A 57,671-nucleotide genomic window follows, 5' to 3' on the forward strand; every position below is an offset into this window, starting at 1 on the left:
CCGCCAAGGACGCCGCCATCGCAGAATTCCGCGAGCGGGTGCCGGTGCTGCTGTGCACGGAGTCGGGTGGCGAAGGCCGCAATCTCCAGTTTTGCAATACGCTGATCAATTTCGACGTGCCGTGGAACCCGATGGCGATCGAGCAGCGCATCGGACGCATCGATCGCATTGGCCAGCAACGCGAGGTGTTCGTGTTCAACCTTGTGACTCGCAGCACTCTGGAGCAGCAGATTTTGTCGCTGCTCGACGAAAAGATCTCGATGTTCGAGCTTGTCGTAGGTGAGGTCGGGGCGATCCTGGGCGGCCTCGACGAGGACCGCGATTTCGCCGACCTCATGCTCGATGCTTGGCTGCGCTCAACCGAAACAGGCCGCGCGGAGGCGTTGGACGCGCTCGGCCGCCGTCTGAAGGGAGCGCGCGAGCACCACGAAAGTGCCAAGGCCCTCGACACCGCCCTGTTCGGTGATGAATTCGAGACCGTGTGAGCCGAGCCGATGAGTGAACTGCGCGACTTTGTCGCTGATCTCCTGGAACGCCGGGGCGCCGCCGTCGAGGCTCTCGCTTCGGACCGGCTTGAAGTGCTCGCGCCTACTCCCCTGCAACGACAGCTGGGCTGGCCCGAACTCACGCATCTCGGCTTCGGGACGCAACAAGCTCCGGGCGCGGTTGCGATAGCGCTCGAGGGGGACTGGCTCGACCGCTTCGGCGCGATCCTCGCCGACGAGGGGCGATGGAGTGAGCGGGAGGTTCGGCTCCCCGCTCCGGTTCCACCCCCTAGTGCCCCCGAAAAGTTGCTCGATCGCGTCCTCGACCTGCCGAACGCGATCTGGCGGCTCCAGGGCCTGTCTGCAACCTGGACACGCTGCCTGATGCTGGCGTTCCGCGTCACCGCGCTGTCGGACGAGAAGCGCGAGAAACTGATTTGGCTCGGTTTCAACCTCGCGACTGGCGCGGCGATTAGCGACGTCCTGGCACAGCTGCGACCGGCGCTGGCGCAAACTGCCGATTGGCACATGCCCGACGCGGTGACCAAGCGCGTGGCCGGACCGGGATGGAGCTCAGGGACGCTCGCGGCGCGGCTGCGTCCGCTACTCGAGTGCGAGGCACACGACAGCATGGAGCCGTTCCTGCGGACGATGCGCCGCCGACTGGAGCGAGACCGCGACCGTGTCCATGCCTATCACAATGACCTGCGCGAGGGGTCATTGAAGCGCCTAGCGGCGCTCAACCGCACGGACGGAGACCGCGCGGAGGCCGACCGGCGGCGCGAGACGCTGCGGGTGGAGGCGATCGAGCGCGAATATCGCGCCAAGCTCGACGACCTGCGCCGCAACTACGCGCTGCGCGTCACGGTCGAATGGGTCCAAGCGCTTGAGATCTATGTACCGGTGCAACGCTTCGAGGTGCTGATTCGCCGCCGCAAAGGGCAGCGCATGATCCGGCTTGACTGGCACCCGCTGGTCAGGACGCTTGAGCGGCCGCTCTGCGAGGCGGGGCCGGGCCTCGATCGCGTGCGCCTCGTGTGCGACGACAATCTGCACCTGACCGATACCGCGGGCCATGCGCCCTGCAATTCATGCGGCAAGCCTTTCTGCCGCGCCTGCTTCCCGCAGGGCTGCCCGCGTTGCTGTCACACGTAAATGAAAACGGCGGTGCGCTGCGGGCCGCTATCGCGCACTCCTGCTTGGGTTGACCCGCGACAGTCGAGGAGGGCGGATCATATTCGTTCGCTGTGGCTCTATGAGAGCACATGCGATTTGCCACGGAACGCTCGGCAAGATGCCAGAGCAGAAACGCCGCAACCGAAGATCCGCGATTGCGCACTGCGACAAGCTCCTGTCATGGCCAAGCGTGGCAGGATGCGACATTCAGTAGCTCTAAAAGTCCGATGAGCCAAATCGTGCAAAATCGTAAAACGACGCGCCACGGCTGACGACACTATTCTTTTGTCGTAGCGCCACAATGCCGTCGCTGGCAACATGTTGCGTTCCATGTCATTCGGAACGCTGAGACGTTGCGTCCCATTAGCTCGATGGGGTGGCAGCTTGAGCCGTGGCGGTCGACGAAGGTCAAACCGTGCTGCTCGATACTTTCTAGCTAAGAATATTTCTCCTATAAAATGTATGTTCTTAGAATCGCGGTCAGCCCGCGTGCGAATTTTCCCATTGGCCGTTCCAAGCCTCTCGCCTTGGGAAGAATGCCGGCCCCCTTGCCCCTTCGCGTGGCTTTCATCTTTGCAGAGGCATTCTTATGGGCCGGGCTCAATCTTCGAAGCGGTGTTCAGCTTGTCGGTGGATCTTGTCGCCGGGCCGCAGTTCCGGTGACAATACGTTCATATCTCGCATCCCACGGTATGCGTGCGATGGATCGTAGCAGTGCCGCGTAAGCCGAAGGCTTACGCCATCAGCTACTCTTTCCCATACTTTGTCTTGCTATGCGCCCGTGGGGTCGCCCTGCTAAGTCAACCCGTGGCGCTCTGCCCCCCAACCCAACAATCTGCCGAGCGCTGACCTGCTGCGGTCATCATTGCGGCCTCAATGGCCGTGAAAGCGCCGTTCCAATCATAGATTTATCAGCAGCCACGCTCTAACTTCTGCAAGTTCGGATCGCAATCGTATCAAGAGCAGTTTGTTATCTGGCGCGTAGCCCCATTCGACGTCCGAAAGCCGGCCGCCGAGGAGGCTGTCACTGGCGGATTCTGCCAGTAAGCGCATCTACGCCACCAAGCACGGCACCTTTGCCCCGCACGGATCACCTAGATCTCGGAAACGGCATAACCTTGCAGTCTTCGTCTTTGACGATGTTGTCCAGGAGCTCACATTGGTCGGCCAACTTGGCATATGTTTTGGAGATGCTGACCAGGACGCACAATCGCCTAGGCGACACATCACCGGCTTTCGACATGTCCCTGTAGATCTTAGCGAGTTCGCGATATTCTTTAGGTCTCAGCATGCCTATGGCTCCGCGACACATCGGCATGTCTCTAGCTCCGTGACCGCACCGCTACCATCAATGCGTATCAGATGAATTTGCATTATGTGGCCTACTAAATTTCGTAGGCGTACGCGACCTCCTATGTAGCGATATTTATTGGATCATCACCGCTCGCGGAGTGTCCCATGGTGAGACGACGTCGGATCGAACTCCCATCACTGCGTGAACGGCTGACGGCAGTTGCGAAACAAGCACGGGACAAGGCATCGCAATTGCCCCGGGACCGGAGCGCAATAGGTTACTCATCAAAGCCGAACAGGCCGACGCAGCATCCAGATTTGACGAATGGGTCTAAGCTTCCAGCCAGGCCCCCAAGCTGTGACAGCCCACCCCCGCATCAAGCGCTGCACGGCCTCAGCACGAGCGCTGCCAGTGCGTCATTTCGTGCGCCACCCTCTCACCTGATCCAAATCGCTGTACGGCCTCGCCAACGTGTTCTCGATAGCAGACCGTTAGAAAGGGCGCTCGCCGCCGGCCGGTGACCGCGGTTCATTGGCTGCGCCGAGAGTCGGAGATGGTGCGTGCGCGGCTGCGACAATCGAACGGGCGAGCTGTTCAGCTACGTTGATCTGGAGGGTACTCATACGACGAAGACCGCCTGATTGACGCATGCGCGCGGGCACGGCGAGCTCTATGATGGTGTTGCGTGAAGGTCAGGCAGCCTGATGATCGGCGGGCGTGTCGGCTTGGCGCAGGAGCTTCCATTCCCAAGGCAGCAGTTCGTGCAGACACGATGAGGGAAGATCCGCGATACGGGCAAGGACGTCGGCGAGCCAGGCCTTGGGGTCGACGTCGTTGAGGCGACAGGTCGTGATCATCGTCAGCATGATGGCGGCCCGGTCGGCGCCGCGCTGGCTGCCGGCGAAGGTCCAGTTGCGCCTTCCCAGGGCGATGCCTCTCAATGCGCGCTCGGCACAATTGTTGGTCAAGCAGATCCTGCCATCGTCGAGGAAGCGGGCGAAGTCGTCCCAGCGCCGGAGCATGTAGTTGATTGGCTTCAGGACCTCAGAGGAGCGCGAGAGGGTTTCGCGCTCACGCAGCAACAAAGCGTGCATGTCCTCGAGAAGCGGCTTGCTCTTGTCCTGGCGCACGGCGCGCCGCTCGTCGGCGCCGCAGCCGTTGATGGCGCGCTCGACCTCGAACAACGCATCGAGGCGTTTGACCGCCTCCAGCGCGATCGGAGAGACCGGTTTGCCCTTCTTCCCTTCCCGAGCATTTTTCTCGATATCAGCCAGCTCGAAGAAGCCCCGCCGCGCATGGGCAAAGCAATACGCCGGCGTAATCGGCTGCGCCTTCTTCCGCGGGTCGAACAGCGGCTCGAAGCCGTTGTAGCAGTCCGCCTGGAGGATTCCGCTGAACCGGGCCAGGTGTTTTTGCGGATGCTCGCCTCGTCGGTCGCTCGAGGCGTAATAGACCGCCGCCGGCGGCGCAGGGCCGGCGAAGGGCTGGTCATCCCGCACATAAGTCCAGATCCGGCCGGTCGTGCACTTGCCCTTCGCCAGGATGCGGATGGTGGTGTCGTCGCCATGAAGGCGATCGGCAGCGAGCACATGGCGTTCGATCAAGTGGAAGAGCGGCATGACGGCAAAGGTCCCGTGGCCGACCTGGTCGGCCAGCGTCGACAACGGTAGGTCAATCCCCTCGCACTTGAAGCGCGCACTCTGGCGGTTGAGCGGGATATGCATGCCGAACTTGTCGAACAGGATCGTCGCCAGCAATTGTGGGCCGATGAAGCCGCGGGGCGTGGCATGGAACGGCGCGGGCGGCTGGCTGATCTTCTCGCAATCGCGGCAGGTGAACTTCTCGCGTACCGTCTCGATCAGCTTGAACCGGCGCGGGATCTCCTCCAGCGTCTTGGTCACATCCTCACCGATCTTCGCCAGCCGCGATCCACCGCAGCAGGTACAGGTCGTTGGAGCCTCAATAACGACGCGCTCGCGTTCGATGTCGTCCGGCCATGGCTTGCGCACCGGCCGCTTGCGCATGAAGGGGCGGACGTTCTGCGTCTTCGCCGCTGCGGCCTGCGCGGCAAGCTCATCCTCGCTCGCCGTGGTGACGAGTTCTTCGAGTTCCAACTCCAGCTGCTCAAGCAGCCGTGCCGTGCGCTCGGAACGCTGCCCGTACAGTTCGCGTTTGAGCTTCTCGATTCGCAGCTCGAGATGCGCGATCAGCGCCTCGTTGTCTGATAGCTCCGCCCGCGCACTAGCAGCCACCGCCTCGGCTTGCAGCCGCGCCTCACGCTCGGCCTGCAGCGCCGCCAGGGCACTGACAAGGTCCGATGGAAGTTCGTCCGGCTTCGATATCATGAAGCCATTGAATCAGATCAAGCAGCAGATTCAAACCGTAAAACAGCTATCCGACCCGCGTCGGACGCTGGGTTTCTTGTGGATTGCGCCAATCGATCCCGGACAACAGATAGCTCAACTGCGCCGGCGAGATCGTTACCGATTCACCGGCAACAGATGGCCAAATGAACCTTCCTCTCTCGAGTCTTTTGGTAAACAGGCATGCGCCCTGGCCATCGTGCCAGATCATCTTCACAAGATCGCTGCGGCGACCGCGGAAGACGAACAGATGACCGCCGAGCGGGTCTTTGCGCAGCACCTCCTGCACTTGGAGCGCCAACGACGGAAAGCCTCTGCGCATATCCGTGTAGCCTGTTGCGAGCCACACTCGCGCACCTGTCGGAACCGGGATCATCGGCGCACCAGAGCATCGAGAACTCGACGCAGCGCGTCTCCATCAACCTCGCCATCGACCCGGATGCGGTGTCCGCTACCAAGATCAATCTCGATGATCCCCTGGCTCCTTCGTCGACGCGCCGGTGCCGTCGTCAAAGGCGCTTCGGCCACATCCCGGGGCGGCACAGACGGCCCAATCTCGACCGGCACTAACGGTGCTATACTCGCATCATTGTGCTTGCAAAGCTCTTTGCGCCACTTGAACAGCTGGCTCACATGAAGGCCGGCCATGCGAGCCACCTCGGAAACAGTGGCTCCGGGCTCGAGCGATGCTGCAACTAGCCGTTCCTTCTCATCCTGCGACCACCGCCGCCGCCGCTCGACCGATGTGATCACCTCTGCCCGCGAAATCGTCATAGCGCTTCTCCTAGGATTACCCCTAGGACCTGCAGCGTTCGCATCCGTCAAACAAGGCGGCCCTCAACGGAGGAATACTCTGGAGGTGCGGGTGCGGCGTGATCGTCCGCTGCGAGCGATCCGGACGACGGTGAACGAGGCGCTATCGGCGCTGGAAGGGAGTTTGCCGCGCTATGTTCGCCGATTAGGCGGCCGTCGATCCCGCCGGAGAAGCTGCTGCGGGCTATGCGGTTGCAGGCGTCTTATTCTATCCTTGCAGATTTGGTGGATGCTGTTGCTGAGGGGAAAATCGTTTCTCGCTCCGAGACCAGAAAGCCATAAGCTGCAACCCACTCGCTTGGTAGATGGAGCAGATAGGCTACCGGCAAGCTCGCATGATGGCCCGAGAGCGTCACGGCGACCTGACAAGTGTCTTGTTTGCCAACTGACCGCAATATTGCTGTGCAACGCCGACCGAGTGCCGCCCCTTCTTGGGAAAGTCCGTATCATCGATGATCCAAGCTTCGATCTCTCCGTGACGTTCGATGGCCGGCAGAACTAACTCACGGATCTTGCTCAACACTTGCTGATCCGACCAGCCGCCTTGACCGACAAGATGCAACAACGCCCGATGCTGTGGCGCTGTCCCCTCAGGAGCCTTCATCGCTGCCATCGGCTCGACGCTCTTGATCGCATGGCATCATCAGCCCGATGCAGTAATCGCGAAGCGGTTTGGCTCGTCCCGTATGTCTGATCACGCTCGCAAGGCACTCAATATATGTCGAAAGCCGCGACACTATGTCCCCCGATTTTGTCAGACCCATCTCGGCCTCCCGCCGCTGAAAAGTGTGTCCTCTCAAATATAGGATTCCCGTCGACAAGTGCCGCGACACTCATCTCAGTAAGACTAGAATTTGAGATGGTGGGCCAACTGCGCTCCGCCAGAGGAAGTCTCTCGAGAGCCGCCCCTGTTGCAACGCGCACGCACCGTGTCTGATGCGCGACGATGTGTGAAGATGCGAACCGGCGCGCTTTGGGGCGACCAGATTGCAGTTCAATGAGTTTCTCCTTTGGCACGACGAATGCTTTGGATTAGCGCAACGACGCGTCGGACCGACATATCCCCGTTGGAGCAGGGTGATCGGTCGTATTCGATAGAAGACTCCGATCATGACCTCATTCCTTATCCAGAACCGTTTGCGGCAATTGGCCGTAGGCGCTGCGGTCGCCGCCTTGGCCTGCTCCGGTCCGGCTTCGAGGGCTGACGCGCTGCGCTACCCCTTCGCGGCCACCGCGTCGAGGTTCGATCGGTATGGGGCGACCCAAGTGGAGGACCCTTACCAGTGGCTAGAGGACAACATTCAGACCGCGCCCCGGGTCCGCAACTGGGTCGAGGCGGAGAACCGTCTGACGAGGAGATATCTGGCAAGAGTGCCTGAGCGTCGTGCGATCCTCCGCAGACTCGAAGCCCTCCACAATATCGAGACGGTGAGCCCGCCCGTGCGTCTGGACAGCGGCAAATTCTTCTTTCGCCGGCGCCCCGGTGATCAACAGGCGGCGCTTTGGGTCGTCCGGAGCAACAGTTCAAAGCCCGTGAAACTCATTGATCCGGCCTCGTGGAGCAAGGACGGGACCAGCGCACTCGCTGACGTCGCCTATGAGCTGAAAGGCCGGCTGGTAGCCTATGCGGTTCATGATGCTGGCTCCGACTGGCGCACTTGGCGGGTTATCGACACGGCGACCGGCAAGGTCTTCCCCGACGAGGTGCGCTGGAACAAGTTCGGTGCGGCCGCCTGGGATTACGCTGGTCAAGGGTTCTACTACACGCGCTTTTCGAAGCCGCCGAAGGATGAAGAATTCCGTGCTCAGAACGCCGGCGAGCAGCTTTATTACCACCGGCTCGGCGAGCCCCAGGCCAAAGATCGACTCGTGTATGAGAACAAGGCCAACCCTGACCACATGTTCATCGGATCGGTCTCTGCCGACGGTCGCTACCTCATCGTCAACTCAGGGTTCGAAGGTGGTGGGGCGACGCTACTCGTCGAAGACCTGACCCGGCCCGAGGACGGATTCAAACCGATCTCCATTGGGAAGCAGGACCAGCTCGCCAGCAATCGGTTCGTGGCTGTCCAGGGCGCGGTGTTCTACGTGTTGACCAACGAAGGCGCGCCCAACCGCCGTTTGGTCGCCTTCGACCTCGGCCATTTGGGCAACCCGCCACGCATCATCATCCCGGAGACCACAGATCCCCTGCTCGCGGTCACTTGCGGCGGGGAGCGGTTCTTTGCGCACTACTTGCATCACGGAAAGTCGCGAATCCGTGTCTTCCGTGAAGACGGGGCGCAGGACGGCGAGGTCAGCCTGCCTGGTCCCGGCCTAGCGCGCGGCTTCGCCGGGCCGGAGGACGCCTCTACAGTCTACTTCGATTACACGAGCTTCACGACGCCCTTCAGCGTCTACCGTTATGATATCGCGACTCGCAGGGTCGCGCCCGTACTACGGCCGCGGGGACCGGTAAACCCTGCCCACTACGTCGTAGAGGAGGCTTTCTACACCAGCCGGGATGGCAAGCGCGTCCCGATGTTCCTCGCCTACAGGAAGGGCGGCTTGGTCAAAGGCGCGACGCCGACGTTGCTCTATGGCTACGGTGGCTTCGGCCTCACCTTCCCACCCGACTTCCGCCCCGAGCAGGTCACCTGGATGGACATGGGCGGGCTTTTTGCCTTCCCCCAGCTGCCGGGGGACGGCACCTACGGGGAGGAGTGGCACCGAGCTGGCATGTTGCAGAACAAGCCGGCGGTGTTCGACGCCTTCGTCGATGCGGCCGAATACCTCGTGGGTGCCGGCTACACGAATCCTCGAAAACTGGCCGCGCTGGGTTACAGCAATGGGGGCTTGTTGATCGGCGCAACGACCACGAAACGCCCCGACCTCTTCGCTGTCGCCTTCCCGACCGTGGGTATCCTAGACCTGTTGCGCTTTCCCCAATTCAACAACGGGCGGCTCTGGGCTCGAGAATACGGCGATCCGGAAGATTCCAAGATGTTCCCGATCCTGCGCAGCTACTCGCCCTATCATAACATCCAGCCAGGCCGCCGATACCCAGCCATACTGATCGGGACGGCAGAAACTGATGACCGTGTCGCGCCCATGCATAGCTTGAAGTTCGCCGCGCGCCTGCAAGCGTTGGCCGCTTCCGATAAGCCGGTGTTGCTACAGGTGGAGATGAAGGCCGGGCATGGGGCAGGCACGAAGCAATCCTCGGTCGCGAACGAAGCTGCGGATCGGCTCGCTTTTTCGCTCAAGAACCTCGACATGCGCCTGCCACCAGGCTTTGGTCGCCCTTAGTGAGCCGATGATGAAACCGTGCCTGCCTGCGCAAACTGGCGGCGATCCGCCGCCGGCTCGGCGGCCGCCGTCTGCTGGTGCTGAGGCGCTGCGGAGGGCGGGTAGGAACTCAAGGCGTACCGCAAGGGTAAAGGCAAGAGGTGAAGTTATGCCTCATCGGGCATGGGCTGATGGAGGACCGCCACGGCCTGCTGGTCGACAGCTGCCTGACACTGGCTGACGGGCATGCCGAACGAGTGGCGGCGCTGCACATGATCGAGCCTCGTGCCAACCGGCCGACAAGGATCACCCTTGGCGCCGACACAGCCTACGGTGCAGAAGACTTCGTCAACGCGCTGCGCGCGATGAACGTGACGCCGGATGTAGCGCAGAACACCAGCGGTCCGTCGCTCTGCGATCGACGGGCGAACGACCCGGCACGGCGGCTATGCCGTCAGCCAGCGCATCCGCAAGGGGATCGAGGTGGCATTCGGCTGGATCAAGACGGTTGTCGGCAAGAGAAGACCGGCTTCCGTGACCGGGATCGCGTCGATGGACTTTTCCTTCGCTGCCACCGCCTACAATCTGGTGCGGCTGCCCAAGCTGATCGCGGAGGCCAGCTGATGGCCAAGGTACCCGGGTTCGCAAGGCCTTTGTCGGCTGTTGGCGCATCGTCGAGATGGACGTCTGGGTCAGCGACTTCCTTGATCTTGTCAAAGAGGCGCATCTCACCTTCAAGGGCAAGTCCGATGGCGAAATCGCCTCTGGGGCTCTCAAGGGCTTCCTGGATGCGCGCTACGGCATCTGCGACGGATCGGCCTGCGCCGAGTTCTCATGGGAAGGGCACGACGAGAATGATCCGTACCGCGGTCGCGGATGAGCAACGATCGGCACTGTGGGCGGCCAGCGATTTCCACCTCGATCCCAAGGGGGAGTTCTTTGCGGCTGTAAGTCTCCCTGTCTCGCCAAGTTGAGCGAATCGCTCAATTTGGATCACGATCGGCGATTCCCCGGCCGGCAGAAATGTCCGGCTCTGCCGCATCAATGACTATGAAATCACCGCATTCGTGCAGCCCGACCAGCCCGGGATCGGCGGTCACCGCGTTGGCGAGATCGTCCCGCTGATGCTGAGGTGAGAAAGTGGAACTGGCGTCCCGCCGGCAGAGCGACGCGCGCCTGCCGCGCAATCGGTCCCTATGTCGATTGCGGCCTGGAAGGTCTTTTTCGATGATCGCGCGATCATTGGATGTTTTTGTGCTCTCGTCCGCAATTTTGGCGGAGTATCTTTCTTTTTTCTCCTCACCGTTGACATTTTTCTCTCGCCTTCCATAGGAAGCGACGACCTTGGGTATGCGGGCTAGTCGACGGATCGGATTTTTGGGATGAGCCACATTTCGCAGGCGCTTGCCGAGCGCGTCACCATTCCAACTCTGCAGCGGTGGAAGGGGGAGGGGCGGCGTGTCGTCATGACGACCGCATACGATGCGGTAACGGCACGGATCGCGGACCCCGTCGTCGATATCGTCCTTGTCGGGGATAGTGTTGGCAATGTCTGTCTCGGATTCGACAACACGTTGCCGGTTAGCTTGGCGATGATGAACCATCATCTCGAAGCCGTGGCGCGGACACGACCTCGCGCCTTGCTTGTGGCCGACATGCCCTTTCTCAGCTTTCACCTGCGTCCCGAGGAGACGATCCGCAACGCCGGAGGTTTCCTGCAGCGTGGGGCCGACGCCGTGAAGCTTGAGGGCGGAGCCAAGCGCGCCGAAATCGTACGCGCCTTGGTCGATTGCGAGATTCCGGTGATGGGCCATCTCGGCCTGACGCCGCAGAGCGTCAATGTTATGGGCGGTTTCAAGGTGCAAGGTCGGAACCCCGATGATGCCTTGCGTCTGCTCGACGACGCCCACCGTCTACAGGAAGCCGGATGTTTCGCTCTCGTTCTGGAAGGTATCCCGGCAGAACTCGCCGCCCGCGCGACCGAGACCCTGACAATACCGACAATTGGAATTGGCGCTGGCCCTCGTTGTTCGGGCCAGGTACTTGTGTTCCATGACGTGCTTGGCCTGACTAAAAGCCATCGGCCGAAATTCGTTCGCACCTATGTCGAGGGTTTTCCGCTATTGCAGGAGGCGCTGTCACGCTGGGCCGCAGATGTCCGCAATGGTGCATTCCCGACGCCACAAGAGTGCTATCGGCTTCCCGAAGGCTTGACTGATGCTATCGCAAGCTGGGCGCCTTCCAATCCAACCTGAGATAAAGCTCCAACATGCAAACAGTTACGATGGTCGCTGAGCTGCGGGCCGCTCTTGCAAAAGCTCGCAATTCGCACAAGCGCGTCGGCTTCGTACCGACAATGGGTTACCTGCACGACGGTCACTTGGCATTGGTCGAGGCGAGTCGTGCGCAATGCGACGTCACGGTTGTAAGTATCTTCGTCAATCCCACTCAGTTCGGGCCGAACGAAGATCTTGGTACCTATCCGCGTGCCTTTCCCCGGGATGAGGGGCTGTGCCGTGATGCCGGCGTGACCATTGTCTTTGCTCCGGATGCACAGGAGGTCTATCCGGCTCAGTTCGAGACCTTCATCGAACCCGGCGAACTCTCAAAACCCTTGTGCGGGGCTTTCAGGCCTGGGCACTTTCGCGGTGTCGCAACCGTCGTCTGCAAGCTGTTCAGCATGGTGCAGCCGAATGTCGCGTTTTTCGGACAGAAGGATTTCCAGCAATGCGCCGTCGTGCGTCGCATGGCAATTGATCTCAATCTTCCCATCGAGATCGTCACCGTGCCAACCATTCGGGAGCCGGACAGGCTGGCCATGAGCAGCCGCAATCGCTATCTCAATAAAGAAGAGCGCCGGCGGGCTCTTGCGATTAGTGGCGGTCTGTTCGCAGCCGAGGCCGAATTTCGTGCAGGCGAGCGCGAATGCGAGAGGCTTATTGCAATCGCCAGGCGGCATTTGGATGAAGTCGACCGGCTGCAATATCTCGAGCTCGTCGATGCCGACACGCTTCAGCCGGCCTCGAATCCTTTGAGCAATCCTGCTGCTCTGTGCGCGGCGGCCTATGTCGGCTCGACGCGACTGATCGATAACGTCATCCTTAAGGCGGAAGTGAGTCCGTAGTCCGAGCGAACGGGATCGACTGACGACATCGGAGCCCGACAGCTCTGGGAACAAGAGAGAGGCAACCAAGGTGCGCGATGCCCATTGGCAAGCTTAAGTGCGAGCGTCGCAACATCAAGCATAGTGTGAAGCAGGCGACCGATTGAGGGGCGGCCATACTGTTTTCTGCTCGCCCAATGGCGCGGGCCACTGTTGTAAGCAGGCTATGAACGGCTGAATGTCCTCCGCCTCGCAAGCCCCAATTCGGCCGGTCTTGTCGCTTGTGTGCATGACGGTGATTTCTCTGCCGCCCTCTACCTCGCCCTTTCTGCACCAGTTTTGCGGAAATGCAGCTCAGGCACCGCGCGGACTAAATTTGGTCCGCTGTATCATCCACATCGCTGAGCAACGTGAACGGCCTCGCCTTCGCCAAGCCAACCACAAAGGTAATATCTCGGCTGGCCCGCAGTGACCATGCTGATCGAACAGTTCGAGACGGATGATTGCCACCCTTTGACAGGCGAAGGCAGCGCTAGCTCCAAGCCACTGCCGTGAGATGCATGTTCTTGGTCAGTCTCGTTAGAATTCGTCGTGTATTGGCTATTCGGCGCAGGATTTAGGCTCAACTTCGTTGTTGATTGCACCAATCGAGATTGAATGACGCTTATAGTCAGCGATCGGCGAAGCCCTCCCAGTGGAGTGGCTGCTTCGTCAAAATCGGTGCACATCAAGCGATTGCGCACGGTATCCGTAAAAGCCGGAAGGCCTGGCGACCGGCCCAAGTCGCGCGCGGCGTGCGCACCTCGTGCTGCGCGCAAAGCGATGACGATCTAGTTAACGCCGACAGGAGGCGACAATGCGAAACAGCTCGCATGATTCGGAGCGTGGTTCAGCAAGGTGCTGTGCGATCTGCGGTGGACGGTTCGGTCTGATCCGCTACTACTGTTGGCGAACGGCTCTTTGTTCCAAGAAATGCGTCGACCGCTTCAGGCTTCGCCGCGAAGCCGATCATAAATGGCTTTCCTGGCTGCAAGCGGCCTAGCAGTTGGCAGCGTGTGCCACGCGGACGTTGAGGAAGACCACGTTCTTCTTTCTCGGATACCCCAGTCGTGATGCCGGATCATAGGCATTCGTTGCTGCAAACGACCTTGAAGGTCGATCCAGACCGGCTCGGAACTAAGATCGGCGCGATCTCTAACGCTCGGATCGCTACAAGATCTCAGGCCGGATGGAGATGCCTAACGGCGCAGACTATGAAATTCATCCTCGTAAATCACAGGACCCCGCACGGCGATAGGACCTGCAGCGGATGTTTTGGTCCTTAGGTCCAGGTTACGTGCGAGATGTGCGAACAGGGGGAGGATATTGCGACTACGATTGCTATCGACGCCGTCACCTTACAGACATTGCCTTCCCTTACCTTGTACCGCGAGCCTTCTTTAGGCGCGATAGGCAAGATCTCGTTCCCGTTGGGCTCGAGGCCTTGCTGACTGCAGCTTCATGTTGGCTTGAGGTCGGGGTCGCGACAATGTCATGGATCAATATGGTGGCATGTCCTGGCGAGCCCTCTTGGTCCAAAAGACCTCCCTCGGCTTAAGCTCGGAGGAGCCGTGGAGACCGCGCCTGGCAGATGGTGAGTGCAGCGTTGAACTGGTTGGACATTGAGTGAGCGCGCGGGAGGCAAGCCTCGACGGTTATTCGTCCGAGCTTGTTTTGAGCTCGGCCCAAGCGACGTCTGCGTAGCAAGCACTATCTTTCATTCTTTTTGATGACACAAGATGTGTGTAATTAAGTATTCACAACTTAAGAGAGCTTTTCAATTTTCCATCAGTGAGGATTTTCGATGAAGATACGTTTCTTGATCGCGCTGGGCTGTGCAGTACTCGTTGGATCGTCCGCCAACGCTTGGAATAATTTCGGACATATGGAGGCAGCTGCGCTGGCCTGGAGCCAGCTGACGCCTGCCGCCAAGCAGGAGGCCACGCGCCTTCTCAAACTCAATCCTCAATACGATGGCTGGATCCAGGGTGTGCCGGCGAGCCAGCGCGACCAGGTCGCGTTCGTCAAGGCGGCGACGTGGCCGGACCAGATCAAATCGCTCGGCGACTACCACAACGATGGCGACAGAAACGGCGATGTTGCGCCGCATACCCCCGAAGCGTCGCAGAATATCGGATTTGCCGATCACTTTCGCCACAAGTATTGGCACTTCATTGATGAACCGTTCTCGACGGATGGCACCCCATTGCAGCAGCCGCAATCGCCTAACGCGCAGACTCAGGTCGCGGTCTTCAAGAAAACGCTTGCGGATAAGACGGCATCGGACGACGTGCGCTCATACGATCTTTCCTGGCTGCTTCATCTCATCGGTGACCTGCACCAGCCGTTGCACGCGACCTCTCGCTTTACGCACGCCGAGCAGGATGGCGACGCCGGAGGAAACGACGTCAAGATCAGTTGCAGAAAATGCGGAAGCGCGAGGGAACTCCATGCGTTCTGGGATGGGTTGTTGGGACCGACCAGCGCGCGACCGCAGGATGCGATCGACGCCGCTGCGGATCTTCGGACGGTGGATAGCGGTTCGACGGATGAGAACGATTGGATCCAGGAGAGCTTCGAGATCGCCAAGAGTTCAGTGTACGCGCCGCCGATTCGCGGCGGCGACGGTCCGTACAAACTCACGCAGCCTTATCAGTCAAGGGCCCACAGGATCGCCAACCAGAGGATTGCACTCGCCGGCGCCAGGATTGCGGCGATCCTTAACGATGCATTTAAATGAGCGTCTGTGTAGGGGCTCGTGATAAGTTGTTGCGCACAATGGCCAAGCGTCCCAGCAGTAACGTTCGATAGGCGAGCATCGCGGCTAAACTTTATTCGTACGCACGGCTGCTTGCCGTATCACTTCGCGTGAGAACGAAGAATGCCAAGACGCATTGTGCTTCTTTCCATTGAGATGCACGCAAGCGCCTTCGGGAGATATGTCGCGAATGAAAAAGTGGTGCGCTTCCTGTTGTTCGGCAGCCGCTCTGGCATTGGTCGCTCGCGTTGGGCGGGGTCGCCGCTTCTGGAGGCGGCGGCCCCTTGCCGCGAAGGCGCCGGTTACGCGACACATCACCACCTCCGCGACCGCCACCAAAATGGGCGCGGTTAATGCACGGCGACAAAGAGCTTTGCTCGTTGATCTTACTAATCAAAGATTTTCCGCTATGCGATGCTGCGCGGTGCCGCGTGATCCGATATATTAGTAAACTCAGGACATTCGTTTATTTGAGGGATAGATGTCGCATTCGGTTGAGTTGATCGTCAACGGCTACGTCAGACTAAAGGATCGTGGCGCGCTGGAGGGTGTTCTTGCGCATCGGCGAGAGCTGCTGAGGCAACTAAGAAGCGTCACCGGCATCGATCCAAGTCGAGCCGTCGCGCAAGTAAGCCAAGAAATCGCAGTCATCGAAGCTGGACTTGCGACGATCGCGCCAGAGTGACGCGCAGGCGACCGCTCAGTGGGGCGTGAAACTTGGTGGGCTACATCGCTCCACGGCCTCCATGCCCATACCGGCTCAGCCGACGACGATTAGGGCGAGCAAGGTGATCCAGAGGCACGAGCCAGGCGGATCACGACGAGTGTCGGTAACTTTGCACCGCAGCGGGGTCGCCTGCGAGCCAATTGATCGCGTCGGTTGGCGCGCGACCCCGAGCGGAGATTCTCGGCAGTCCCCCGTGAAGAACGCGGGCGAATGGTGATTCAAGCGATCTTTGAGCCGGGGCGAGCACCAGGATGATGGCGCGCAAGAGCCCTGCGAGCCATCGCAGCAGCAGTCCGAAGTTGTATCCGACTGCGGCCAGAACACCGTTGATGCGGTCGCCAGCGCGGCCTATGAGATGGGTGCCGGTCCATGCAGTGCTCGGCCTTGAGGTCGCCGATGACGGGCTCGGCAGGTGCGCGACGCTTTATCTCGCGCCGGATGGAAGCTGTGACGCGGCGGACCTGACCCGAGATCCAGCCCCAGAACCGATGCGGGTGGTTGTGGCCGCGGCACCCCTTGTTGAGGTGGATTGCGGCTAGCCTCCACGCCGGTGAGCTTTTCGATGCCGCACCGTGGCGAACACACTCTCGATCCGATTCGAGGTGCGCAGATGAACCCAATGCTCGGCAGCGAAAGCGAGCAAGGCCTCACGATCCTTGATCAAGCACTCGACCGCAGAGGCGTATTGGGCGCGGTATTTCTCGACGAAGGTGTCGATCGCGGTTTCGGCTTTCGCCCGGCTCGGTGCTAGATAGACGTTCCGCGGATCGTTCTTCATCGCGCCCCGCACGGATTTGGCGACCTTGTCGAGCATGTTGCTGACTTTGTGGCACCAGCACCGCTGGTGTCGCGTGCCGGGGAAGACTTCATCAAGGGCCTTCCAGAGCCCCAGCGCGACGTCACCGACCGCCACTGCAAGAGCGATCCGCTGGCCGCGCTGCTTCACATCGGCCAAGAGCTCACGCCAACCCTGGGCGCTCTCGCGAGTGCCCACCTGGAAGCTGACCAACTCCTTGCGGCCCTCCGGCGTCGCGCCGACCAGCACCAGGATACATTCGCTGTGATCCGCCATCCGGACCTGCAAATAAACGCCATCGGCCCAGAGATAGACGTAGCGCCGCGCCGACAGATCACGACGCTGCCAACGCTCGTACTCGGCCTGCCAGTCGGCCGTCAGGTGTGTGCAATCACCGACGGCGACAGGTTCGGTGCATCCTTGCCGAGTAGCGCCGACAGCGCGTCCTGGAAGTCGCCCGTCGAGATGCCGCGCAGCTATGCATCCGTCACTTAAGCTGACGCGTATCCATCGTGGCGGAGGTAGTTTTGGCATTCCAGCGGGGAAAAGTCGTCGATGAGAATGCCGATTCTGCGCCAGAGGTCATCGACGGTTCGCTCTGCGGCCTTTCGTAATCCGGTCTTGAACTTGGCGAATGCCAGCTCGATGGGATTTAGATCAGGGGAGTAGGGCGGCAGGTATAGGAGTTTCGCGCCCACCGCCTCGATCGCTTCGCGCACACCGACGACTTTGTGGCTGGCAAGGTTGTCGATGATGACGGTGTCGCCTTGCGACAGGGTCGGGGCGAGCACCTTCTCGATATAGACGCGGAATGCGTCACCGGTCATGGGGCCTTCCAGCACCCAGGGCGCGACCAGACCGTCACAGCGCAAGCCGCAGGTGAAGGTTGTGGTCTTCCAATGTCCCCACGGAGTCTTGCAGACCAGACGCTGGCCCCTTCGACACCGTCCGTAGACACGGACCATCTTGGTATTGGCGCCCGTCTCATCGACGAACACCAGCTTGGTGGGATCGAGGCTCGCCTGGCTTGCCTTCCAGCGTTCACGCGCCTCGGATACGTCGGCCCGATCCTGTTCGGCGGCGTGCAGCGTTTTTTTGAAGGTGATCGCGTGTCGCTTGAAGAAGCGGCGAACCGCAGCCTCCGAAGTCTTTAATCCAAGGCCTGCCAAGAGGCGCTCCACGATCGCTTCCAGCGTCAGGTCCGGTTCCGCGCAGGTCAGGTCCAGCAGCCAAGCCGCATGCAGCTCCAGCGGGGAGCGGCTTTTGCCGCCCCGCGGCCGGGGGTGAACGCCGCCGGTTTGGCTGTGGAGTTGAGCCCAGCGAACGGCCGAGGCCGCGCTCACCTTGAATCGCTCCGCGGCCTGTCGCCGCGAGGCTCCCGCCAAAATCTCTTCGACAACCCGAGACCGAAGATCGTCCGAATGCGCCGCCGTTCCCATGTCCAGCCTCCGAATCAGAGACCACATGGACTCACGCCAAATGCCTCGCTGGAAGCCGTCCCTCGATCACGTTTGATTCACCTCAGTTGCCGGATGCTCTAGAGCACTGGCAGCAGGGCATCCAGGCTCTTGCGCCGCGTCCACAGCGGCAGGATCGCCGACCAGATTGAGAACCACGCCGTCCTTCGGAAGCGTGATCTTGAATATGACGCCTTGCAGACCCGCCGGGGGCACGCTGCCCTTGAATGCTCTTGCGATGGCGATGTCGGTCGTCCAGGAGGCGATGGTTTCCGGCAGATGATTGTCGCGAGCAATTGCCAGACCCGATCCTTTTCGCGGGCCTCCTGTCGAAATGCGCTAGTCCGGGAGTGCTCAGGCAGCAAGGCCACGGCGGTCTTCAGGTGGTCACCGCGCTTAACCTTCTGGTCGTGGCTCCCGCCGCGCCGCCAATCCGATACGGTCTGGATGAGGTTGCGGGTGAAAATTTCGGTGGTCATGGGATGTTCCGGTCCCATCGCATCATATTGAAAAATGGACATTTATGGGCTGTTTTTGCATATGATGCTACAGCCTCGCTCCAGTCTCTCGACCTTCATCACGACCCTCCAATCGGAGGGGCGGATCTCGTTCACGCGAGCCGAAGCCATCGCCGCTCTGGGCATCACGGAAGCCGCCTTCCTCAAAGCCGCGGCCCGCCTCCAGAAACGCCACACGCTGTTCAATCCCCGACACGGCTTTTACGTTGCCTTCCCGCCGCAGTTTATGAGCTGGGAGGCGCCGCCGCCCATCTGGTACATCGACGCGCTGATGCGCCATGAAGCGTCCATATTATGCAGGCTTGCTCAAGGCGGCCGAACTGCACGGCGCCTCGCATCATGCCGTGATGGAATTCCAGGTCGTGACGGATAAGCAGTTTAGCAAGATCCGCGCGGGGCGCTCTTGGGTTACGTTCTATTTCCGCAAGGATCTGGAGAGCGTCCGCGGGGGCATCGTCGAACGCAAGGCAGATACGGGAAAAATTAAAATATCCTCGCCCGAACTGACGGCGCTGGATCTCTTTCGCTACATGCATGTGGCCGGTGGCATCGACGCCGTTGCGACCGTTCTTGCCGATCTCGGGGGAAAACTCGATGGCGAGCAACTGGCAGCGATGGCGGCACACTTTGAGCGCGCTTGCAGCCAAAGGCTCGGAGATATGCTTGAGCGGCTCGGACAGGCCAAGCGCGCGCAGGCTTTGCACAATCACCTGTCCTCCGCGCAAGCGCTGCCGCGGGTGACGCTCGAACCAGTAAAGCGCGGCGCAAAGGCTTCGCCGCCGAAACCCATTGAGCGCAATGAGCGATGGCACGTTGCCGTGGAACGCCACCCGGAGGTGGATGAATGATGCCGACGCCAAATATCGTCGCGTGGTCAAAGATCGCACCATGGGCCGAGCCGCGGCAAGTCGAGCAAGACCTCATCATCGCGCGGGCGCTCGTCGAGCTGTTCAGCGATCCATTCCTGAGCAAGGAGCTTCGGTTTCGCGGCGGTACGGCGCTCAACAAGTTGCATTTCCCAAAGCCGCTGGGTACTCCGAGGATATCGATCTGACCCGCACCCAGGAGGGCGCATCAAAGCCCATCTGGGACCGCGTCCACGTCTGTTTTCGGTCAGCTTCTCGAAAGCTAGCCCTCGTAGTTGTGATCTTCAGACCTTGTGGACGTGAGGCTGGCGTGGACGCAAACAACTTCAATCCATTCGACGTGTCGGGCCGGCCGGAGGCGCATCACGCCACATTGCAACAACCGCAAGCGGGACAGGCCGGGCAGGAGGACTTTGAGCGCCGCTTGGTGGAGGTGCGCCAGACTGATGTTGCTGCAGCCGCGGGCGCGACTCCAGATTCCCGCTATCCTCATCTAACTGAAAAAGACCGGACCCTAATCGAGGCGGTAGCCGAGCATTTTGCGGGAAATTTACAATCGCACACGGTCGGCAATTATACTTGGGCTCTTCGCGCACTGGGAAATCATCTTGCCTCTCGGGGCCAGACCATTGATGCGCTTGATCACGATTCGTTGGTCTGGCACGCTAGTGCGTTCTTTCCCACTGATGGATCAATGGGTAACGCATTGAGCGCATTGAACGCGCTTCGCAAGTACCGCGAGCCCAAGGCTTCAGATAGCTCCCGACGTTATGCTCCTTCTTTGGAGGATGCGAGCCTGATCGACTCAGCCATCGGTGCAGCTGCTGCGCGCCGAAGATGGACGCCTACTACCGCGGTGAACTATGAGAGTACTCTTCGCAGATTGGCGAAATCTCTCGAGTCTCAGGGGCAAACAATTGCTGCACTCGATCACAATTCCCTGGTCGCTCACGTTAAACAGTCCTTCGGGGATAATGGGAATATGGCTTCCGCGCTGGAGGTGCTTCGCGAGTGCCGTGAACCCGATATTTTGGCTGCTCGCGTCCCTCGTCAAAGGGATGAGTATGTTCCCTCTATGGAAGACAAGGCTCTCATCGATAGTGCGGTTCTTGCCAGTGGACGCCCCGAGCATACCGTCAAACACTACACCGGCAAACTTTACAGGTTTGCGGGAGTGCTAAAGAACGACGGCCACGGAATTGCCAAGCTGGATCACGAGTCCCTAATCAGGCTTGCGAAAGGCCTATACTCACGCAACAAGAATTTAATCACCGGGTTGAACATCATTCGTGATTACCGCAACGCGCAGGGGCCCGCCGGCGCGGGAAGCGTGCAGTCGCCGGTGCAAAATGTTAATTCACGGGAGCTTTTGCTACGGCTGGATGATCAACCCGCTCCCGCGCGGTCTATGTACGATTCGGCGGAGCTTCGGGGTGTCGCGGATCAAACTGGCCGGCTGCCGGCTGGAAGTTTGGACACAGCAGAGCTTATGGCGATGCTGGCTTCTCCTACCCGTTCGCCGGGAGACAGTGTTGATCAGCCAAGCCCAGCCTTCCGCTCGTCAGTCCAGGCTGTCGCTCCTGATGAGATTGCGCCGGCAGGGGATCGAACTGGCCAGCTGCCGGCTGAAAGTTTAGACCCAGTAGAGCTCTTGGCGATGCTGGCTTCACCTACCCCCTCGCTGGGAGACGGTGTTGATCAGCCAAGCCCAATCTTCCGCTCCCCAATTCAGGCTGTCGCTCCTGATAAGATTGGGCCGGCAGCGGATGGAACCGGCCGGCTGCCGGCAGAAAGTTTAGATACAGTAGAGCTTTTGGGGGTGCTGGCTTCACCTACCCATTCGCCGGGAGACAGTGTTAATCAGCCCAATTCTTCGCCCCTGTGGAACATGGGGGAGGCGACCTCCGGCCCGGTATTCCTCCCGGTTCACGCCCCACTTACGGCGCCGAATCTAGATTCGTACCTTCCCCTGGTCTGGCAGACGCCTGCGGGGTGGGATGGACCCTGGTCGGGACCGTCGTCGCAGTCGGATCAGTCTGCCGGGTCGCAAACGGTGAGTTACGACCAGGACGAGCTTTGGCGCGATGCGGAGCAAGCCGGATGGCGGGCGCCTGCAGGATGGGACGCCCCGCAGTCGGGACTATCGTCACAGTCGGATCAGTCAGTGCGTTCCGACACAACTTGGGCGCCACAGATGCCGTCCAACTTTGATTGGAATCTATTTCCGGAAGGCAGGCTAGCTTGGCCACCGTCCACCCCACAGGAGTTGGGAATCGACGCTAACCTTCTGCCGGCATTTCTGAGCACAACCTCCGATGCGTTGAAAGCGCCGTCCCCCGACCGCAGCGGGCGGGTGCTCGACACTCGGGAATGGCTGGGCGACCGGCATATTCTGCGGGACTACGAACTGCTGATGCAGGACTTGCAGCGGAGCAATCCGGACCTTGCCGCCCGGACGCGGCTCGTCGATCCCCTCATCGCCCACTATCAACTGCGCCTGGGGCCTGAGGACGTGATGCTCGCCACCTTCCAGCGCATTGTAGAAGTGGATGGTAACGATACAGCCGACTTCCTGTTCATGCCAGTGAGCGACGCCAGTGCTTCGGATCCGGCTCGCCGCGGCACGCACTGGTCGTTGCTGTTCGTTGATCGTCGCGAACGGGAAAGGCCAGTCGCCTATCACTACGACTCTCACGGGGGGCAAAACGACGGGCTTGCAGAAATGCTCGCACAAAGGCTGACTGCTCGTCTGGAGCCAGTCCGCATGGCCCAGCAGCGGAACGACTTTGATTGCGGCGTCTTCGTGGTGGACGGCACGCGGGCACTGGTTAGCCGATTGTCGGAAAGATGGCAGCCGGCAGGCGAGCTGCACCTTGACAACCTCGTCGCCGATCGGCTGGCATTGCGAAACAGATTACGGGGTTGACATCAGCCTCTGCCGCTAGAGCTAGTGCGGCGCGGCACGAAGTTCTCGGAGATCCCGTCGTGCGGGAAGTCGATCAGGATGTCGATATCCCTCCACTCGCGCCGCACATCGACTTGGTTGAAGTCCGTCAGATCGGCATCAATCAGCGACGGTCCCTGCGCCCGGGTGTCGGCCGACAATATCTCGCTGGAATTTTCGCAACAGAAGGTCGCCAAGCCCGTAAATTTCGCCTGGATCGAGCAGGTAGGCGAAGAAAATTCGTAAGCGCTCCTTTCTACGCACCTATGCAGTTGAGCGCGGGGATGGGATGAGGTGTCCACCATGAGCGAGGTGGACACCATCGATGATCACTCCAGAAGAACCTTTGAGACTTGAGACGGTCGGCGTGTTGTGCAATGGCCGGCGTCGCTATGATCCGGCCAGCAAACAGCGACTGGTCGAGGCCTGTCTGCAGCCTGGCGTGTCGCTGGCGGGGCTGGCGTTGCAACACGGCGTGAACGCGAACCTGCTGCGCAAGTGGGTGGCCAAGCGACAACTTCAGAACGGGGATGACCAGCCGGAGGCGCGGGCGCCGATTGCGCCAGCTTTTATTCCGGTTTGCGCGACGGAGCGATCCTGTGCAGGGCGGCTGACGGCATCGATGCCCAACGGCGTGACGCTTTCGCTGGAAGGCGGCGACGCGCAGTTGCTGTCGGCGGTGATTGAAGCGCTGGGGCGTTGCGATGTTCCGACTGGCGTCTGATCTTCGGGTCTACCTTCACCGCGAACCGATTGACTTCCGGGCGGGCATCAACAGCCTGGCGATCGTGGTGGAGCAGTCGATGGGGCTGGATCCGTTCCAACGCGCGGTGTTCGCGTTCTGCAATCGTCGCCGCGACCGGATCAAGCTGCTGATTTATGATCGGTCAGGATTTTGGATGCTGCTGAAGCGGCTGGAGGCCGACAGATTCCACTGGCCCCGAAGTCAGGAGGCGGTGCTGACGCTGACGATGGAGGAGCTGCACTGGCTGCTTGACGGCATCAACATCGCGGCGATGCGTCGTCATCCGGTGCGGCAATATCAGAGCGTGGGCTGAGCGTGTTCGATGCGGGCGGCGTCATCGGGCTTCGGCATGGCCGTTCTCAGATGACGCCGCCGAAGACATGACGAAGACATGGGAGCCCGGTTGACGCGGCGGCATGACTTCGATTCAAGACTACGATGAGTCGCAAGCCCACGACGCACGAGCTGGAAGCCTTGATCGCGGCGCTGAAGGCCGAGAACGAGAAGCTCGCGCAGCGCGTGACGCACCTTGAGGAGCAGTTGCGGCTGGAGCGGCTGCATCGCTACGCGCCACGCAGCGAGAAGCTCAAGGATCGCATCTTCAACGAAGCCGAACAGGCTTCCGCCGAAGAAGGCGCGGAACAGGACGATCTCGAACCGGCGGTCGTGCCGGATACGGGGCGGCCGGAGGGTGAGACGCCCGCGCCGAAGAAGCGCGGCCGCAAGCCTCTGCCGGCGGATCTGCCGCGCCAGCGTATCGAACATGATCTGCCCGAGGACCGGAAGGCCTGCCCGTGCTGCCGGAATCGGATGCACCGGATGGGCGAGAACGTCACCGAACAACTGCATATCGAGGTGAAGGCGACAGTGCTGCAGCACGTGCGGTTCAAGTACGCGTGCCGTCACTGCGAGCGCACTGCGCTGAACACCCCGATCGTGATCGCACCGATGCCGGCGCAGCCATTGCCGGGCAGCGTCGCCACGGCTTCGACGCTGGCGCTCGTGCTGGCCAACAAATACGTCGACGGCACGCCGCTGTATCGTCTGGCGGACGCGCTGGCACGCGCCAACGTCAGCGTCGGCCGCGGCGCCCTGGCCAATTGGGTGATCCGGTCGAGCGAATTGCACCTGCAACGCGTGTATGATGCGCTGAAGCAAACGCTCCGGTCGCAGCCTCTGATCCATGGCGACGAGACGTGGGTCAAGGTCCTCAAGGAGGACGGGCGGGATGCGCAGACCAAATCGTACATGTGGGTCTACCGCAGTGGCCAGGACAGCGCCCAGCCAGTCGTGTTGTTCGATTACCAGCCCGGTCGCGGCCAGGAGCATCCACAGGCCTTCCTGGCCAGTTGGGGCGGCCTGTTGATGAGCGACGGCTATGACGCCTGGCGCACGCTCTCCGGTGTCACTCATCTTGGCTGCATGGCGCACGCGCGCAGGAAATTTACCGACGCGCTCAAGGCGATGAAGAAGCCCGGCGGCCTCTCGTTGCAGGCACTCAGGTTCTTCGAGGCATTGTATGAGGTCGAGAGGCTGGCGCGCCAGACGCCGCCCGACGGCAAAACGCGCGCCGAATACGCCTTGCGGCTGCGCCAGCAGCACAGCGTCCCGGTCCTGGCTGCGTTCAAAAATTGGCTCGACGATCAGGCGCCGAACGTGCTGCCCGAAAGCCTGACCGGCAAGGCCATCGCCTATGCCCGCAACCAATGGGATTATCTGGCCCGCTACGCCAATGATGGCCTTGCGCCGATCGACAACAATGTTCTCGAACGCGACATCAGACCCTTTGTGACCGGAAGAAAAAACTGGTTGTTCAGCGACACCGTCGCCGGCGCAAAGGCCAGCGCGGTGATCTACAGCCTGGTGCTGACATGCCGGGCCTGTGACGTTGAGCCCTACGCCTGGCTATGTCACGTGCTCGCTGAACTGCCGCAGCGTCCGCCCGACGCCGACATCGAAGACCTGTTGCCATTCAACTTTGCCAAGCACGCAGAGACCGTCAACCCTGGCTGATCGCCTTAAAGCCAACAGGGACACTCCACCAATCAAAATCCCCGCCCTGCGCAGACGAGGAGATGATGCTGCACCGTGCGTCAAAAAGCGCGCTTACGAAAATTCGAATGCCGGATTTCATGCCGCTCGATTGCCAGCGCCCGGAAGATGCTGGGCTCGCGCATGGCCAGTTCGAGTCTCTCAAAGTCAGGATCGGCGATCGCGGCGGCGAGACGCGCTTCCATGTCAATTTTCTCGGTCGCTGTATCAACCCTCTCCAGTTGTAGGCACGAAACTGAGCATCGATCCGGAGACGAGCATTTCCGAGGTGGCGCGGCGCAACAGAGAAATTGATCACGACGCGCTGAGGCACGCGGACACGATCCACGGCCAACGTTGTTAAGAAGCCAGCGGTACCGCATTCAAGATCGTGGTGGGATTTTCGTCTCGCGTTCTCACTCACTCACTCACTCACTCACTCACTCACTCGTTCGCTTGCTGAGGCGGATCGAGAAGATCAAGCGCTGTCCTTATCTGCTCAAGCTGACGCTCGATCTTCTCGCGCTGCTCATCGTCTTGGGTAGAATCAAGTGCCTCAATGAGATTCTGCTTTCGGGCAAGCAGATTTTCAATGACCGTCGTCATCGGATCGCCGATACAGCTCGCGATTCACCGCGCGATGCTTCCTCTTTTTCACCTTTGATCCAGTGCGTCCGCTCGCCGCGGTAGGAACCCGTCGCAATGCTTAGAGACCACTCGATAGGCCATGCGGCGTTCGGGGGCTCGCCGTTGCGAAAAGGCAGCAGCAGCGCCGCAAGTAAACCGTAGAGAGGGTCGACCTGACGCATAGTGCGCTTAGAAGAACGACGCTATTTGCTCAAAGAAGGTGGCGGCGTCTCCTTTGTGCGCGTTGGCAATATCGGATAATCGATCTTGGGTAGACGCCCACTCAGTGAATTAAGAAACGCGACAATATCGTTATTCTCCTTCTCGCTGAGTTTGGCGCCGAGCTGTACTTCGCTCATGATTCCTACGGCTTCCTTGAGAGTCCAAACTTGCCCCGAATGGAAGTAGGGAGCTCGCAGGGCGACGTTGCGCAATGGGGCGACACGGAACACGTATTCGTCGCTGGAAGAATTGGTGACTGCGAACCGTCCCTTATCGGCGGTAGGAAGCAGTTTGATATCGGGCTTTTCGACTACACCAAACGGGAAATAATCCTGGCCGCCGATATTCAGTCCGTAATGACAGGAGGCGCATCCTTTGTCCATGAACAGCTTCAATCCCGCCTTTTGCTGATCATCCAGAGCGCTGACATCTCCATTCAGGTACTGGTCGAATGGAGCCGCCGGTGTCGTTAGCGTAGCTTCAAAGGCCTCGATCGCTTTCGCGAAATTGTCGAAGGTGACCGGCGGTGTATCATTCGGGAAGGCTTGCTTAAACTTACCGACATAACCCTCCATCGAGTTCAACGTGCTTGTCACGCGATCCGGGGTCGCATTCATTTCGGCGCTCGCCTGAACAGGTCCCTTGGCTTGTGCCTTGAGATCCGGCGCGCGTCCGTCCCAGAATTGCGCGGCATTGAATACCGAATTGTAGACGGTTGGCGCCCGACGGGCTCCCTTTTGCCAGCCGTGACCAACCGAGGTCGGGCCGGCGTCGACCCCGCCAGTACCAAGATTATGGCACGTGTTGCAGCTGATGATCCCGCTCGCCGAGAGGCGAGGGTCGAAAAATAGCATCTTGCCGAGTTCGGCCTTCTCGACAGTGACAGGATTGTCCTTAACTGCGGGGATAGCAGAGGGGATCGGTTTGAAAACTTGTCTGGCCGCCGTCATCAAATCGTCGTTCGCAATAGCATGGGATGAAACCAGCACTAGAACGATAGCAATAGACATCTTGCGCATCACGTGACACTTCCGATTCTTTCGGGCCGCAACCGAACAACAGTTCTTCGGAAGGGCTACTGCTCCTTGATCGCTCCCAATTATGCAGAAATTGAGCCGGGCCTCGCGCGTGAATGGATGCAGTGCGCTTCTACTCGATGTCGGCTTCGCGACACGTTGGTGGAATAGCCTGCACTAAAGTTGTGCCTTTTTGCGTTGGAGGAGCGGGGCTCGTCAGCTTTGCGTTGGAGGAGCGGGGCTCGTCAGCTTCTCGACAGCCAAGCGGGGTAGGCAAGCCGATCTGATTTAACTTCGGACACGGAAGGTTGGTGTGGACCTAAACGATTCCAATCGATTCGATCCAGGTCATTGGCAGGCCGACGATGCCATGTTGCAACAACAGGAAGAGGGGCGGTCCAGATCAGAGAACTTTGAGCAGCACTTGCACGAGGCGCGCCGAGCCGACTCTCTTGTTTCTAGAGAGGTGACCCCTCAAGATCGATACTTTCCTTGTCTATCGGACAAAGATCATCGCCTCATCCAGGACGCGGCACCAGATTTTGCACGCCAGGGTCTGCGACCGAGAACCGCTGCCAATTATGCGCGCGCCCTTCGTAGATTGGGCAATCATCTCGGGGGACAGGGCCAAACGATTGATGGGATTGATCACAGTTCGTTGGTCGCTCACGCCGAAAGGGCTTTTCCACGCGACGCGGAAATGGTTTGTGCCCTAAACGCCCTCCAGGCGCATCGCGATCCCAGTGCTCCATCAGGGAAGCGTCGACGTACCGAACTTTCCGTGGAAGACACGAGGCTCATCGACGAGGTGGGCCAGGCTGAGATTGCGCACGGCAAGCTGACAGCAGAAACGTACCAGCGTTACGCTGCGGCTCTTCGTAAATTGGGAAAGCGTCTCGAGGAGCAAGGCCAAACGATCGCTGGAGCCGACGACAATTTCCTAATCACCTACGCCAAGAAGTTTTTTCCGCGTGACGCGGACATGAGGACTGCGTTGAATGCCCTTCGGAGGTATCGCGACGCCAATGCATCAGTTGACAATTGTCCGCGTATTCAAGTCTCGGTGGAAGACGCGGACCTCATCGACGGCGCGATGCGGGCAGCTGCTGCGCAGCGGAGCTGGAAACCGAACACGGTCGTAGTGTATGTTAGGGCTTTGCGCAAGCTCGCGAATCTTCTCGGACCTCATCAAACGATTACTACGATCGATGACAATTCCCTACTCGCTCACGCTAATAAGTCATTCCCGAATAGCTGGACGATGAAGACAGCGTTGGAAGCCTTTCGTGCGTATCGTAACTGCGAACCTTTAGCTGATGCCGGTTCCCAAGGTCCTCGGGCCTCTCGGAAAGGTGGGCCTGTTCTCGGTGATGTGACGCTCCCGCAGACGACACTCACCGCCGAGTTGACCATGACCGGAGATTACCGAAACAGCCTCGAGCAAGCCGTTTCGTGGCCGGGGGACTCTCGGCCGACGGGTGGACAGGTTCCCCATTCGCTCGCGCAGCCTGACGATCCGGAGGAGATTTGGCAGGGGTCGGAACAAGCTATCCAATTGCCAACTGAAAGTTGGGGATCGGCGGATTTTTGGCAAGGCATGCCCTCGCCATCCAATTTGCTAGGGCCCACCGTGCGCGAGCCAGAGCCGACCGTCCCATCGCAAGTGCAAGCCGACGATCCGGACGAACTCTGGCGTGGACCAGAACAAGCTATCCAGTTGCCAACCGACAGTTGGGGACCGATGGATTTTTGGCAAGGCATGCCCTCGCCATCCAACATACCTGGGCTCACCGTGCGTGAGCCAGAGCCGACCGTCCCATCGCAGGTGCAAGCCGTCGATCCGGAAGAACTTTGGCCTGGACCGGAACAAGCTATCCAGTTGCCAACCGACAGTTGGGGATCGCCGGATTTTTGGCAAGGGATGCCTTCACCATCCAATTTGCCAGAGCTTACGGTGCGAGAGTCAGAGCCGACCGTCTCATCGCAGGTGCAAGCCGTCGATCCGCAGAAAATTTGACGGGGCCGGAACGAGCGACCCAGTTGCCAACCGGCAGTTGGGAGGACGACCAATTTTCGGCAAGGCCTGACGGTTCCGTATTCGCCGGCTCGCGGCGTTAATCAGGCAGGCGCCGGCACGGTTCTAGGACCTCAAGGCCCTGTCGAATCCGAAAGCCTCGTCCCACGGCCGCGGCGGATGATCGCTTGCTCCCCCGAGCGGCTGGGAGACGAGCAGGTCCTGGAGGATTACACACTCCCGCAGCAGGAGTTGCTGAGCAAAGCAACAGCCGAAGCGTTATGAATGGTTCCTTGTAGATGAACGACCACAGCAGTTGCGAGCGCGAAAAAGCGCACCTCCAAACTCCCAACGCGCGCGCAATGCGCGCTTCAAGTCTCATATCTGGGAGGGGATAGCGATCCTCCCGTTTCGTCAGGTCTCCATCGCCAATGTCGGTTTTTGGACACCCGCCGATCGCACTTTGAGAGCAAGACATTCGTTGTTTTAGCAATCAGTATCGTTGCATGACGCGGAGCTTGCCGTAAGCTTACCTGGCGTGAGGACGAATGCGTGTGAAATGAAAATTTCAAGGGAGTGGCCCGTTAGATTCGTAAAATTCGTTCCCCATTAGAACGGGGAACTGTCCCCGTTGCGCACGTGACGCGTCAAGCGCGCCACGCAAGTGCGTAGCATGCGCGGGCCGGCCGCGATCGGGCAGACTGAATTCCCTAGAGCGTCCCCGTGTCGCGGAGTGGTCTCCGCACGGGTCTCCACTAACACGCGCAGATAGCGTGGCATTCAAAAAAGCATTGTAAGCCACTTGGCTGGCTTCCTTTGGGCCAGAATACTTTTGCGCTCCAGGTTGCGGTAGTTGGGTCGAATCCCGACGTCCAATCGGCCCTCGTTGACGGCATCGCTCACGGCGGGTGTAACGTCCGCGTAGCTCAGATCCTTTCCCCTTTGGCGAATGTGTCCCATTTCACAGCAACCGCAATCCTTCGCGAGGCGTCGAGGCGTGGAGATCCGGTCGGAGCTCTGCATGCGGGTGACCGTGCCCGGCTTGGATCAGCGCTGATGCGTCTGGCCAGCGTTGACTGATCAAGCTTGAGGCGCTTGCCTCACTCGCGGATGAGAGCGTGGTATCGGCGGGCGCGCAGACGAGCACAGACGCCGCCGCGATTCAAAGTAGCACGATCCGCTCGCCGGTGACGGCGGACATAGTTCGTCCGCTATCCTCCATGATTGTTTCCTATGGATGGTCACTAACGAAAAGCCGCTCCGTGAGCGATGAACATCTCAAGGCGCGACGTTAGCGTCCAGCCTCGGCGGTACGAAGCATATCAACCCTCGTCGCGTGCTCCAGATGTCTATCTTGCTTGCGGCAGCTGATCTCGATTTGTGAGCAGAGTGCGGAATTCGGCAGCCAGTCAAAAGGCCGCTCCAGCATGCAGACGAAATTGTGGGGACAAGTGATCCTAGCGAGTGCGTGCGTTGTGCCCCGAGAGAGCACGGCGAGGATTTTAGAAAAGCTTATGGGACGATAAGCAAGAGTGCTCCTCTCCTGACTGTCAGAAGATTGAAGCTCTTTTCGACTAACAAGAAAGACGTTGGCTGATGATCGGGAGCTTTACGACAAGGTCGTAGGTGTTCAGCCGGTGAGAGTTTTCAATCGTGCAATAAACGTCGCGTCTGATGAAAAACTACAAAATCGGATTATCTCCAGCGTAGGAAAAATAGTTCGTCTTCGACTCGCGCCGTCGAGTGTTCTCTGAGACGATAATCATGACGCGATGATGCCAGCAAGGGACGCGCATGATGCGCAACAATAACGTGGACGGGGTGAGTGATTTGACCAAGCCAACGGCTTGCCGATGCGTTTGTGTGAACTTGTGTTGGCGCGGCTGAAATGCGCGCGCTCGGATAGTGTCCGAGACGATTGTAACGCTTCCGAATCAATAGCCTAAACGACGACGACGAACAGCACGTGAGCCGCGCCCGTCTCGACGGGCGCGACAGCATGATCTCGCCTGCCTGAGATCGTCGCTCTTCTCCACGCAAGCCTAATTCTTGAGGAACAAACAAGATGACTGTGAGCAACAATCCGATCAAATTCGCTTATTGGGTGCCGAACGTATCCGGCGGCCTTGTGATTTCTTCGATCGAGCAGCGCACCAGCTGGGAGATCGATTACAATCGCAAACTTGCTCAGATCGCCGAGAAGTCTGGCTTCGACTATGCTTTGAGCCAGATCCGATTCACTGCAGGTTATGGCGCTGACAAACAACACGAGTCCGTCAGCTTCTCCCACGCGCTTCTTGCCGCGACCGAGAAGCTCAAGGTTATCGCCGCTCTCCTTCCCGGGCCTTGGAACCCGGCGCTGGCCGCAAAGCAGATTGCGACAATTAGCCAGCTGACTCATGCGCGTGTCGCGGTCAACATCGTCTCGGGCTGGTTCCGGGGCGAATTCCATGCGATCGGCGAGCCCTGGCTGGACCATGACGAGCGCTATCGCCGTTCGGAGGAATTCATCAACGCGCTGCGCGGGATCTGGACCGAGGAGAACTTCACCCTGAAGGGCGACTTCTATCGGTTCAACGATTATTCGCTCAAGCCAAAGCCGCTCGATCCGCTGCCAGAGATCTTTCAGGGCGGCTCCTCGCGGGCAGCCCGCGACATGGCTGCCCGTGTGTCCGACTGGTATTTCACCAACGGCAATACGCCGGACGGCCTGAAGGCCCAGGTTGAGGACATTAGGATCAAGGAACAGGCTTTCGGCAAGGGCTGGCGCACCAAGATTGGAATCAATGCCTTCGGTATCGTCCGGCAAACAGAAGACGAAGCTAAAGAGGTCTTGCAGGAGATCGTTGATAAGGCGATCCCCGATGCGGTTCGCGGATTCCACCACGAGGTCCAGAATGCCGGCAATGCCAGCCCCGAGCGCGAGGGCAACTGGGCCAAGTCCACCTTCCAGGACCTCGTTCAATACAATGATGGCTTCCGTTCGAACCTGATCGGAACCCCGCAACAGGTCGCCGAACGCATTATCGAGCTCAAGCGCGCTGGTGCCGATCTGATCCTGCTCGGCTTCCTCCATTTCCAGGAAGAGGTCGAATATTTCGGCAAGCATGTGATCCCACTCGTTCGGGAGTTCGAGGCGAGCGCGCCCGTGCGGGCGCAAGCTGCCGAATAATCGAGTCCGTTATGGATCGCAGGTCTCTACCGGGATGCGCGGATTCAGGTATGAGTGACATTTTGCTTGTCGGTTGAGAAGTTGGCCGCGACCTTTGGTCATGCCATCCTGGCCGTGGACGCAGTGTCATTCGCGGTCCGGCGGGACGAGATTGTCGCCGTGTCCGGTGCCCACGGTGCGGGCAAGTCCACGCCGCTTCAGTGGATCTCAGGCCTCCTGCCGGCGCGGGGCGGCCAGGTGACCGCCGGGTGGATCATTTTTGACCATCGCGACATCCTGTTTGCGTCGCCCGCAAGATTGGTCCGATCCGGAATCGTTAGCGTGCCTGAAGGCCGGCACTGCTTCCCCTCACTGACGGTGGAGGAGAGTCTCATGAGGGTGCCATTGGCGGGGCTGCTCAGTCCCGCGTGATCCGCGCTGGCCTGAAGGAGATCTGCGACCTTTGCCTCCCGAGTGAAGGATGTTCGCAGGTCCATGTCCGGGCTGATTTCGAGCAGGGAGCAGCAGATGGCTGCGATTGGCTGCGCTCTGATGTCGCGCCCTCGGCCGTTGGTGCTCGATGAACCGTCGATGAGACTTGCTCGGCTTGTCGTTGAGGGCATTTTCCGAGCACTAAGCAGCTCAACAGAGAGCAGGGCCTCTCGATCCTGGTAGCTGAACAAAATTCGACGGTAGCGCTACGCTTTTCCGACCACGCGGTCGTCCGCGAGTACGGCCATAGCGTCCTGCCCGGTGCATCAGTCGCCTTGCGCAACCGCGACGATATTAAGGCGCTTAACCTCGGCCGTTTACCGCAAACTGAATCCAGAAAGAACGTGCTGACGCACGCGGTTGTTTGAGTTCGCAAGATATTGGAGAGACAGAGAATGGCTTCAGCCAAGCTGGCAGACAATTTCAGTCAACACCCTTATTCCCGGCTGGATGCTGCCATCGATGCGACCGTAAGGGTCAATGCCGATCGCAACGATCTCGAAGGCCGCTTTCCCAGAGAGAATCTCGAGGCGTTGGCGCAAGCGGGCTGGTCCGGCGTCCTGAACGACTCCCGGTTTGGCGGCCTTGGCCTAGGCCATATCGATTTTGCCGAAGCTGCCAATCGGATTGGTCAGGTTGATGCATCGACCGGCCTCATCTACGTCATGCATGTCGGCGCGGCTCAGACCATCAATCTATATGGCAGCGATGACCAGAAGGAGCGCTGGCTCAAGGCGAAGGACGGTGCTTTGCTGGGTACATATTCGACCAGCGAACGCGCGACCGGGGGACACTGGTGGTACAATCTGTCCGAGGCATCGCGCGACGGTGACGACTATCTGCTCGATGCCAAGAAATCATTCACAACGAGCTCCGGTCAGGCTGACTTCTATGTCGTGCAGACACGCACGCCCGGCGCCAAGGATCAGGCCGACATTGTCTTCCTCATCGTGGACGGCAAGTCTCCCGGGATCGAATCGAAACCTTGGAACGCACTCGGCGTGCGTGCCAATCACTCAGGGCCAATCCAGTACACCAGCGTGCGGGTACCGCAACGGGACCGGCTCGGCGCAGAAGGACAAGGAAAGGAAATCATCTACAACGGTGTCTCGCCAGTCTATCTGATCGGGCTTGGCGCCGTCTGGGAAGGCCTGGCGAGGGGCGTGTTCAATGCAGCCGTCAAGCACACCGCAAGTTTCGTACACAAGGATCGGAACAAAAGACTTGCGGACTATCAGGCAATCCGACAGGAGCTCGGCGCGGCCAAGGTGCTCGTCGAATCGTTGCGACCGTGGCGCCTTGAACTGGCAGCAAGGCTGGACGAACTCTGGCGCGCCGGCAAGCCGCAAAGTGAAATCCTGATCCCACTGACCGAATTCAAGGTGCACGCCGCCGAAGTCGCGAACAAGGTCGCTGCCGCTGCACTAACGGTGGCGGGAGGTTACGGCTATCACCGCGGGCCGATCGAGCGTTCCTTCCGCGACGCGCGTGCTGCCATTGCAATGGGGCCTTCCAACATCATCGCTCGGGACTGGATCGGCAAATCGCTGGTCGGGCTGCCGCTAGAGCTGTTCTACGAAGGCGGAGAATAATTCGAACTTCGTAGGGCAACCGCGGAAGATTGGAACCGCGCTTTGCCGGACTGCGTGCTGCTTTTGCAGGCACAAAAATTGGGCTTCTCGGTGCGGACCGCCAACGTTGCCGACTTCGGTATCCCGCTGCGACTGTTGCCGGCGGGCAAAGTGCTCTTCTATCGACGGAAGTGAAGCAACATGCGAAAGGCCGACCTCCGGGAAGCGGCATCACGTGTCGGCTATCCGAGGCACAACGGCAAGCCGTCAGCCCGGTGCGTTTATAGGTTCCCATCCTAGCAAAATACAACGAGACTTCTTCTGCCTATCACGAGGCCTGAGAAACCGCTCGAATCTCGCGAGCGGCTTGGACGCTCAGCGCGCCGGCCTCTGAAGCGGCGAAGACAGTGCAGCAGTCAGCGTGCGAGAATCATAGTTCGGCTTTCTTGGCTCGGCGGCACCTCCGTCGGTAATTTTTCGTGCGCGATGACAAGGCGGTCGGTTTCGCCACAAGCGGAAGCCGATCATCGATTAGCGGAATCCATCGAAAAAGAGCCTGGCTGGCCGAATTTATGCGCCAATGCGCCATTCATTGCATCAATCAACATCAATAAACCAATACTTTGCAGGTGAGGTACGGTGATCTCGGGTTGCCGATTGCAGCGACGCAGGTATCGAGATCAAGTCGGCCCGCGGCATAGCAGCGGAGCATGGCCAGCCATTTCTACCGCCTCCGTATGGGCACCTATGCCGAGACATTGTTTCGGCGCAGCAAGCGCGACCTATCGCAAGGGCTTGGCTGCAGTCCAGTTTGATGCGTATGGAATGAATTGACGTAATCGGAGCATAGGTCGGTGCGGCGGACCAGCAAGTCCGAGACAGATGCGATGCGCCGAGGCCGTGACCCGCTGAATTGACGTCATCAAAAGTGACACGGAATCTTTCTCAACGCTGTGCGCCCGTGGAATTGCCTTCAAATATCAGGCAATCAGCCCCCCACATGCGGTCGCGGAGTGCGCGCGGGTCCTCGATAATATTTGCAAGACCATGCCGAGCACGAAATCGACGTGCGCCCTCACGTCCACCTCAAGGCTCGTGGAGGCCTGTGCCAGTGGCAGGCCACCGCTCGACGACCTCGATCGTGCGCGACATGCTTTCTGAGACACCAGGTCGTCTGGCAGCGGACATGATAGCGCTGTCGCTCGATGGTCCTTCTCTATTGAGTCGAGATTCGAGCAGCCAATGGCAGTCAGATGGCCAAGCTAGCTTTGATGCGCTTGAGCATAATTTTGCGTTGTTTCACTCCAGTGAGCCGGAGTGAACACCATGTATGAAAACGCTTGGAGTCGCAGGCGCGGCTATGGTACGCGGTCGCGGTTTCGTTACGATCGCGCGGTCAGCAACACGGACGTCTCACACTGCGGATGGTCTTGATGCTCAGTGGGAACTCTGGCTAAATCGCGCGCGTTCAACTTGGAGTTAATGTGGTGGCGATCGGTACTGTGAAATGGTTCAGCGCAACTAAGGGCTACGGCTTTATCAAGCCGGATGACGGCGGCCCTGATGTCTTCGTACACATTCGTGCCGTTGAAAGGGCCGGCTATAGCGAGCTGGCAGAGGGTGCAAAGATTAGCTATGAGATAACGACCGGACGTTCTGGCAAGGTGTCCGCCGAAGATCTCCGTCTTGGATAGTCTTCCTCGCGCAAGCGAAAATCAGCCAACCGTTCTTGTTCTGGCTCCGCCTCCGGCTTGTCCGCGAGGCGTAGGTACGGCCTCAGCATATCCCCCGGAGCCGCTGAGGCCGTTTCCTTATCTAGGGCTGTGATTCCCGGCCCTGATCAGGGGATCAGCTGTGTGAGTTGCGTCAGCGGGCGCCAATGCTGAAGCCTTTCCGGACGCTGCCTTTTGACTTGGATGTCCGCCGCCGCGAACAAGGGCAAGGCGACTTCGAAGGGCAGCCCCGCTTGGAACTTCCGAACACATTACCCAGAATGGATTTGAAGCGCGGCGCTCGTTCAGCCAGCTCGCGAACCAGGTCCGCTTTCATCGTGGCGCCGGCCGTCTCAATCGGCGCCCAGGTTCACGGGATAGAGGCATTGCTAGGGTTCGGCACCCCTGACGGTTTTTAGGCGCTTATTCCAAACGCTGCGCGGTTCGCTCGTAGTTACTGAGTGCAGCGGAAGGCCTGATGCTCAGTCAGATGAAAAACTGCGCGGCCCCGCGACCAAAGGCAGAATTGCAGCGTACCATGGCTCAATACCGCGAAGTTTCTCCTGCGGTGTCAGCTACTATCTCCGTGACACGTGGAGCTAAGCTGGCGCTGTAGAACCGGCTATCTCTTCAGATCCGCACTAAGGGGCAGATGGGATGGACGGCGCTGCGTGGCCCCAAGTGAGGGGCGATCTTTCATCCACGCGATGGGGCGCTGCGGCGTTCCTCAATAATCTCGAAGCCGCCTGTACAAGCATAAGTCGAAGTGAATGGGCTATTAGATGGACTAACATCGGAGATGCCCATCGCCTTCTCGGTGATACGAATATAGAGAAGGGATACTTTGATGAGGCGGCAGAAGATTGGCTATGCGCGCTGACCGCCTTTGAAGTCGCCAGGCGACTGGCCTGTGAACACGATCCAGAAGGCGCAGGCGTTCCGGCCAAGATCAACACCGTCATTCAAAAAGTCGGAGCGCGGCAACAGAAGATCGAGCGAGTACTAATCGATTGCTGCGATCAAGTTGAGATCGTCGCTCACTACTGGCCCGCGAACGGTCACAGTTCAGCCGCCCCAGCAATTATTTGCATCAGTACGGAAGAGGAGCCAGCAACGACACTGATCGGAAGGCTCTTACCGGTCGTGATGGACCGAGGCATGTCCGTACTAGTGGTGGCTAACAGCGACGTCTCAAATGCCCGACGCGGCCAATCGGACATGTTCCTATCTTGCTGTGTGGACTATTTAGCAAGCCGGTCAGATATTGATGCTGCGCGTATTGGCATATATGGCGACGGGTCGTCCGCTGCCATGGCAACCGATTTCGCTGCATCTGACGGCCGTATTGCCGCAGCGGTCTGCGACGGCGGCCTTTGGAATTTGGCTCGGATGCTGGCGTCTGTCGACTGGATTACCGGAACTACAGATGTGCCTGACGAGGAGGTGGTCTCAGCCCGTCGGTTGCGGTCGCTCCGTCGGTTGAGATGCCCAATTCTCGTGGTAGCAGGAGGGCGCGGCATCGTCAGCGCATCGGAAGCGATGAAACTGCTGCGTGATGGCGCGGCCGCACCCATTGATCTGCAGTTGGCTATACCGCAGATGATCGCGACTGACGGAGGGGAGGTCGAAAATTTCGTGACCTCCGACGATCGGATCTTCGGATGGCTGGAGCACAAGCTTGTGCTGAACTCGCCCTCTAACCATTGTTGAGTTGGACGGTAGCGAACGTTGTCGCCCACCCTGCTATGCACCGATCGTGCCTTAGGCGATATTCGGTGTAATCTTATGCCGATCCGGGCGGAAGCCATAAAGTCGCTCGTGAGGGATTTCCTCCACATGAGATGCGCCGCCCCCGATGGCGAAAAGAGCGTGACAGGCATGGCCGCTAGGAAAGCCAAAACAGGCTCAGATCGCTCGTCCGGTGAAAGCGCAATCTGATTAGCCAGCTAAGGTAGCTCTAGCCTTCGGTCAATCCGATGGCGCCGCCAGCCCATGCTCGCAACACAGTTCGTGCCGTGATAGGATTGCACGTGGTAGTAGCCCGAAGGAAACCTCGCGGTCCAAGTGGTGCCAAGCGAGCAGGCTCTGACGCTAGCTCAGCACTGTCACTTAGATCTACAATATCCCGATACTCAGCTTTTGAGATGCTAGTCGGCTGTTTTTAGCAATCAAGATCAGCCGTTTGTTGACGTAGTGAAGAGACTCCTCATCGAGCCCGTCAAGTATCGTGGCATTGAGAGCTTGCCGTTTGGTTGATAGCTTCCTGATTTCAGCCTGCGCCTTTTGAGTCAGCGACATCTGCAGGTATCTCGCATCATCAGGCGAGGTGATGCGAGCAAGAAGCTCCATGTGTTCGAGTTTCTTTGTTTGGTTGGTGACGAAGGCGGGGTGGATTCGCAGCTTGTTCGCAACTGCTGTTCCCGAGACTCCCCGACCTTCATCTAGTTCATCAATGGTCATCAACATCAACCACTGCGGCTCAGTGATGCCTAACAGCTCAGCCCAACTCTTGTGTATTTCCTCGAGTTGGGAATGGACCTCGACGATATTCCATATGAAGTCGCTAAGGGCTCTATCAACTTGTTCTTTCACTTGCATGTTTGTTGTTCCCGGCAGTTCTAGGAGACGCGCGAAACGTACACAGCGGATGTTCACTTCGGCGGAAGCGTTCGTACCCTTCTTGTGCGATCGAAAAAAGTGCTCACGCGACACAATGCATCAAAAACAATTGAGATACGCAATTGATCTGGGCGTGCAGTGACATTCGATGTCAAGCAGATGTCACTTTTGGTCTGCCCGCAATCCAAGCGGCGACTCGTTTCTTCCGGATACCTGTTAACCCAACTGACTTTGTCCGCTAAATCGCCTTGCGATAGAATAATGTTGCTCCTATCGAGCGCCCTATGGTTTCGATCCGACCTTTGTCGAAGGGGCCATTCGGCAAGTGGTGTAAAGGCGCCTAAGCTCCGCGGGTTGGCTACGAGCAACAGTTCAGGACGAACTCTCGATAGATTTGCTTCAATTTTTCGAGAAGAAGCACATGGCAGCGATTGCGACTCGATAGTTCCCTCAATCATCGCGGTCGCGATAGGTAGGGTACCGCGACCTGATAAAAATCGGCTTCTCTCGCTTGGACATCCTAGATGAACTCGATAATGCCGGCCTTCCTTTGTTTGAGCAGGCCGCTCCCTCCCGCATGAGTGCGACTGTGTGGCCCAAGATCGAGCGGGCCCAGTAGTGGACGATGCACATGCCTCAACTCCCACAACACAGGGCTCTGTTCACTTAAAAAGGAAAATTGCCGATCGTTGTACCGTCTGACGGACGATTGCAGATCCGATCGCATCGACACCATGGACTTAAGAGGCGTCTTGGCGATATCTAATCCGATTGCGATAAGCGTGCCCATGGCTTTTGCTCTCAGACGAACTGGCGACAGCCGTCACAACGGCACGGTGACGGCGGGTGCGGGAGCCGTCCACTCCATCAGCTCAAGCGCGCCAGCCTGGCACTCAAGACGCTGCGGATTTTGTCATCCGAACCATCAGCCGCAAGATTGCGAACAGCGGTGGCTCCCAAGCGGGTCGTAAAACTGCTGGCGTGGCGCGTGCGAGGCAGCATCCGCCGCTATTCCAAAGAGATCGATGCTTCAACGCTTAGGCTTGATTGAATCGCCTCTGCGGAAGCGGCGTACGTCAGGCTGTTCGGGCTGAAAGGCCTCAACTAGAACTGACACTGCGCTCGCAGGGTCGCTGTTGCCACAGACGAAAACATCGGCGGCCGCGTAGGACTTCTCGGGCCAAGTATGTAGGGTGATGTGCGATTCAGCCAGCAGCGCTATTGCGGAGACACCCTGACCCGGACAAAACTCATGAACATGAAGGTGAAGTAATGTCGCATTCGCCGCACGGATGGCTTTTCGGATTGCGTCTTCCGCAATGGCCGGATCGTCAAGGTTCTTCGCTCCCCATAGATCGATGAGGATATGCGTCCCACCGGAGGACAGAGCCGGCGGTGTTTTCTTCTCGCCATCAAAAGTCATTAAGAAGTCTCCACTGAATTATCGGCCCATGAAGCTGAGCTATGCGGCAAGGTCACGAGGTGATCAGGCACGCTCGGCACTTAGTTGATTTCTTCCAACGCCGTCATTGAATCTGACAATTGCGACCTTCGGCGCCTATGCCCTAAGCCGCCGCCAAGTCGCTTACGCTGCGATCACCAGCTCGGACACCATCGGCCTGGCGGTGGCCGGCATCAAGGAGCCCTTCGTCCGCATGGTCCTGTAATGCCCGGTGGCGAAACACGCTCTCGATGGAATTGGTGGTCCGCAAGAGATCCCTGTTCGAAGAAAATGGTGGAAGGCCAGCGGGGCGTTGCGATCCTTGACCAGGCATTCGAATGCTCGCGCGTGCTTGGCACAATACTTGTCGGCGAATACGTCGATCAACGCTTCGGCGGACGCCCGATCCGCGCCCAATAGACCTCGCGCAAATCCTGCTTCGTGGTGACCTGCACAGAGAGCAGAACTTTGGCGTTCACGGTCTTGTGCACCCAGCATCGCTGGTGCCCTATGCCGGGAAAGATCTCGTCGAGCATCTTGTAGAGGCCGAGCGCGCCGTCGCCGACATTGGGCAAATTCGTCGCTACTTATGACCTTGCCTCGATTGCTTAGCCAAGCCATGCCTCCCCTGAGGTGGGCCAGGGTATGGCCCCGCGTGTCCAAAGCGTAACCGAGGCGATCGGCGCCGGTGATAAAGAGGCTGAGAGTAGCCTTGCAGTCTGCATTCAGTGCTGTGCCGGAGGCGGCGAGGCACGTATTTGTGCAGTTTGAGACAGCGCCGCGGGCATTGCGTTTGAGGCCAAACCCCCAACTATTGTTTTGCGCGTTGTAGCCGATTTGGTCGCCTGACAGGAACACAGGAGTATCGACGCCGCCGCCATGGACAGACGGAACCTCGGGATTGCTGAACCATTTCTGGCCGCAACTGCCGCGCACGTGCCCGCCAATATATCCTCCGGACCAGCTCCTCGCGGCCGATGGCCGTTGTACTTCTGACTCAAGATCCGCCGAATTGGCCACGCCGCTTGCGGTTAGCGCAATCGTTGTCGCTCTCCCACAACGAACTCCAGATCGCATCAAACACTCCGCGGCGCTATCGCTTTCCACAACCAAGCACGTTCGAGCTGCATCGGTGATGGCGCCGCGAATGAAGCAAGCAGCGTGCCGCTTGGAAATTGAGGGATGTCCAGTTGCTTCGTACCGGATGCAAGTGTCAAGTTGCCGACAATTGTCTTAAAGCTGACGCTTGGCGACTGCCCGAGTGGTCGCTTCTGAGTAGGTTTTCGTGTGCACCAAGGCGGACGATTGCGAACATCAGCGGATTAAAGAACCTCGCCGTAGGTGGTTCTGCACGCCCACGTCGCACTGCGCTGCCCATAGCTATTTTCGCTATACCAGAAAATGTTCGAGCGCTTCTGCTCCTCAGCAACGACGCAAACAACGCCGTCTCGGGGAAAACGAGAACACGCCTCTGCCTTGGTTCTTGTGCCATCGGCGTCATCGCTTGAGCGCCGCAGACCGACCTGCATCCCGGGGAGCGCCAAGTCTTTTCATGAGGAGGGCGCCAAATCATAGCCTAGTACCCCCTTTTCTTAGAAGGTGATTCGTGATTCAAGATCGGGATGATACCCGAAGCAAGAGAAGTCCACCTTTCGCGGAAAGACCGCGAGGTGCTTGAGGCGTGTTGTCGCTCGCCGGTGACGTTGCAGCGCGATTTGAAGCGGGCGCGGATAGTTCTGTTGGCTGCGGACGGGCGCAGCACCCGCTCGATCGCCAAAGAAGTCGGAGTGCAGCCGCGGATTGTCAGCCTTTGGCGGCACCGCTATGCCGATCATGGCCTTGAAGGGCTGCAAGACAGGCCGCGGCCCGGCAAGCAGCCGATCTATACGAAAGCCACCGACAAGCGGATTCTGAAGCTGCTGGACAAGCCGGCCCCGCAAGGCTTTGCGCGCTGGACCGGCCCTCTGCTGGCCGAGGCGCTGGGCGATGTTGACGTCCAATATGTCTGGCGGTTCCTGCGCAGCAACAAGATTGACCTCGTGGCTCGCAAGTCCTGGTGCGAGAGCAACGACCCGAACTTTGCGGCCAAAGCCGCCGATGTCGTTGGCCTCTATGTCGCCCCGCCCGCGAAGGCCATTGTACTCTGCGTGGACGAGAAGCCCTCGATCCAGGCCTTGGAGCGAGCGCAGGGTTATCTGAAGTTGCCCAACGGCCGAGCCTTGACCGGCCAGAGCCACGATTACAAGCGGCATGGCACGACAACACTGTTTGCGGCGCTCGAGGTCGCCACCGGAAAGATCATCGCGACACATTCAAAACGCCGTCGACGCGTCGAGTTTCTCGACTTCATGAACAGCGTCACCGCGGCCTTTCCGGGCCGAAAGCTTCACGTCGTCCTCGACAACCTCAACACCCACAAGAAGAACGAGCCCTGGCTCAAGGCCCACCCCAACGTGCAATTTCATTTCACGCCGACAAGCGCGTCCTGGCTCAATCAGGTCGAGGTATGGTTCTCGATCTTGCAGGGGCAGTCGCTTAGCGGCACCTCCTTCACAAGCCTCAAGCAGCTCCAGGATCACATCGATGCCTACGTCAACGCCTACAACGGAAAAGCCGAGCCCTTCGTCTGGACCAAGAAAAAGGTCCGTCAACGCCCCTTCAAAGGCCGCCGTATCACTCAGCTCTGATTCCGGATACTAGGTGCCTACAAATGCAGGAAAATCACATGCTGGAGCCGAGTCTCTGGAGGCGCTGATTGCGGGTGTCCTGCAGATTAGCGCGTGTCGACTACAAGATCAGGTAGATGCCACCGCCAATTTGAGGCCCTAGCGTTCGGTCGTGTTCCCTGCCGAATATTGAGGGCATCGTGAACGCAAGAAGCTAGCAAATGGGCAAAACGGCGTATTATGACTGGCAGAACCAGGGTGGCTAAGCAACGCACGACCCATCCAGGACCCTCGATGTTCCGGCTGAAGGGCCGCACAAGGTGACGAATGGCGGCAGGCGTATGCCGACGGAAAGTCGGTCGGGGAAGAATCCGCTTGTGGAAGGTCAACCGATCGACCCGATCACGGCGATCGATCGGCTTGCAGGCTCGGATCCGGAAAGGGTTGCGCTTAGGTACGGCGTAGACGCACTCACCTTTAAGGCACTGCGATCAAGGTCTGATGCGCTCGCGAGGACGTTGCGAGAGAAGGTGGCTCACGGCGCGGTGGTCGGTTACTGGGGTGAACGAGACCTCGATTGGGCGACGGCAGTCGTCGCAATCTTGAAGGCTGGATCGATCTACCTGCCGCTCGATCCATCGTTACCCGTTTCCCGTACGTCTTTCATGATCGAGCAGAGCCGCTGCGCTCTGATTATTGGCCCGGATCAGCTGGAGCCGCTCAATCTATTCCAGGCCAGCAAGGCCACCACCCAATTCGTGACGATGGAGGCGGCGCTGCGCCAGGGCGAGACTTCGTCAGTTGTTCCATCAGCGAGCGATGATGGACTCGCCTACATTCTGTTTACGTCCGGTTCGACGGGCCAGCCGAAGGGCGCAATGATTGAGCGCGCAGCCCTCAATAATCATCTGGCGGCAAAGATCGAGGCGCTCACTCTCACTCGGACCGATTGCGTCGCGCAGACAGCGTCGCACTGCTTTGACATTTCGCTGTGGCAGCTTCTGGCGGGACTTTGCGTCGGAGGCTGCATCGCGATCATCGATGATGCAACACTGAAATCGCCAGTATCTCTTCTCCAAGCCATTCAACAATACCGTGCGACGGTTGTTCAATTCGTGCCGTCGATGCTTGCGGTATTTGTCGAGTATCTGCAGTCGCTTGCGGCCGCTGAGCGAGCTCTGGATGGCTTGCGGAGTATTTCTACGGTCGGAGAACCTCTAACACCCGGACTGGCACGCGCATGGCTTGCCCTATATCCCCCGGTTCCTATTCTCAACCATTACGGACCGACCGAGTGCGCGGACGGCGTTACGCATCATCTGCTTTCCGTCCCGCCCGCGCTGGCTGACACTTATGTGCCGATCGGAAAGGCGATTTCTAACCTTGAGGTGTATGTCGCGGATGGACCGCGGCTGTGCAACGCGGGAGAGGTCGGCGAAATCTGTGTTAGCGGCATTGGAGTCGCTGCTGGTTACGTCAATGACGATGACCGCACCAAGGAGGCCTTTGGGGCAAACCCGTTCTCGAACGATCCTTCGTTTGGGCGCCTATACCGGACAGGCGATCTCGGGCGAGTTCGTTCTGATGGTCTCTTGGAATGTCTCGGTCGACGGGACCGTCAGGTCAAAATTCGTGGGCACAGAATTGAGCTGGGAGAAATCGAGGCCCGCCTTTCCGCTCATCAATTGGTGCGTGGCGCCGCCGTGATCGCCTCGGTTTGCGCAGGTGCAAAGCTTACGGCGCGAGACATAACCAGGACCGAGGGAGAAACTGGATCGAGGCGGCTCATGGCGTATGTGTCAGCCCCGCCCGAAGTAGGGGAGGGCGAACTCCAGACTTTCCTGGCCCAAGCGCTTCCCACCTACATGCTCCCAGAAAGGATCATTCACGTCGACACTATTCCACTGACCAGAAACGGAAAGGTCGATTTTGGAGCCTTGCCTGACCCTACCCTTGTACGCCCTCTCTTGCCGACTCCATTCGAAGCGCCGCAAACAGAGCTCGAAGCTCAACTGTGTCGACTTTGGTCCGACATTCTGCGTATTGAGAACATTGGCATCAACGACGAGTTCATTAGCCTCGGCGGAGACTCGCTTCGGGCCATGCTCATATTGGGCCGATTGCAGACCCTGCTCGGCGTAAGAGCGGATTTCAGGTTGGTGCTGAATGGAACGGTTCGATCCCTTGCGGCGTCGATCTCGACCCGAGATGAATCCAAACCGTGCACAGCCCCGACGCACGGTAAACTTATCCGAGCGCCCCTGACGCGAGTTCAGGAGCACCTATGGTTTCTGTCGCAGCTTGATCCGTCTGCCAGGAACTACATCATTCAAGGCGGCCTGCGAGTAAGAGGCGTCATCGATCTGGCCGCGTTCGATCGCGCCTGGACCGACGTCGTTCACTCCCATCAGGCACTTTCTGCACGTTTCACAGACGAAAACGGTCCGGTTCAACTTTTCGATGCTCCGCAATGCGCACGCCTTGAATTGGCCGATGCATCTCATCTCACGGCGCAGGAAGCTGAGGAGGTGATAGCACTGTTACGGCGAACAGAGCTGAACAGTAGTTTTGATCTCAGCCAAGGTCACCTGTTCCGCGCGCGCATGATCCGTTTTGGTCCCGACAACCATCTCGTACTGATCACCGCTCACGAAATCATCATCGATGCCTGGTCGATCTCCGTTCTGCTGAGGGACCTTCGACAAAGGTACATAGATCCCGCGGCGTTCCTGCCAGAGAACCGCGCGTCACTTTCGACCTACGCGCTCTGGGAAACACAACACTGGCCTCCGGAGGCCCTGGCCGGCCAACGCCGCTATTGGCGTCGTCAGATTGGTGATGAACCGCCGGTGCTTTCGTTTGGAACGGGGCGAGCGCGGCCGCAGATCAATTCCTACCGCGGCGCCTCATATGCGGTGCGCCTTGGCAGCGAGCTCTCCAATCAGGTCCGGGAGTTTGCCCGCCGACATCGGTGCACCACGTCGACAACACTTCTCGCATGCTTCAAGCTGCTGCTGCGGATGTATAGCGGTCAGGACGATATTATCGTTGGCATACCGCACGTCGTACGGGATCAACCTGGCAGCGCCGAAATTGTCGGCTTTTTCTTGAATATGCTGCCGATCCGTACCGCGATCGATGTCGACCAGTCCTTTGTTACTCATGTCTTGCACGTCCAGGGGCTCGTCAGCAGCGCGATTGCAAATTCGGCCTATCCATTCGGCTGGATGGTAAGGGATGCCCATGTACATCGCGAAGCGGGACGTTCGCCGATCTTCCAGGTCATGTTCAACATGTACTCCGAGGCCGCCGAACCGCCCGGTCAACATGAGTTGGATCTGACATTCCGCGAATATGAGACCGGCTATGTAAAATTCGATCTGACATTGTACGCACAAGATGAGGGCGATGAAATTGCCCTCCAGCTAGCATATGCGGAAGAGATATTCTCGAGCGATCTGATTGTCCGCATGGCCGACAATCTGCGCTATCTGATTGCAGCTTGCATGGAGAAGCCGCTGGCGCCTATTAGAGATCTGAGCTGCCTCGGCGCGTTAGACGTCGCTATGCTGGACTCGCTCAATGGCTCAGAGCAGCCATATGAGACTGAATGCTCGCTTGTCGAGGCGTTCGAGAAAATCAGCATCGCCAATCTGAGCCAGGTGGCATATTTTGGCAATTTCGGCGAAATCACATTCGGCCAACTGCGCGAGCGCGTAACAGCTATCAGGTCGCTACTGCGAGTTTCGGATGTGGGGGCTGGCGATATGGTCGCCATGCTGGTCGACCGGTCGCCTGACGTGGCCGCGGTTATTCTTGCGACAAGAGCCTTGCAGGCTGTTGTTGTCCCAATATCGCCGGATTGTCCGCGTGATCGGATCGAACATATCCTGCGAGATAGTCAGGCAAAGCTCTTGGTTCACGCAAATATCGCTGAACCTGGTTTTGACGTGCCGTCGGTCTGTCTCTTGACGCTGGAAGCGCCCAGCGTGCCGGCTTTTAGGCGCAGCGACAAACAATCACAACACGCAATTGCAAGCCTAATATACACCTCCTCCTCAACCGGGAAGGCGAAGGGGGTTCTGATACCGGAATCGGCAACTCTCAATCGGCTGAACTGGATGTGGCGACGCTTTCCCTTCGAGCGTACCGACGTTATGGTCGTCCAGAAGTCCGCATCACTTGTCGCTTCCTCTTGGGAGTACTTTGGGGGGCTTCTGAAGGGTGTACCCACGCTGATCCTGACCCAGGCGCAGTTGCTGGATCCGGATTTGCTGTTGGGCACGTTGGCCAAACGACGCGTGACACGTTTGTTTGCCTCGCCACCACTCCTGTCCGGCATCATTGCTTCGCAGGAACGGCACCCGCGACCGACAGCCTTGCGGCTGGTCACAAGCAGCGCCGAACCGATGCCTTCCTCGCTCCCCCGTCGCTGGCGTGCATATTTCCCGGACGTGCCATTGTGGAACTTCTATGGTGCTACGGAATGTGCGTCCAATGCAGCAGTCTATGAAACATCGGGTGCCTGCGACGGCTCGTCGCTTGTCCCCGTTGGGCGCCCAATCGATAACGTCAAACTCTACGTTCTCGATGCCCAATTAAAGAGAGTCCCTGTCGGAGCTCCCGGCGAACTCTGCATCGCCGGACGCTGCGTGAGCGCTGGGTACTGGCGGGATCAGGATCGGACCAACCGCTGTTTCGTCCGCAATCCCTATGATGACGGCCAATACGGCGTTCTCTATCGAAGTGGCGATATCGCGCGCATCTCAAACGGCGGTTTGCTCGAGATTTGTGGCCGATCGGACAATCAGATCAAAGTACGGGGCTTTCGCGTCGAACTCGAGGAGATCGAAACAGCTCTTGAGTCTCATCCTGCAATCGCAAAGGCCGCGGTGGTTGCAGAAGGCAAGGATAATCATCGTCGCTTGATCGCTAACGTGGTTGCGTCTGGCGACAGTCTGAGTTCCGAAGATATCGTCACTCACCTGCGCCACACATTGCCGTCCTACATGATCCCCGCCGCCTTCCGTTTGGTTGACAGCATCCCCCTTACGGCAAGTGGGAAGATTGATCGTTCTTGCCTGTCGTCCGTTCCAACCCGCGAGGTCGGGGCAGTTCCAAGTGCTGAACCCCGCACGAGAAATGAGCGCATTCTTGCTGCGATCTGGCAGGAACTATTAGGCGCCAAGTCGGTCGGACTAGATCGGAGCTTCTTTGATATCGGCGGAGATTCTCTTCTCAGCGTGCGCTGCGTCACGTTGGCGCGCAAAGCTGGGCTGAATCTCACCGTCGAGCGGCTCCATCGAACACCGACCATCAGGGAATTGGCGGCAGACGAGGCGATTACGCCCGATGCCTTCCGTTCGCCAGACGGTTCATTGCCAGTGGTCCCCGCAATCACATCTTGGAACCGTGTTGCCGGCTTCGATGAGCACTTCAACATCGGCGATCTGTTCTTCTTGCCCGCCGGTATCCTGAACGTGCGAACGCTGGAGCGTGCCCTTGCCCATGTCATGGATAGGCACGACGGCCTCAGACTCCATATTGCTCGAACGGTTGAGGGCCTACATCTGACAATCGGACCGTCCGTGGCCGAACGCCTCGTGGAAGAGATCGATCTCGTCGGAATGGACGTGCTTCAGCGGCGCAAGATCATCGAGAGCATGTCAGCAAGACGTCAGCGCATGTTTCGGTTCGACGGCCAGAGGCCGCTTGTGCACGTCACGGCCTTCCGCACCGCAGAAAGTGGCGACTACTATCTGCTGGTCCTGATGCATCATTTTGTAGCGGACGGGATAGGCTATCGACTGTTCCTGGAAGCATTGGACGCGACGTACAACGCCCTTGCTTCGGGCCATATCGAGACCGGTGCCGAGAACATACAAATGCTCTCTCCATGGTGGAAGCGCCTTGAACACTACGCGAACAGCGAAGCGCCGGCCGAACTCACATGCTGGGAAGGAATTGACTACCATCAGTTTAATTTCCACGTCAGCGACACTTCATCAGGCGGCGCGAGCGTTTCGAAAGTGACCGCGAGAGAGCTTCACTATGGGCGACTTGCACGTCGCATGGACGAAGCGAACTGCCACCCGCTTTGGGAAGATCAGGTCAAATACGATCTTGAGATCGACAAAGAAGCGACAGCCGACCTCTTCAATATTGCAGCCAGGTGGGCGCATTGTCAGGACGTCGATGTCTTTCTTGCCGCCATATCTGGCGCCTTCGGACGCGTTTTCGGTAACTACTCGCTTTGGATCGACAACCTTACCTCGATCCGAGGTCGGGTGTTTGACGATCTCGAATCCTCTCAAATCATCGGCAATATCAGTGAGCTTGTTCCGCTTCCTTTGAGGCTGACAGGAACGGAGCGCCGCTCCGATCGTGCGCGTTCAATATACTGCCAGCGCAATGCCCTGCCGCGCAGGGGCATAGGGTTTCGGGCCGTGAAATTCCTAAACCGAGACCCAGCCGTGCGGAGCCGGGTCGATCGCCTGCCCTTACCCAGAATTGGATTGAATTATCGAGCGGCTGTCCAGCGCCATTTTCCACGCCGTCTCCTAGCCCAGGAACCCTCTCCACTCTGGATCGGCGAAGACATGGATGAGGCGTCCGTGGGTCATCTCTTCTGGTTCGATGTCGGATGTCAAGCCGGGCAGCTACTGATCGAAGCAAGGTACGATTCAAGCCAAGTCAGCTATGAGTCGACCCGTAATCTTTGCACAACGTTGCAACAGGAGCTGTTGGAGACGATTAGCGAATTCGGAACAGCTCGCGGCACGGTCACCCATGAATGAGCCAGATGTGGGAGTCGCCGTCGAGAGCGATCGCAATGTGACGACGAAGAAGAGCCAGCATATTGACCTTTCGGACCCAGATCTCTTGAGCCTCGTTCTGCGGCTCGCCATTCCCTCTGTTGTTGGCTTATCGGTCAACGCGCTACAGCAAGTCGTCAACGCGATCTTTGTCGGCGCACTTGGCGCACAGGCGATTGCCGCTGTCAGCATGGCCTTGCCGATCGTGGTCCTGCTCGCGGCGGCTGGACAGGGGATCGGTGTTGGAACGGCGTCGATCATATCTCGTCATCTTGGCGCCGGTGAGTACCTGGAGGCGAGCAAAGACGCGAGCACCGCACTTGCGATCGCCGCTCCGATCGGCATCGCTGTTACGTTCGTTCTGCTTCCAAGCCTGCGGGGGATCTTCTTAACGCTCGGCGCGACTCCAACCATCATGCCCATGGCGCTCGACTATGCAGCGGCGCTCTTGTTCGGGTACACGTTGATGCTTCTCAATATTGTCAACGGATTCGTTGTCAGAGCCGAAGGCAACACACGATTCAGCATGTGGACGATGGTTGCCGCCTTCATACTGAACGCTGTGCTTGATCCCATCTTCATATTCCTACTGGACTTCGGTGTACGAGGCGCTGCCCTCGCAACGCTGGTGTCTCAGATCGCTGCTATCAGCCTCTATGTCGCGTACTTTACGACGCTCCGCGGGAAAGTCCTCGTTAGGATATCTCGCGTCTCGTTGCGAGCCGATCGCATCAGACAGCTCGCGTCGATAGGCGCGCCGGCGTCCGTGACCAGCATTTTATCTGCTATTGCCGTGATGCTCTTATACAGAGCTGCCGCACCGTTCGGGGACGAGTCCATTGCGGCCGTGGGAATAGCTGTGCGGATCTTGACGATCGGCGCACTGCCTATCACTGGCTTCTGTATAGGCTCTCAAGTCGTCCTCGGTTTCGGCTGGGGCGCGCGGGACTTTGGTCGGGTGCTGAAGGCTGCGAAGCTCATACTCGCTATAAATGTCGCTGTTTCCGTTGCGTATTCTGCGGCCGTTGTGACTTTTGCTCGGCCTTTGGTCAGCCTGTTCAGCGATAGCGATAAGGTCAGGGAAATTGGCATCTCGACCTGCATCGTGTTCCATCTGTTTTTTGGGCTTTTTGGTATTGAGAGTTTCGTGACGACGATGCTTCAGTCGTTCGGGAGAGCGCGCCTCAGCGCAATTGTGTCCTTCGCGAGGCAAGGCTATCTTTTCATACCTACCGTACTGGTTTTCCCGGTCATATCGGGTTTCGATGGAGTGTTGGCCAGTCAAGCGCTCGCCGAGCTGGGCGCCGGAATGATCGCGCTGTTTGTCATGATCCGCCAGTTCGCTGAGCTCAGACGCGCGCTCCAGCGCCCTGCTTCAGGACCAATCTAGATTATGGCGTGACCGGACAGCGCATGTCACCGGAGCCCAGAGCACTAGGATTAGCCGGGGAGGTGGTGCGCCCCAAAGTAATGACAAACGCAACGTGCAAAAGCCACGCGCAATAGTATTCGTCTTGAGCATTGGCGGGCGAGTGCCGCAGGCCACGGCAATTGAAAGCGGACGCCGAGCGGGACCTGAGAGCCAGCCGAGATCGGGGCCCCGCGCTCTCTCGCGGGCATTCTGGTTGGAGTTGCAAAGGAGTTCGCTGCCGGGTTCGCCGTGGCCCAGCCTCGAAGCATTGCGCAGCTGGGACGTAACCGCGCCACCTCGGCGAGAACGATCGGAAGCCGCGGCGCACAGCTCGAAACGACTATCAATGGAATTTATCTCCCGTTTCTCGAGGCACGTTGCACTGGCGTCGCGATTTCGAGGCTCGGCGCGTAGCGCTACGAGGCTCGCGAACGTTGCCCGGGGCATTCGCAGGGAATTGAGTTGATCCGGTGGGCATTGGTGCCCGCTACACAGTCGACTCGGTTGCCCTTCGCTGCCGACGATGATGGTCGTCCTGCATTCGCGTCAGAGGTCGAGGAGGAGGAAGAGGAAGGGGCACTGACTGGGTTGTCCTCGCGCCTGATCGTATCAGGAGCTCTATCTGTTCAGCGGGTACAGCGGGCGACACCACGGATCCTGTCGTCGTTTTCGTTCCGAAGAATCGCCAGTGACTTTTGCGGTGCCCGCCACAATGTTCAATTCGACCTCGCCACGCATGAAAGTCAGGCTGCGCTGCCTCATCAGCATTTCCGCGTCCACAAATCATGCCCGCGGCTTGTCGTTCGGCCATTGTCGGCTGGCGGCCAGCTCACAAACCGCTTCTGCATTCGCCGCATCCGTCCTGCTCGGCTGGACATAAGGCGTCACGTAGGCGGGCGGTACCATACGGACCAAATGTCGCAGCGAAGCAGTTTCTTGCCCAGAGTTGGTCCTTGCAAAAGCCATGAAGAAAGTCTGAAAGAAATATGATCCTTAAGCGAACGAACCTAATCTCTGGACCGTTCCATCGCGGCTCCAGAGTTGGGCCTTCGCTAGCAATGCACTATCGGGTGGCGGAATGCTTATATGCTCTAATCGGAGCCTGCGCCTTGCATCAGAGGATCGGCTAAACCAATGATCAGAGCTTGGCTGGACTTTCCGATTTTAGAATTGTTCGCGGTCCTCAGCACTCTTTACGCAACGACCGGCGCTGTCATTGTGATCGCGAGTTTCAGTCCTGCAACGGTTGTGCGGATGCGCCGCGTAGAAGGCGTGGTCGCTCCTTTTTCTGGCGCGGTCGGGGTGTTGTTTGCGTTCCTCACCGGATTTTTGGCCAATGATATAACCGATCGAAACCGTCAAGCGGCCCGCGCGGTGCAGTCAGAGGCGGCGGAGCTACGCAACATTTATGCTGTTAGTCACGCGTCCGTCTCCGACATGGCGAGCCTTCGCTCAGTGGTTGCGAAATACGTCTCCGCCCTCGTGAAGGACGAGTGGCCGGCGATGGCGCAGGACCAGAAGGCCCGTTCGCCTGCTCCCGCCTATGACGCCTTGCTGCGAGAAGTGAGCGATCCGCAGATCGCTCAAACAGCGGGCGGGGCAGTGCAGACGGCCTTGTTAAATGCCGCAGTCGGAGCGGGCAGGGCGCGTTCCGAGCGGCTCGCCTTGGCTTCCGACCGCACCATCGATGCCAAATGGATTCTCGTCCTCATCCTTGGCGTGGTCACACAAATATCGATCGGATTGGTGCACCTGAAGAGGGTCGGTGCGCAGATTACGGCACTAACCGTGTTCTCAATCGCCGTTGTGATAGCGCTTGGACTCATTGGCCTGCAAGAGCGTCCGTTTTCCGGTGATATCCGAGTAGAACCGGGACCACTGGCAGAGCTCACCAAGTTGCCGAGCTAGAGCGTCTTCTCAAGACCGACTTGCGACGGCGCGGGTGATCTTACGGGTCACAAAGGTCTCGCCGCGGACTGGGCTCTCGTGATTGAAGAGAATGCCGTTACTTGCGAATATGCCGTAAGCTTCGCGATAGTTCACCGTGATCCAGTACACGTACAGTTTGGCCACACCATAGGGCGAGCGCGGATAGAACGGCGTGCTCTCCTTCTGGGGGACTTACTGAACCGAGCCGTAAAGCTCGGATGTAGAAGCCTGGTAGAAGCGTGTCTCCCTCTCCAGGCCAAGGATCCGGATCGCCTCGAGCAGGCGCAGCACGCCGGTCGCATCAGCATTTGCAGTATATTCCGGGGTTTCAGAGCTCATGCCGACGTGGCTCTGGGCGGCAAGGTTGTAGATCTCGGTCGGCCAGATTTGCTGGATCAAGCGGATCAGATTGGTCGAATCGGTCACGTCGCCATAGTGCATCAGAAACGGCACATTCGCGACTTGCCTGTCCTGATAGAGATGATCGACGCGCGCGGTATTGAAGGAAGAGGACCGCCGCTTGATGCCATGCACGACATATCCGAGCGATAATAGATATTCGGAGAGATAGGCGCCATACTGCCCGGTCACGCCGGTAATCAAAGCGACCCGCCGTTGAGAGTCCCGACTTGTCAAGTTCTACCCTGGTGCAAACGAACCGATCGGTTTCCGTGCCCCTCAGTCACCCTCCGCCCGTAGTACTCCGACGGAAGCTCTGTTCAAGCCCTCAAAACCATTCACGGTGATCAAGAAACGAGTGCCAAAGGGCAATAGACGTTTACTGCATTGATTTTTCGGAGTTTTTTCCCTTCTCTCGGTTTTCCGACGCCGTGATGACGTTCAGAACGTCTACGCCAAAGGCGTCCCGAGGCGGCTAAGGGCCTTAAACCCAGCTTCAACCCTTATCTGCAATCGCAGGCTCGTCATCCTGTTATTCGGGCGGCGCAATTTTCGGAGCAATCAAAGATAGATGCAATCGTGAGGAGCGCCGTGAGCGGAACAGGTGAAATCCGTCGAAAAATGCAACCTGACGCGGAATTTGTGCGCCGAAGGACGAACTCGTTGCACTCATCCAACACGAAAGCTGGCTACCATGCAGTATGAGTTCTAACCTTGTTTACGCGCCGATTGTTTGGGAACCGCTTGAAAAAGGCAGGCGCCAGCATGACTGGCCATCGCGGGGATGCCAGAGCCAGAAATTGTGCTTGGACTCCTAGCGAAGATCAGCCTGCTCGTAGGACTGTGATGGAGTTCGACAGGGCGCAGGCTGGCTCGGAGTGCCGGATAGAAATAGCCGCCAAGTAGAGGAGCTTCAGCACCGCGCCGAAGCAGCACTCCGAAAAATTAAACGGGTGTGGATGTGGCGACAAGTGCGATCGAAGCCTAGCCGCCACAATCGAACAACGAGCCAGACAACCGCCCGGTGGCGTTGCGACAGGGGGCAGAAAACACGGTGGAAGCTAGGTCATGCATTCCACTTGAATTGCGGAACGCGCGATCCGTATTATCTTCCTCATATAGAGCACGCAGGAGATCTCCAAATGGTGGATACGGCTACCGCCGAGCTTCTGCACGCGGTCCTCGATGAGGTCTGCGCGCGCATTTCGCGCTACGAGACTGGTGTCCGCGCGCATGTTGCCGCTAAGCTTCTGGAAGCCGCCACTAGAGGTGAGACGATACCCGACCGTCTCAAACAGATTGGCCTCGAAGCACTTCGCGACGCACCGACCATGTGGCGGTAGGCGCGGACAATATGATCTCCCACGCAGGTGAATTTCCAGGTTACCGTTCTTAAGATCCTTGTGAGCTACCCGGGCGGATTCGCGCCGATGGCGGAGCTCAAACGCGACATGGCCATTCTAGCGACGAGTGGTCGAGACTGGGCCGAGCGCACCAAGAGAATGGCCGCCCGTGTCCCAAACCTCGACATTTTTTCGCAGAAACTCGTTGAGCGGGTAAATGGTGGCTGGCGCATCACAGAAGAGGGGCGCACGCTCCTCGATTTGATGGAAGCGCGTCGGGTCGGCGCGCAGGCGCCGTCGAAGACGAGCACATCTGCTTCCAAGCAACGCGAAGCGGACGAGTGATCAATTGATCCCTGTCGGTGGTGTCACGCTGCGCCGCGCTGAAGTTCTATGTTTCGCCGCCCAGGTCCTCGGCGCGATCGGAATTTCAGGCGGATCTAGCGACGGTCGTAAAAGATCCTCCAGAGGCGCGGACGGTGCGCGTCGTCGCCGATCGACTATCGGAGAAGTCGGCGCATCAGGTTAAGTCAGCGCATCAAGTGAAGGCGATGGTGAAGTGTTTATCATCCCTGGAAGATGAGACATAGCAAACCCGGAAATGCAGACGTACACGTTCAGCGTTCGTTTCTGTATTCTGGGCACGCGCGCTTTGCTCGCGATTTCCGGATGAACGACTGACAGGAGACGAGCTATGCACCGGTCCTGCACGGCTGCCGCGTTAAGCTCACAGATATCCTTCAGATCAATCATCAGGGCACGGAGCCTTGCGGCATGGAATTTGACCATCGTGAAGATCTGGCGGCGGTGCCCCTCCTCGCCAGCTTATCGCACTCTGCGTGGATGGAGGCACATAACTCCTGTATCGAGAAGGGCTTGCGGTTAGCGGCAGCGTCGTGCCTGGACTTATACTGTCTAATTCGACGCGGCGGCCAGCCTCGGCCTCAACCATCTGATGGGCGATAATGCAAAGCAGCGCGACTGAGGCAGCCCACAATGCGAGATGCTTCCACCAGCAAAACTCGGACTCAGACTCTTCGCGCGCGATGGCAGCAGCCACTCCTCCCAAGGTCATCCCTGCCATGACCAAGACAAACAAATCAATGCCTTCCATAGGCGCTCCGTTCAGCGGGGCGCGCAAATCGTGCCATGTTATATCCTGTTGGTTTAAAGGCGATCACGCGAAACGTCCATCCGACAGAACTATTGAACGTCAAGCGATGCAAGCAACCGGGGCCCGTCGAGCAAGCCAAGATCGGTTCAACTCTGCCCACCATCACGGGTTTTCCGGCGTCTGCGAAAGTGCACCGCTAGCGTAGCCACAAAGTCGGAGGTCGCAGGACCTCTTTCGAAAGAAAGCAACCCCCTTGAATCATCCCTACAACCTGACGCTACGTAAAGTTCAACCCCCGACGTATAAGGAGTCTTGAATCTTGGGCCGTATCTGGTCGTACGATCTCAAGTCGGTCGCTATTCACGGATGCGAGTTGCGCGAACCGAATGTTCCCGCGCACAGCTCTTGAGCGACATCAATGCGCGGTGCGATTGTCTCCATCAACGTTGTAATTGTAGCCGAACAACCGGATTCGCCGGATTGCTGAGGCTATGGGCTCGGATTGCTAGGCAGTCCGGGCCCGCCGCTTACGAGCAGCGTTCAAAACGCGTGTCTCGAGCCCGCGCGAACTTTTCGTCGGCGATCGAGGGTAGTTCAGGTAAGTCCAAAACGCCGCAGACGCCTCTGATGAAAAGCAACAAGAAGAGGATCACTAGGTTGCGCGCTAGCGACAGCCCACCGTGGCGGACCATGAAGCGCCGATTGTTGCGTTGCTGACCATTCGAATGGTTTGATGTTCGGCAGCCTCCTCGGAAGGTGCTCGTGCGAATTGCTTGTGAAAGAACCGTTCTCGATTGCGGCACGCTGCTTGCTTTGCTCAACGTAGCATCGCCACGCAGTCTGGTGATGTAGGGGTGGGCCAGGTGCGCCCCTGCTCGTGCGTCAGGCCCGCCCCGTTCTTTCTCTGAGCCAGGAACACTCATCGACCTGGCGGCAATTCGCAATGACAACGCCCAAGCACAAGGGCGCCCGGAGGATACGCGTATGGAATGTCTTCACGAATCGCATCTGCAGCATCGCATTGTCGTGTGCGACCAGAATCTGCGAAAGACGTTGTCTTATCTGCGACGTGCCGTCGGAATTGTTGAGCTTAAGACACCGACCGTCGTCCTCGGTGACTGCGACACATCCCTACATCGACGTCAAATTTTGGACGTCCGTTCACTCGCGTGAGACGCGCCGTTTCAATCCAATTCCCTGCAGCCTTTGGAGAGATAGTCGATGCACAACGTCGTCTGTATAAAGCAGGTTCCGGACTCCGCGCAGATCCGCGTGCATCCCGTGACCAACACCATCATGCGCCAGGGTGTGCCGACGATCGTCAATCCTTACGACTTGTTCGCGCTCGAGGCCGCGCTGGAGCTGCGCGACAAGATCGGCGGCCAAGTCACTGTTCTCACCATGGGGCCAATAGCCGCCGAAGACTCGTTGCGAAAGGCACTGACGTTCGGTGCAGATCGTGCAGTGTTGCTCACCGACCGTGTTTTCGCGGGGGCCGATACGCTTGCGACCACTTACGCGCTGGCAACGGCCATCCGCAAAATCGGAGAGGAGTATGGGCCACCCGACCTCATCTTTGCCGGCAAGCAGACGATCGACGGTGATACCGGACAGGTTGGGCCTGGTATTGCCAAACGGCTTGGAGTGGTGCAGCTCACCTATGTCGCCGGGATCACGAGCCTGGATCTCGCGTCGCGCGCGCTTGAGGTTGAGCGACGCTCGGAAGGCGGTGTGCAGGTGCTGCGCA

At 58.8% G+C, this 57,671-nt stretch carries 38 protein-coding genes and 8 pseudogenes (2 of these 46 running past the window's edge); 30 read left to right on the forward strand and 16 right to left on the reverse strand.

Features of this window, described 5'->3' with window-relative positions; all coding sequences use genetic code 11:
* Both NLM32_RS09535 and NLM32_RS09540 read left to right on the forward strand, forming a co-directional pair.
* Nucleotides 1-485, forward strand: the 3' portion of a protein-coding gene (locus NLM32_RS09535) for a DEAD/DEAH box helicase (protein WP_254128789.1). The gene continues 1,819 nt to the left of window position 1, outside the view; 485 of the gene's 2,304 nt are visible here — the last part of the coding sequence; its start codon lies beyond the left edge, outside the window; its stop codon occupies nucleotides 483-485.
* A gap of 9 nt (nucleotides 486-494) precedes the next feature.
* The gene (locus tag NLM32_RS09540) at nucleotides 495-1,640 is read left to right on the forward strand and encodes a hypothetical protein (RefSeq protein WP_254128790.1); all 1,146 of its coding nucleotides are present in this window, start codon (nucleotides 495-497) and stop codon (nucleotides 1,638-1,640) included.
* 2,007 nt (nucleotides 1,641-3,647) lie between these two features.
* Here NLM32_RS09540 and NLM32_RS09545 read toward each other — a convergent pair.
* Genes NLM32_RS09545 through NLM32_RS09555 form a run of 3 tightly spaced genes read right to left on the reverse strand, consistent with a single transcriptional unit; the run spans nucleotide 3,648 to nucleotide 6,092 of the window.
* Complete coding sequence (locus NLM32_RS09545) at nucleotides 3,648-5,300, reverse strand: IS66 family transposase (RefSeq protein ID WP_254128656.1); 1,653 nt, start codon at nucleotides 5,298-5,300, stop codon at nucleotides 3,648-3,650.
* 46 nt (nucleotides 5,301-5,346) lie between these two features.
* A complete protein-coding gene (gene tnpB / locus NLM32_RS09550; protein ID WP_254128655.1) occupies nucleotides 5,347-5,694 on the reverse strand; it encodes an IS66 family insertion sequence element accessory protein TnpB in 348 nt (115 codons plus the stop codon).
* Nucleotides 5,691-6,092 (reverse strand): transposase, encoded by a 402-nt coding sequence (locus NLM32_RS09555; RefSeq protein WP_254128654.1) that lies wholly within the window; start codon nucleotides 6,090-6,092, stop codon nucleotides 5,691-5,693. Before NLM32_RS09555 ends, tnpB (NLM32_RS09550) begins: the two co-directional genes overlap by 4 nt.
* A gap of 79 nt (nucleotides 6,093-6,171) precedes the next feature.
* Between NLM32_RS09555 and NLM32_RS09560 the strand changes: the two are divergent.
* A pseudogene (locus NLM32_RS09560) lies at nucleotides 6,172-6,353 on the forward strand (IS5/IS1182 family transposase); the annotation flags it as partial.
* Between the two features lie 130 nt (nucleotides 6,354-6,483).
* Here the strand turns inward: NLM32_RS09560 and NLM32_RS09565 are convergent.
* Nucleotides 6,484-6,744 (reverse strand): transposase, encoded by a 261-nt coding sequence (locus NLM32_RS09565; RefSeq protein WP_254128791.1) that lies wholly within the window; start codon nucleotides 6,742-6,744, stop codon nucleotides 6,484-6,486.
* Nucleotides 6,745-7,241: 497 nt separating this feature from the next.
* On the opposite strand from NLM32_RS09565, the gene NLM32_RS09570 reads away from it, so the two are divergent.
* The 3 genes and pseudogenes from NLM32_RS09570 to NLM32_RS09580 form a co-directional block, all read left to right on the forward strand.
* A complete protein-coding gene (locus NLM32_RS09570) occupies nucleotides 7,242-9,419 on the forward strand; it encodes a prolyl oligopeptidase family protein (protein ID WP_254128792.1) in 2,178 nt (725 codons plus the stop codon).
* A gap of 117 nt (nucleotides 9,420-9,536) precedes the next feature.
* A pseudogene (locus tag NLM32_RS09575) lies at nucleotides 9,537-10,022 on the forward strand (transposase); the annotation flags it as partial.
* A 55-nt stretch (nucleotides 10,023-10,077) separates the two neighbouring features.
* Nucleotides 10,078-10,275: pseudogene (locus NLM32_RS09580) on the forward strand (hypothetical protein); the annotation flags it as partial.
* 106 nt (nucleotides 10,276-10,381) lie between these two features.
* Here the strand turns inward: NLM32_RS09580 and NLM32_RS09585 are convergent.
* Nucleotides 10,382-10,789 (reverse strand): hypothetical protein, encoded by a 408-nt coding sequence (locus tag NLM32_RS09585; RefSeq protein WP_254128794.1) that lies wholly within the window; start codon nucleotides 10,787-10,789, stop codon nucleotides 10,382-10,384.
* Here NLM32_RS09585 and panB point away from each other — a divergent pair.
* From panB to NLM32_RS09605, 4 genes are all read left to right on the forward strand, one after another.
* The gene (panB, locus tag NLM32_RS09590) at nucleotides 10,781-11,653 is read left to right on the forward strand and encodes a 3-methyl-2-oxobutanoate hydroxymethyltransferase (RefSeq protein WP_254128795.1); all 873 of its coding nucleotides are present in this window, start codon (nucleotides 10,781-10,783) and stop codon (nucleotides 11,651-11,653) included. The genes NLM32_RS09585 and panB overlap by 9 nt on opposite strands.
* A 14-nt stretch (nucleotides 11,654-11,667) precedes the next feature.
* The gene (gene panC / locus NLM32_RS09595) at nucleotides 11,668-12,522 is read left to right on the forward strand and encodes a pantoate--beta-alanine ligase (protein WP_254128796.1); all 855 of its coding nucleotides are present in this window, start codon (nucleotides 11,668-11,670) and stop codon (nucleotides 12,520-12,522) included.
* 1,822 nt (nucleotides 12,523-14,344) lie between these two features.
* Nucleotides 14,345-15,280 (forward strand): S1/P1 nuclease, encoded by a 936-nt coding sequence (locus NLM32_RS09600; RefSeq protein ID WP_254128797.1) that lies wholly within the window; start codon nucleotides 14,345-14,347, stop codon nucleotides 15,278-15,280.
* A gap of 499 nt (nucleotides 15,281-15,779) precedes the next feature.
* Nucleotides 15,780-15,983, forward strand: a complete 204-nt coding sequence (locus NLM32_RS09605) for a hypothetical protein (RefSeq protein WP_254128798.1) — start codon at nucleotides 15,780-15,782, stop codon at nucleotides 15,981-15,983.
* Between the two features lie 283 nt (nucleotides 15,984-16,266).
* Here NLM32_RS09605 and NLM32_RS09610 read toward each other — a convergent pair.
* The 3 genes and pseudogenes from NLM32_RS09610 to NLM32_RS09620 form a co-directional block, all read right to left on the reverse strand.
* Nucleotides 16,267-16,555, reverse strand: a pseudogene (locus NLM32_RS09610) (IS5/IS1182 family transposase); the annotation flags it as partial.
* Between the two features lie 11 nt (nucleotides 16,556-16,566).
* Nucleotides 16,567-17,355: pseudogene (locus NLM32_RS09615) on the reverse strand (IS256 family transposase); the annotation flags it as partial.
* Nucleotides 17,313-18,260: an IS630 family transposase gene (locus NLM32_RS09620; RefSeq protein ID WP_254128800.1), complete on the reverse strand. Its 948-nt coding sequence runs from the start codon at nucleotides 18,258-18,260 to the stop codon at nucleotides 17,313-17,315. The gene NLM32_RS09620 and the pseudogene NLM32_RS09615, both read right to left, overlap by 43 nt.
* 814 nt (nucleotides 18,261-19,074) lie before the next feature.
* Between NLM32_RS09620 and NLM32_RS09625 the strand changes: the two genes are divergently transcribed.
* The 3 genes from NLM32_RS09625 to NLM32_RS46070 all read left to right on the forward strand — a co-directional run bounded on the left by NLM32_RS09625 (nucleotide 19,075) and on the right by NLM32_RS46070 (nucleotide 22,588).
* Nucleotides 19,075-19,644 carry a type IV toxin-antitoxin system AbiEi family antitoxin gene (locus NLM32_RS09625; protein ID WP_254128801.1) on the forward strand — a complete coding sequence of 190 codons (570 nt, stop codon included), beginning with the start codon at nucleotides 19,075-19,077 and terminating at the stop codon, nucleotides 19,642-19,644.
* Nucleotides 19,641-19,850: a hypothetical protein gene (locus tag NLM32_RS09630; protein WP_375143543.1), complete on the forward strand. Its 210-nt coding sequence runs from the start codon at nucleotides 19,641-19,643 to the stop codon at nucleotides 19,848-19,850. The genes NLM32_RS09625 and NLM32_RS09630 overlap by 4 nt, the downstream gene beginning before the upstream one ends.
* A 122-nt stretch (nucleotides 19,851-19,972) precedes the next feature.
* Nucleotides 19,973-22,588, forward strand: a complete 2,616-nt coding sequence (locus NLM32_RS46070; protein ID WP_254135268.1) for a Ulp1 family isopeptidase — start codon at nucleotides 19,973-19,975, stop codon at nucleotides 22,586-22,588.
* A 2-nt stretch (nucleotides 22,589-22,590) separates the two neighbouring features.
* Here NLM32_RS46070 and NLM32_RS09640 read toward each other — a convergent pair whose 3' ends face one another.
* A complete protein-coding gene (locus tag NLM32_RS09640; RefSeq protein WP_254128802.1) occupies nucleotides 22,591-22,929 on the reverse strand; it encodes a hypothetical protein in 339 nt (112 codons plus the stop codon).
* A 2-nt stretch (nucleotides 22,930-22,931) separates the two neighbouring features.
* Between NLM32_RS09640 and NLM32_RS09645 the strand changes: the two genes are divergently transcribed.
* The 3 genes from NLM32_RS09645 (at nucleotide 22,932) to NLM32_RS09655 (ending at nucleotide 25,364) form a co-directional block, all read left to right on the forward strand.
* The gene (locus NLM32_RS09645) at nucleotides 22,932-23,330 is read left to right on the forward strand and encodes a transposase (RefSeq protein WP_254128299.1); all 399 of its coding nucleotides are present in this window, start codon (nucleotides 22,932-22,934) and stop codon (nucleotides 23,328-23,330) included.
* Nucleotides 23,311-23,664, forward strand: a complete 354-nt coding sequence (tnpB, locus tag NLM32_RS09650; RefSeq protein ID WP_027584880.1) for an IS66 family insertion sequence element accessory protein TnpB — start codon at nucleotides 23,311-23,313, stop codon at nucleotides 23,662-23,664. Before NLM32_RS09645 ends, tnpB (NLM32_RS09650) begins: the two co-directional genes overlap by 20 nt.
* Nucleotides 23,665-23,789: 125 nt before the next feature.
* Entirely contained in the window at nucleotides 23,790-25,364 is a 1,575-nt protein-coding gene (locus NLM32_RS09655) for an IS66 family transposase (protein WP_254128803.1), read from the forward strand.
* Between the two features lie 80 nt (nucleotides 25,365-25,444).
* On the opposite strand, the gene NLM32_RS09660 is transcribed toward NLM32_RS09655, so the two are convergent.
* The 3 genes from NLM32_RS09660 to NLM32_RS09670 all read right to left on the reverse strand — a co-directional run bounded on the left by NLM32_RS09660 (nucleotide 25,445) and on the right by NLM32_RS09670 (nucleotide 27,250).
* Nucleotides 25,445-25,588 carry a hypothetical protein gene (locus tag NLM32_RS09660; protein ID WP_254128804.1) on the reverse strand — a complete coding sequence of 48 codons (144 nt, stop codon included), beginning with the start codon at nucleotides 25,586-25,588 and terminating at the stop codon, nucleotides 25,445-25,447.
* 238 nt (nucleotides 25,589-25,826) lie between these two features.
* Nucleotides 25,827-25,988 carry a hypothetical protein gene (locus NLM32_RS09665; RefSeq protein ID WP_254128805.1) on the reverse strand — a complete coding sequence of 54 codons (162 nt, stop codon included), beginning with the start codon at nucleotides 25,986-25,988 and terminating at the stop codon, nucleotides 25,827-25,829.
* A gap of 224 nt (nucleotides 25,989-26,212) precedes the next feature.
* Nucleotides 26,213-27,250: a cytochrome-c peroxidase gene (locus NLM32_RS09670; protein WP_254135269.1), complete on the reverse strand. Its 1,038-nt coding sequence runs from the start codon at nucleotides 27,248-27,250 to the stop codon at nucleotides 26,213-26,215.
* A gap of 310 nt (nucleotides 27,251-27,560) precedes the next feature.
* On the opposite strand from NLM32_RS09670, the gene NLM32_RS09675 reads away from it, so the two are divergent.
* The 6 genes and pseudogenes from NLM32_RS09675 (at nucleotide 27,561) to NLM32_RS09700 (ending at nucleotide 37,897) form a co-directional block, all read left to right on the forward strand.
* Entirely contained in the window at nucleotides 27,561-29,264 is a 1,704-nt protein-coding gene (locus NLM32_RS09675) for a hypothetical protein (RefSeq protein ID WP_254128806.1), read from the forward strand.
* A 2,062-nt stretch (nucleotides 29,265-31,326) separates the two neighbouring features.
* Entirely contained in the window at nucleotides 31,327-32,433 is a 1,107-nt protein-coding gene (sfnG, locus tag NLM32_RS09680; protein ID WP_254128807.1) for a dimethylsulfone monooxygenase SfnG, read from the forward strand.
* Nucleotides 32,434-32,483: 50 nt separating this feature from the next.
* Nucleotides 32,484-33,272, forward strand: a pseudogene (locus NLM32_RS09685) (ABC transporter ATP-binding protein).
* A 27-nt stretch (nucleotides 33,273-33,299) separates the two neighbouring features.
* Nucleotides 33,300-34,496, forward strand: coding sequence for an acyl-CoA dehydrogenase family protein (locus NLM32_RS09690; RefSeq protein ID WP_254128808.1), 1,197 nt, complete (start codon nucleotides 33,300-33,302; stop codon nucleotides 34,494-34,496).
* A gap of 1,466 nt (nucleotides 34,497-35,962) precedes the next feature.
* Nucleotides 35,963-36,169 (forward strand): cold-shock protein, encoded by a 207-nt coding sequence (locus tag NLM32_RS09695; RefSeq protein WP_254128809.1) that lies wholly within the window; start codon nucleotides 35,963-35,965, stop codon nucleotides 36,167-36,169.
* A 675-nt stretch (nucleotides 36,170-36,844) separates the two neighbouring features.
* On the forward strand, nucleotides 36,845-37,897 hold the full coding sequence (locus NLM32_RS09700) for a hypothetical protein (protein WP_254128810.1): 1,053 nt from the start codon (nucleotides 36,845-36,847) through the stop codon (nucleotides 37,895-37,897).
* Between the two features lie 405 nt (nucleotides 37,898-38,302).
* Here the strand turns inward: NLM32_RS09700 and NLM32_RS09705 are convergent, their stop codons facing one another.
* Complete coding sequence (locus NLM32_RS09705) at nucleotides 38,303-38,785, reverse strand: MarR family winged helix-turn-helix transcriptional regulator (RefSeq protein WP_254128811.1); 483 nt, start codon at nucleotides 38,783-38,785, stop codon at nucleotides 38,303-38,305.
* Between the two features lie 1,051 nt (nucleotides 38,786-39,836).
* A complete protein-coding gene (gene speD / locus NLM32_RS09710) occupies nucleotides 39,837-40,229 on the reverse strand; it encodes an adenosylmethionine decarboxylase (RefSeq protein ID WP_254128812.1) in 393 nt (130 codons plus the stop codon).
* A gap of 106 nt (nucleotides 40,230-40,335) precedes the next feature.
* Here speD and NLM32_RS09715 point away from each other — a divergent pair, with 106 nt between their 5' ends.
* Nucleotides 40,336-40,473, forward strand: a complete 138-nt coding sequence (locus tag NLM32_RS09715) for a hypothetical protein (protein ID WP_254128813.1) — start codon at nucleotides 40,336-40,338, stop codon at nucleotides 40,471-40,473.
* 157 nt (nucleotides 40,474-40,630) lie between these two features.
* On the opposite strand, the gene NLM32_RS09720 is transcribed toward NLM32_RS09715, so the two are convergent.
* Nucleotides 40,631-40,822: a hypothetical protein gene (locus tag NLM32_RS09720; protein ID WP_254128814.1), complete on the reverse strand. Its 192-nt coding sequence runs from the start codon at nucleotides 40,820-40,822 to the stop codon at nucleotides 40,631-40,633.
* Nucleotides 40,823-41,869: 1,047 nt separating this feature from the next.
* Here NLM32_RS09720 and NLM32_RS09725 point away from each other — a divergent pair.
* From NLM32_RS09725 to NLM32_RS46305, 4 genes are all read left to right on the forward strand, one after another.
* On the forward strand, nucleotides 41,870-42,934 hold the full coding sequence (locus NLM32_RS09725; protein WP_254128815.1) for an IS630 family transposase: 1,065 nt from the start codon (nucleotides 41,870-41,872) through the stop codon (nucleotides 42,932-42,934).
* A 320-nt stretch (nucleotides 42,935-43,254) separates the two neighbouring features.
* Nucleotides 43,255-49,710: a non-ribosomal peptide synthetase gene (locus NLM32_RS09730; protein WP_254128816.1), complete on the forward strand. Its 6,456-nt coding sequence runs from the start codon at nucleotides 43,255-43,257 to the stop codon at nucleotides 49,708-49,710.
* Nucleotides 49,703-51,118 carry an MATE family efflux transporter gene (locus tag NLM32_RS09735; RefSeq protein WP_254128817.1) on the forward strand — a complete coding sequence of 472 codons (1,416 nt, stop codon included), beginning with the start codon at nucleotides 49,703-49,705 and terminating at the stop codon, nucleotides 51,116-51,118. The genes NLM32_RS09730 and NLM32_RS09735 overlap by 8 nt, the downstream gene beginning before the upstream one ends.
* A gap of 1,155 nt (nucleotides 51,119-52,273) precedes the next feature.
* Nucleotides 52,274-53,047, forward strand: a complete 774-nt coding sequence (locus NLM32_RS46305; RefSeq protein WP_375143544.1) for a hypothetical protein — start codon at nucleotides 52,274-52,276, stop codon at nucleotides 53,045-53,047.
* Between the two features lie 21 nt (nucleotides 53,048-53,068).
* Here the strand turns inward: NLM32_RS46305 and NLM32_RS09745 are convergent.
* Nucleotides 53,069-53,704, reverse strand: a pseudogene (locus tag NLM32_RS09745) (GDP-mannose 4,6-dehydratase); the annotation flags it as partial.
* Between the two features lie 905 nt (nucleotides 53,705-54,609).
* On the opposite strand from NLM32_RS09745, the gene NLM32_RS09750 reads away from it, so the two are divergent.
* The 3 genes and pseudogenes from NLM32_RS09750 to NLM32_RS09760 form a co-directional block, all read left to right on the forward strand.
* Nucleotides 54,610-54,810, forward strand: coding sequence for a hypothetical protein (locus NLM32_RS09750; RefSeq protein ID WP_254128818.1), 201 nt, complete (start codon nucleotides 54,610-54,612; stop codon nucleotides 54,808-54,810).
* A gap of 27 nt (nucleotides 54,811-54,837) precedes the next feature.
* Nucleotides 54,838-55,089 (forward strand): annotated as a pseudogene (locus NLM32_RS09755) (hypothetical protein); the annotation flags it as partial.
* 2,056 nt (nucleotides 55,090-57,145) lie between these two features.
* On the forward strand, nucleotides 57,146-57,671 hold the 5' portion of the coding sequence (locus tag NLM32_RS09760) for an electron transfer flavoprotein subunit beta/FixA family protein (protein ID WP_254128819.1). It continues 329 nt past the right edge of the window; 526 of the gene's 855 nt are visible here — the first part of the coding sequence; the start codon lies at nucleotides 57,146-57,148; its stop codon lies off the right edge, out of view.

The organism is Bradyrhizobium sp. CCGUVB14 (genome assembly GCF_024199935.1).
GTDB lineage: Bacteria > Pseudomonadota > Alphaproteobacteria > Rhizobiales > Xanthobacteraceae > Bradyrhizobium.

What these genes read in the sequence shown, in the direction of transcription:
- NLM32_RS09540 (WP_254128790.1), top strand. Translation starts at nt 495, where the DNA reads ATGAGTGAACTGCGCGACTTTGTCGCTGATCTCCTGGAACGCCGGGGC.
- NLM32_RS09545 (WP_254128656.1), bottom strand. Translation starts at nt 5,300, where the DNA reads ATGATATCGAAGCCGGACGAACTTCCATCGGACCTTGTCAGTGCCCTG.
- tnpB (WP_254128655.1), bottom strand. Translation starts at nt 5,694, where the DNA reads ATGATCCCGGTTCCGACAGGTGCGCGAGTGTGGCTCGCAACAGGCTAC.
- NLM32_RS09555 (WP_254128654.1), bottom strand. Translation starts at nt 6,092, where the DNA reads ATGACGATTTCGCGGGCAGAGGTGATCACATCGGTCGAGCGGCGGCGG.
- NLM32_RS09565 (WP_254128791.1), bottom strand. Translation starts at nt 6,744, where the DNA reads ATGGCAGCGATGAAGGCTCCTGAGGGGACAGCGCCACAGCATCGGGCG.
- NLM32_RS09570 (WP_254128792.1), top strand. Translation starts at nt 7,242, where the DNA reads ATGACCTCATTCCTTATCCAGAACCGTTTGCGGCAATTGGCCGTAGGC.
- panB (WP_254128795.1), top strand. Translation starts at nt 10,781, where the DNA reads ATGAGCCACATTTCGCAGGCGCTTGCCGAGCGCGTCACCATTCCAACT.
- panC (WP_254128796.1), top strand. Translation starts at nt 11,668, where the DNA reads ATGCAAACAGTTACGATGGTCGCTGAGCTGCGGGCCGCTCTTGCAAAA.
- NLM32_RS09600 (WP_254128797.1), top strand. Translation starts at nt 14,345, where the DNA reads ATGAAGATACGTTTCTTGATCGCGCTGGGCTGTGCAGTACTCGTTGGA.
- NLM32_RS09605 (WP_254128798.1), top strand. Translation starts at nt 15,780, where the DNA reads ATGTCGCATTCGGTTGAGTTGATCGTCAACGGCTACGTCAGACTAAAG.
- NLM32_RS09620 (WP_254128800.1), bottom strand. Translation starts at nt 18,260, where the DNA reads ATGGGAACGGCGGCGCATTCGGACGATCTTCGGTCTCGGGTTGTCGAA.
- NLM32_RS09625 (WP_254128801.1), top strand. Translation starts at nt 19,075, where the DNA reads ATGAAGCGTCCATATTATGCAGGCTTGCTCAAGGCGGCCGAACTGCAC.
- NLM32_RS09630 (WP_375143543.1), top strand. Translation starts at nt 19,641, where the DNA reads ATGATGCCGACGCCAAATATCGTCGCGTGGTCAAAGATCGCACCATGG.
- NLM32_RS09640 (WP_254128802.1), bottom strand. Translation starts at nt 22,929, where the DNA reads ATGGTGTCCACCTCGCTCATGGTGGACACCTCATCCCATCCCCGCGCT.
- NLM32_RS09645 (WP_254128299.1), top strand. Translation starts at nt 22,932, where the DNA reads ATGATCACTCCAGAAGAACCTTTGAGACTTGAGACGGTCGGCGTGTTG.
- tnpB (WP_027584880.1), top strand. Translation starts at nt 23,311, where the DNA reads ATGTTCCGACTGGCGTCTGATCTTCGGGTCTACCTTCACCGCGAACCG.
- NLM32_RS09655 (WP_254128803.1), top strand. Translation starts at nt 23,790, where the DNA reads ATGAGTCGCAAGCCCACGACGCACGAGCTGGAAGCCTTGATCGCGGCG.
- NLM32_RS09660 (WP_254128804.1), bottom strand. Translation starts at nt 25,588, where the DNA reads ATGGAAGCGCGTCTCGCCGCCGCGATCGCCGATCCTGACTTTGAGAGA.
- NLM32_RS09665 (WP_254128805.1), bottom strand. Translation starts at nt 25,988, where the DNA reads ATGACGACGGTCATTGAAAATCTGCTTGCCCGAAAGCAGAATCTCATT.
- NLM32_RS09670 (WP_254135269.1), bottom strand. Translation starts at nt 27,250, where the DNA reads ATGCGCAAGATGTCTATTGCTATCGTTCTAGTGCTGGTTTCATCCCAT.
- sfnG (WP_254128807.1), top strand. Translation starts at nt 31,327, where the DNA reads ATGACTGTGAGCAACAATCCGATCAAATTCGCTTATTGGGTGCCGAAC.
- NLM32_RS09690 (WP_254128808.1), top strand. Translation starts at nt 33,300, where the DNA reads ATGGCTTCAGCCAAGCTGGCAGACAATTTCAGTCAACACCCTTATTCC.
- NLM32_RS09700 (WP_254128810.1), top strand. Translation starts at nt 36,845, where the DNA reads ATGGACGGCGCTGCGTGGCCCCAAGTGAGGGGCGATCTTTCATCCACG.
- NLM32_RS09705 (WP_254128811.1), bottom strand. Translation starts at nt 38,785, where the DNA reads ATGCAAGTGAAAGAACAAGTTGATAGAGCCCTTAGCGACTTCATATGG.
- speD (WP_254128812.1), bottom strand. Translation starts at nt 40,229, where the DNA reads ATGACTTTTGATGGCGAGAAGAAAACACCGCCGGCTCTGTCCTCCGGT.
- NLM32_RS09725 (WP_254128815.1), top strand. Translation starts at nt 41,870, where the DNA reads ATGATACCCGAAGCAAGAGAAGTCCACCTTTCGCGGAAAGACCGCGAG.
- NLM32_RS09730 (WP_254128816.1), top strand. Translation starts at nt 43,255, where the DNA reads ATGCCGACGGAAAGTCGGTCGGGGAAGAATCCGCTTGTGGAAGGTCAA.
- NLM32_RS09735 (WP_254128817.1), top strand. Translation starts at nt 49,703, where the DNA reads ATGAATGAGCCAGATGTGGGAGTCGCCGTCGAGAGCGATCGCAATGTG.
- NLM32_RS46305 (WP_375143544.1), top strand. Translation starts at nt 52,274, where the DNA reads ATGATCAGAGCTTGGCTGGACTTTCCGATTTTAGAATTGTTCGCGGTC.
- NLM32_RS09750 (WP_254128818.1), top strand. Translation starts at nt 54,610, where the DNA reads ATGGTGGATACGGCTACCGCCGAGCTTCTGCACGCGGTCCTCGATGAG.